This is a genomic window from Streptomyces sp. PT12, assembly GCF_003311645.1.
In the GTDB taxonomy this organism is placed as follows: domain Bacteria; phylum Actinomycetota; class Actinomycetes; order Streptomycetales; family Streptomycetaceae; genus Streptomyces.
Genome location: NZ_QEST01000235.1, coordinates 224435 through 275201, shown reverse-complemented (window position 1 = coordinate 275201; position 50767 = coordinate 224435). Strand labels below are relative to the sequence as shown.

At 73.8% G+C, this 50767-nt stretch carries 38 protein-coding genes and 1 pseudogene (1 of these 39 only partly in view); 22 read left to right on the top strand and 17 right to left on the bottom strand.

What is annotated here, in order from left to right; translation table 11 throughout:
* Together DEH69_RS25510 and DEH69_RS25505 are read right to left on the bottom strand one after the other, a co-directional pair.
* Positions 1-1623 (bottom strand): type I polyketide synthase (locus tag DEH69_RS25510; RefSeq protein ID WP_147255843.1); only part of this gene is annotated, 1623 nt, incomplete at its 3' end.
* Positions 1624-1884: 261 nt separating this feature from the next.
* Entirely contained in the window at positions 1885-4698 is a 2814-nt protein-coding gene (locus tag DEH69_RS25505; RefSeq protein WP_258534953.1) for an AAA family ATPase, read from the bottom strand.
* A gap of 2376 nt (positions 4699-7074) precedes the next feature.
* Between DEH69_RS25505 and DEH69_RS25495 the strand changes: the two genes are divergently transcribed.
* Positions 7075-7341 carry a hypothetical protein gene (locus DEH69_RS25495; RefSeq protein WP_113689315.1) on the top strand — a complete coding sequence of 89 codons (267 nt, stop codon included), beginning with the start codon at positions 7075-7077 and terminating at the stop codon, positions 7339-7341.
* Positions 7342-7373: 32 nt separating this feature from the next.
* Here DEH69_RS25495 and DEH69_RS25490 read toward each other — a convergent pair whose 3' ends face one another.
* Positions 7374-8486: a substrate-binding domain-containing protein gene (locus DEH69_RS25490; protein WP_113689314.1), complete on the bottom strand. Its 1113-nt coding sequence runs from the start codon at positions 8484-8486 to the stop codon at positions 7374-7376.
* Positions 8487-8612: 126 nt separating this feature from the next.
* Here DEH69_RS25490 and DEH69_RS25485 point away from each other — a divergent pair, with 126 nt between their 5' ends.
* The 5 genes from DEH69_RS25485 to DEH69_RS25465 are packed head-to-tail and all read left to right on the top strand — an operon-like array spanning position 8613 to position 14686.
* Complete coding sequence (locus DEH69_RS25485) at positions 8613-9938, top strand: ABC transporter substrate-binding protein (RefSeq protein ID WP_113689313.1); 1326 nt, start codon at positions 8613-8615, stop codon at positions 9936-9938.
* A complete protein-coding gene (locus DEH69_RS25480; RefSeq protein WP_113689312.1) occupies positions 9935-10870 on the top strand; it encodes a carbohydrate ABC transporter permease in 936 nt (311 codons plus the stop codon). The genes DEH69_RS25485 and DEH69_RS25480 overlap by 4 nt, the downstream gene beginning before the upstream one ends.
* Positions 10867-11721: a carbohydrate ABC transporter permease gene (locus tag DEH69_RS25475; protein ID WP_113689311.1), complete on the top strand. Its 855-nt coding sequence runs from the start codon at positions 10867-10869 to the stop codon at positions 11719-11721. The genes DEH69_RS25480 and DEH69_RS25475 overlap by 4 nt, the downstream gene beginning before the upstream one ends.
* The gene (locus tag DEH69_RS25470; protein WP_258534952.1) at positions 11718-12740 is read left to right on the top strand and encodes a hydroxyacid dehydrogenase; all 1023 of its coding nucleotides are present in this window, start codon (positions 11718-11720) and stop codon (positions 12738-12740) included. Before DEH69_RS25475 ends, DEH69_RS25470 begins: the two co-directional genes overlap by 4 nt.
* Positions 12737-14686, top strand: a complete 1950-nt coding sequence (locus DEH69_RS25465; protein WP_113689310.1) for a DUF2264 domain-containing protein — start codon at positions 12737-12739, stop codon at positions 14684-14686. Before DEH69_RS25470 ends, DEH69_RS25465 begins: the two co-directional genes overlap by 4 nt.
* 429 nt (positions 14687-15115) lie before the next feature.
* On the opposite strand, the gene DEH69_RS25460 is transcribed toward DEH69_RS25465, so the two are convergent.
* From DEH69_RS25460 to DEH69_RS25440, 5 genes are all read right to left on the bottom strand, one after another.
* Positions 15116-17143, bottom strand: coding sequence for a glycoside hydrolase (locus DEH69_RS25460; RefSeq protein ID WP_113689309.1), 2028 nt, complete (start codon positions 17141-17143; stop codon positions 15116-15118).
* Between the two features lie 74 nt (positions 17144-17217).
* A complete protein-coding gene (locus DEH69_RS25455; RefSeq protein WP_113689308.1) occupies positions 17218-19275 on the bottom strand; it encodes a beta-galactosidase in 2058 nt (685 codons plus the stop codon).
* A 126-nt stretch (positions 19276-19401) separates the two neighbouring features.
* Positions 19402-20739, bottom strand: a complete 1338-nt coding sequence (locus DEH69_RS25450) for a sugar ABC transporter substrate-binding protein (protein ID WP_113689307.1) — start codon at positions 20737-20739, stop codon at positions 19402-19404.
* Between the two features lie 109 nt (positions 20740-20848).
* A complete protein-coding gene (locus DEH69_RS25445; protein WP_113689306.1) occupies positions 20849-21784 on the bottom strand; it encodes a carbohydrate ABC transporter permease in 936 nt (311 codons plus the stop codon).
* Between the two features lie 5 nt (positions 21785-21789).
* Positions 21790-22716, bottom strand: coding sequence for a carbohydrate ABC transporter permease (locus tag DEH69_RS25440; RefSeq protein WP_113689305.1), 927 nt, complete (start codon positions 22714-22716; stop codon positions 21790-21792).
* 234 nt (positions 22717-22950) lie between these two features.
* Between DEH69_RS25440 and DEH69_RS25435 the strand changes: the two genes are divergently transcribed.
* Positions 22951-23943, top strand: coding sequence for a LacI family DNA-binding transcriptional regulator (locus tag DEH69_RS25435; protein ID WP_181727605.1), 993 nt, complete (start codon positions 22951-22953; stop codon positions 23941-23943).
* Between the two features lie 195 nt (positions 23944-24138).
* On the opposite strand, the gene DEH69_RS25430 is transcribed toward DEH69_RS25435, so the two are convergent.
* Positions 24139-24987, bottom strand: coding sequence for an SAM-dependent methyltransferase (locus tag DEH69_RS25430; RefSeq protein WP_258534951.1), 849 nt, complete (start codon positions 24985-24987; stop codon positions 24139-24141).
* Between the two features lie 296 nt (positions 24988-25283).
* On the opposite strand from DEH69_RS25430, the gene DEH69_RS25425 reads away from it, so the two are divergent.
* Positions 25284-27437 (top strand): hypothetical protein, encoded by a 2154-nt coding sequence (locus DEH69_RS25425; RefSeq protein WP_147255841.1) that lies wholly within the window; start codon positions 25284-25286, stop codon positions 27435-27437.
* Complete coding sequence (locus tag DEH69_RS25420; RefSeq protein ID WP_113689302.1) at positions 27434-28456, top strand: RICIN domain-containing protein; 1023 nt, start codon at positions 27434-27436, stop codon at positions 28454-28456. The genes DEH69_RS25425 and DEH69_RS25420 overlap by 4 nt, the downstream gene beginning before the upstream one ends.
* Positions 28457-28537: 81 nt before the next feature.
* Here DEH69_RS25420 and DEH69_RS25415 read toward each other — a convergent pair whose 3' ends face one another.
* Positions 28538-29815 (bottom strand): wax ester/triacylglycerol synthase domain-containing protein, encoded by a 1278-nt coding sequence (locus tag DEH69_RS25415; protein ID WP_113689301.1) that lies wholly within the window; start codon positions 29813-29815, stop codon positions 28538-28540.
* An 82-nt stretch (positions 29816-29897) separates the two neighbouring features.
* Between DEH69_RS25415 and DEH69_RS33125 the strand changes: the two are divergent.
* Positions 29898-30584, top strand: a pseudogene (locus DEH69_RS33125) (SDR family NAD(P)-dependent oxidoreductase); the annotation flags it as partial.
* Between the two features lie 238 nt (positions 30585-30822).
* Here the strand turns inward: DEH69_RS33125 and DEH69_RS25405 are convergent.
* Positions 30823-32091 carry an aminotransferase class I/II-fold pyridoxal phosphate-dependent enzyme gene (locus DEH69_RS25405; RefSeq protein ID WP_258534950.1) on the bottom strand — a complete coding sequence of 423 codons (1269 nt, stop codon included), beginning with the start codon at positions 32089-32091 and terminating at the stop codon, positions 30823-30825.
* Positions 32092-32714: 623 nt separating this feature from the next.
* Between DEH69_RS25405 and DEH69_RS25400 the strand changes: the two genes are divergently transcribed.
* The 7 genes from DEH69_RS25400 to DEH69_RS25370 all read left to right on the top strand — a co-directional run bounded on the left by DEH69_RS25400 (position 32715) and on the right by DEH69_RS25370 (position 39046).
* Positions 32715-33125 carry a metalloregulator ArsR/SmtB family transcription factor gene (locus DEH69_RS25400; protein ID WP_309302904.1) on the top strand — a complete coding sequence of 137 codons (411 nt, stop codon included), beginning with the start codon at positions 32715-32717 and terminating at the stop codon, positions 33123-33125.
* A 1-nt stretch (position 33126) separates the two neighbouring features.
* A complete protein-coding gene (locus DEH69_RS25395; protein WP_113689298.1) occupies positions 33127-34032 on the top strand; it encodes a cation diffusion facilitator family transporter in 906 nt (301 codons plus the stop codon).
* A gap of 174 nt (positions 34033-34206) precedes the next feature.
* Entirely contained in the window at positions 34207-34965 is a 759-nt protein-coding gene (locus DEH69_RS25390) for a PE-PGRS family protein (RefSeq protein ID WP_147255837.1), read from the top strand.
* A 108-nt stretch (positions 34966-35073) separates the two neighbouring features.
* Positions 35074-35679, top strand: coding sequence for a sigma-70 family RNA polymerase sigma factor (locus DEH69_RS25385; protein WP_113689296.1), 606 nt, complete (start codon positions 35074-35076; stop codon positions 35677-35679).
* Between the two features lie 272 nt (positions 35680-35951).
* On the top strand, positions 35952-36698 hold the full coding sequence (locus DEH69_RS25380; RefSeq protein ID WP_113689295.1) for a class I SAM-dependent methyltransferase: 747 nt from the start codon (positions 35952-35954) through the stop codon (positions 36696-36698).
* Between the two features lie 78 nt (positions 36699-36776).
* Complete coding sequence (locus tag DEH69_RS25375; RefSeq protein ID WP_113689294.1) at positions 36777-37826, top strand: pyridoxal-phosphate dependent enzyme; 1050 nt, start codon at positions 36777-36779, stop codon at positions 37824-37826.
* Positions 37823-39046, top strand: a complete 1224-nt coding sequence (locus tag DEH69_RS25370; protein WP_113689293.1) for an ATP-grasp domain-containing protein — start codon at positions 37823-37825, stop codon at positions 39044-39046. The genes DEH69_RS25375 and DEH69_RS25370 overlap by 4 nt, the downstream gene beginning before the upstream one ends.
* 55 nt (positions 39047-39101) lie before the next feature.
* On the opposite strand, the gene DEH69_RS25365 is transcribed toward DEH69_RS25370, so the two are convergent.
* Genes DEH69_RS25365 through DEH69_RS25345 form a run of 5 tightly spaced genes read right to left on the bottom strand, consistent with a single transcriptional unit; the run spans position 39102 to position 46905 of the window.
* Entirely contained in the window at positions 39102-40439 is a 1338-nt protein-coding gene (locus tag DEH69_RS25365; RefSeq protein WP_113689292.1) for an extracellular solute-binding protein, read from the bottom strand.
* Positions 40436-41422 (bottom strand): hypothetical protein, encoded by a 987-nt coding sequence (locus tag DEH69_RS25360; RefSeq protein ID WP_113689291.1) that lies wholly within the window; start codon positions 41420-41422, stop codon positions 40436-40438. Before DEH69_RS25360 ends, DEH69_RS25365 begins: the two co-directional genes overlap by 4 nt.
* Positions 41419-42885, bottom strand: a complete 1467-nt coding sequence (locus tag DEH69_RS25355) for a vWA domain-containing protein (protein WP_113689290.1) — start codon at positions 42883-42885, stop codon at positions 41419-41421. The genes DEH69_RS25360 and DEH69_RS25355 overlap by 4 nt, the downstream gene beginning before the upstream one ends.
* 52 nt (positions 42886-42937) lie before the next feature.
* Positions 42938-45268 (bottom strand): tetratricopeptide repeat protein, encoded by a 2331-nt coding sequence (locus tag DEH69_RS25350; protein WP_113689289.1) that lies wholly within the window; start codon positions 45266-45268, stop codon positions 42938-42940.
* On the bottom strand, positions 45265-46905 hold the full coding sequence (locus DEH69_RS25345) for a serine protease (protein WP_181727601.1): 1641 nt from the start codon (positions 46903-46905) through the stop codon (positions 45265-45267). The genes DEH69_RS25350 and DEH69_RS25345 overlap by 4 nt, the downstream gene beginning before the upstream one ends.
* A 224-nt stretch (positions 46906-47129) precedes the next feature.
* On the opposite strand from DEH69_RS25345, the gene DEH69_RS25340 reads away from it, so the two are divergent.
* From DEH69_RS25340 to DEH69_RS31785, 5 genes are all read left to right on the top strand, one after another.
* Positions 47130-47420: a trypco2 family protein gene (locus DEH69_RS25340; RefSeq protein ID WP_258534949.1), complete on the top strand. Its 291-nt coding sequence runs from the start codon at positions 47130-47132 to the stop codon at positions 47418-47420.
* 343 nt (positions 47421-47763) lie between these two features.
* Positions 47764-48948 carry a helix-turn-helix domain-containing protein gene (locus tag DEH69_RS25335; protein WP_113689286.1) on the top strand — a complete coding sequence of 395 codons (1185 nt, stop codon included), beginning with the start codon at positions 47764-47766 and terminating at the stop codon, positions 48946-48948.
* A gap of 101 nt (positions 48949-49049) precedes the next feature.
* Positions 49050-49223, top strand: coding sequence for a hypothetical protein (locus tag DEH69_RS31795; RefSeq protein ID WP_181727600.1), 174 nt, complete (start codon positions 49050-49052; stop codon positions 49221-49223).
* A gap of 564 nt (positions 49224-49787) precedes the next feature.
* Positions 49788-50120, top strand: a complete 333-nt coding sequence (locus DEH69_RS31790) for a hypothetical protein (protein WP_181727599.1) — start codon at positions 49788-49790, stop codon at positions 50118-50120.
* Positions 50117-50389 (top strand): hypothetical protein, encoded by a 273-nt coding sequence (locus DEH69_RS31785; RefSeq protein ID WP_181727598.1) that lies wholly within the window; start codon positions 50117-50119, stop codon positions 50387-50389. The genes DEH69_RS31790 and DEH69_RS31785 overlap by 4 nt, the downstream gene beginning before the upstream one ends.
* Positions 50390-50627: 238 nt before the next feature.
* Here DEH69_RS31785 and DEH69_RS25325 read toward each other — a convergent pair whose 3' ends face one another.
* A protein-coding gene (locus DEH69_RS25325; RefSeq protein ID WP_258534948.1) for a vanadium-dependent haloperoxidase crosses the window boundary here: on the bottom strand, positions 50628-50767 show its 3' end. 1117 nt of this gene lie beyond the right edge of the window; only the last 140 of its 1257 coding nucleotides appear in the window; its start codon lies off the right edge, out of view; it ends in the stop codon at positions 50628-50630.

The window sequence follows — 50767 nt, the reverse complement described above, 5'->3', positions numbered from 1 at the left end:
CTCCCGCCCCATACCCAGACGTTGACTCCCCTGCCCCGTGAAGAGAAACGCCACCCTGCCATCGTCGGCCACATCCACGATCCGCTCCGAGCCAACGAGCACCGCGCGGTGCTCAAGGGCCGCCCGCCCGGTCGCCGCCGAGAACGCCCGGTCCAAGTCGCTCTGGCCCGGGGCTGGTTGGGTGATGCGGCGGATCTGGGCGTCAAGGGCCTCCGGCGTCCTGGCCGAGACGACGATCGGCACGACGGGCAGCTCGCGGCGCTCCTCCGGCTCCTCGTCCTCGGCCCGCGGCGCCTCCTCGACGATGACGTGCGCGTTGGTGCCGCTGATCCCGAACGACGACACGGCCGCTCGGCGCGGGCGACCGCCCACCGGCCACGCGCGCGGCTCGGTCAACAGCCTGACGTTGCCCGCCTCCCAGTCGACCTGGGGCGAGGGATTCTCCGCGTGCAGCGTCCTGGGCAGCACGCCGTGCCGCATCGCCAGGACGACCTTCATGATGCCCGCCACGCCCGAAGCGGCCTGCGCATGGCCCATGTTGGACTTGATCGAGCCAAGCCACAGGGGCTCGTCGCGGTCCTGGCCATAGGTGGCAAGCAGCGCCTGCGCCTCGATCGGGTCGCCCAGCGTGGTGCCCGTGCCATGCGCCTCGACCGCGTCCACATCGGCGGGAGACAGGCCCGCGTTGGCCAGGGCCGCGCGGATCACCCGCTGCTGCGCGGGGCCGTTGGGGGACGACAGGCCGTTGCTCGCGCCGTCCTGGTTCAGGGCGCTGCCGCGCACCACCGCGAGCACGGGGTGGCCGTTGCGGCGCGCCTCCGACAGGCGCTCCAGGAGGAGGACCCCGGCGCCCTCGGAGCAGCCGACGCCGTCGGCGCCCGCCCCGAACGACTTGCAGCGGCCGTCGAGCGCCAGCCCGCGCTGCTCGCTGAAGTAGACGAACATCTCGGGCGTGGACATCACCGTCACGCCCCCCGCGAGGGCGAGCGTGCAGTCCCCCGAGCGCAGCGCGTGGATCGCCATGTGCAGGGCGACAAGCGACGACGAGCAGGCGGTGTCCACGGTCACCGCGGGGCCTTCCAGGCCCAGGGTGTAGGCGACGCGGCCCGAGACGATGCTGCCGCCGTTGCTGCCCTTGGCGTAGTCGTGGTACATGAGCCCGGCGAACACGCCCGTCGGGCTGCCCTTCAGCGACAGCGGGTCGATGCCCGCCCGCTCGATGACCTCCCAGGACACCTCGAGCAGCAGCCGCTGCTGCGGGTCGGTCTCGGCGGCCTCGCGCGGGCTGATGCCGAACAGCTCGGCGTCGAACTCGCCCGCGTCGTACAGGAATCCGCCCTCGCGGGCCGCGGTTTTCCCCGGCTTGCCCGGCTCGGGGTCGTAGATGCCCTCGGTGTCCCAGCCGCGGTCGGCCGGGAACTCCGACACCGCGTCAACGCCCTCGTCGACCAGCCGCCACAGCCCCTCGGGCGAGTCAACGCCCCCCGGGTAGCGGCAGGCCATCGCGACGATGGCGATCGGCTCGCGGTCGCGGTGCTCGATCTCGGCGATACGCCTGCGCGCGGCGCGCAGGTCCGTGGTCGCGCGCTTGAGGTAGTCGAGAAGCTTCTCCTGGTTGCCCACCACAGCCACTCCGGGTAGAGAAGGCGCCGACGCAGCGGCGCGCGCTTGTCTCGAACCCTAGGGACGCACACAAAGCGCCCCCAACCCCTGCTCGCCCCTAACGTGCCTGGCCGGGCGACTTCTTCACCGCGCGCGCCGCCACCGGAAACCGCCACAGGAAACCGCCTCAGGACAAGGGCCGGGAAAGCCCGAAGTCCGCCTGCCCCGACGGGGGGACGGGGCAGGCGGACGACGCCCCGGCTGGGGGGCACATGGGTCGGGTCAGACGGTCTCGAAGCTGACGGCCTGCACCCCTTCCAGAAGCTGCTCGCGGTTTCTGATGCCCATCTTCCGGTAGACGCGGGTGAGATGCTGCTCCACGGTGCTGACCGTGATGAACAGCCGGTCGGCGATCTCGCGGTTGGCGTAGCCCTGGGAGGCCAGCATGGCCACGCGCCGCTCGGACTTGCTGAGCCCGCCGAAGCCGCCCCGCACCTCGCGGTCGCCGCCGCGGGACGAGGACGCGCTCTCCCGCGTTCCCACGCTCCTCGGCATGGGCGAGGGCAGCAGCGCCTGGCACATGGACTCCGCGTGGCAGCTCTTGGCGAGCCGCCACGCCCGCTGCGCGGTCGGCCGCGCCTTGGCCTTCTCGCCCAGCCGCTGGTAGGCCCGGCTCAGATCGGCCAGCACGGCGGCGGCCTCGTAACGGGCGCCGCTGCTCTCCAGCAGGCGGAACGCGTCCTGGAGGATGGGGGGTTGCTTGGTGGTCGCCTGGACGAGCGCGAGCCCGTGCAGGGCCATCCCGCGCGACCGCGTGAGACCGGCCTCCGGGGTCGAGAGCTGCTTCTCGACAAGCCGCGCCGCGCGTTCGCGGTCGCCGAGGCGCAGCCAGGTCTCGGCCTCGCCGAGGCGCCAGGCCGCGAGCGAGGGGGTGTCGATGTTCCAGCGCCGCATGAGGGCGCCGCAGCCCATGAAGTCATACAGGGCCATATAGGTGTTGCCGGTCGCGAGGTGGTGGCGGCCGCGCGCGTAGAGGTAGTGCAGACCGGCGCGGGTCAGGAACAGCTCGGGCGGCGGCTCGGGCGCCAGGTAGCGGGCGGCGGCCTGGTGGTCGCCCATCGCGGTGTGGGCTTCGACGAGGATCGCCAGCGCCATGGCGCCGCTGACGTTCCACCTCGGCCCTGACACCCGTTCATGGGCCGCCTCGGCCTGGCGCACCGCGTCGCCGAGGCGTCCACGGCGGAGCGAGATCAACGCGCCGACCGTGTCGAGCATCGCACGCCAGATGGGGGCGTAGTGCCGTGCCTCGTCGGTCACCAGACGCTCGTACCACTCGGCGGCCGCGCCCAGTCGATCCGCGTAGCATAAGGCGAGTAACGCGGCCGGTAAGCCCTTGAGGTTCCATGGCGACCTGCTCTGGCTGCCCTGGAGCACCTGCTCGGCCAGGGCGATCGCGTACTCGTCGGCCCCGCGCTCCAGGATGAGGGCCAGGGCGTGGCGGGCGCGCAGCTCCGATGTGGACGTCGCCGAGGCGGCGGTCGGCGGGAGCGGGCGGCTGAGCCGGTCGAGCACACCGGGGAACTCCGAGGCCATCAGCAGCCTGGTGCAGTGCAGGGCGGTGGCGGCGTCCTCGTTGCCGTCATTGAGGTGGTCGATGGCCTCGACGGCGTCGTCGAAGTCGAGGTGGAAGAGCATGCCGTCGGCGACGCGCAGCGCCTCGCCGCCCTTCAACGTGCCCGCGAGGATGGGGTTCTTGAGCGCGAGGAAGTGCTGGGCGGAGTCGGCGGGTCGCAACTGCCACTGGGCCGAGGCGTACTGGGCCTTGACCGAGACGCGCTGCGCCTCTTCGGTGCAGCACTCGCGGGCCAGTTCGAGGCAGCGGATGCCGAGCTGCACGTCGCCGTCGGCCAGCGCGTGGCGTGCGGCCTCGCGCAGCACGGGCAGCACCCAGTCCTCGCGCAGGGGGCCGATGTCGAGCAGGTGGCCCGCGACGGTCTGGGGCGAGGCGCCGCTGTCGTAGAGCAGGCGGGCGGCGCGGTGCCGCAGGTCCGCGGCCTCGTCGTGGGGTATCTCGCCGAGGACGGCCTGCTGCACGCCCGCGCGCCGGAACTTGGCGCCGTCCAGCACGCCGATCCCGGTGAGCAGCCGGAGGTAACGCTCCACAAGGCCCGTGTCGATGCCGCTCAGCCTGCTCATCAGGAGCGGCGTGGCCGCCCCTTCGAGCAGCGCGACGCACCGGGCGAGGCGGACCGCGCGCGGGCCGAGCCGGTGCAGGCACGCGATGACGGCCTGGTGGAAGACGTGCCCGGTCGGCAGCAGCCCGTCGGTGGACGGCTTGGCGGCCTGGCCCTCGCCCTCGGGGGGCAGGGGTCCGGCGCCCGGCTCGGGCGCGGCGCGCAGCCTGTGCTCCTCGATGAGCGCCTGGACGAGCAGGGGGTTTCCGCCGCTGAGCGCGTGGACCTCGGCGACGAACCGGTCGGCGGCGAGCGACGCGGTGCACCGCTCCGCCAGCTCCCTGATGCCGTCGCGCGACAGGGGTCCCAGATAGGAGCGCCGGACGCTGGCCCGGTAGAGGAGGTCGTGCAGGATGCGGGGCGGCTGCTCGTCCACGGAGACACCATGCGTGAACACCAGCGCCAGGGGGAGCTGGGTCAGGTGCTGCGCCAGGTAGCTGAGGCAGCCGAGGGTCGCCGCGTCGGTGTGCTGGATATCGTCAACGGTGATCAACACATGCCGTTCGGCTGCCAGTTCGGCGATGATCCGGTGTGTCTGCCGGGCCATGGCCGACGGGTCGTCCTGGGCCGTGGGATCGGCCGTGTCCGGTAGGGCGGCGCCCGGCACGGCGGCGCCGGGGAAACGCGCGTCGATCGAATGGAACAGCTGGGCGAGCCCGCCGTAGGGGACATCGCGCTCGTGCGGTGAGCTCACCACGCTGAGCACGGTGCTGCCCGCCGCGACGGCCCGCTCCGCCAGGGCGTTGAGCACGGTGGTCTTGCCCATCGCGGTCGAGCCGCTGACGGCCGCTATGGCGCCGCTGCCTCGCGCGGACTGGATCAGTAGGTCGTCGAGTTGTTCGAGGATCTTTGCTCGCTCCACCAACACTGCTGTACTTCCCCCTGTCGGCGTCATCATCACGAAGCCGGCCCGTTTTCCAGCGGTGGCCGGACCAGTCATTGGACTTGTCAATCCAGAAGTCCGCTGCATTCTTTGGTCACTATCCGGTGGAAGGGTATTAGCCACCACCCCTAGGGACACCCCCTAGGAACCCCTAGTCACACCCCCTCAGTCATATCTCGGTAAACGCTGCCCCGTGAGGGCTGCGAGGGGGCGCGGCGCCATGTGACACTCTCCCGCCGCCCGGGCCGGGGATTCGCGGGAGAGTCCGAGTGGGGGGCGGGGAAGCGCGACGCCCGCACCTCTGACGCGCCGCATACGATTCGCGCGTGAGTGCGCGGTCGCGCACCGCTCCCGGCCCTCGCGGAGGGGGTGTTGCCGCGCCTGCGACCGAGGTGAGGGGCCCGTGCGGCGCGGCAGGGCAAGGTGGACGGGTGTTCACCGAAAGCCATCCGGGCGTTATCCAGCCGACCACTGAATTTCAGCTCTGGTGCCTCGCGTAATCGGTCGTCCAACTCCGGATACACGCGAGTCATATGCTGTTCGACCATGCTTACCTCGCCGTACAGCATGAGTCGTATTTCGCGGTCCACGCACCAGAGCGTCATCAATGTGACCGCCTCCATCTCGGGCCAGTCCTAGGACAACTCACCATCGGTCGGCACTACGGCGCACCGCCCCGATCGGCGTAAGGCAAGATATACGCGCGGCCGCCCGGCGGCGGGTCATCCGCAAGGGCAGCGAAGGGGGACCTGACGATCCCTCCCGGAGCGGGAACATCCGGCGCCGCACCGTTCGCTCGGCGTTGCTCCGGTGACGCGCGTCATCGCGGCGCGGGCGTTCTCCGCCGCTCAGGGGCGGGCCACGGGGCGCCGGTCAGCGGCTCCGGGGCCTCTTTCGTGGTGACGGGGCGCCAGGCGCGGGTCAGCGGGGACATCGCGCCGGTGGACCGGCGCGCGGGAGGCCGGTCCAGGCGCGTAGGCGATCCCGGCTCGGGCTCCTCGGCTCCCTGCGCGCGGGGGCGCGGGAGGCGGCCGGAGCGCCGGAAGCGCCGGGATGTCGCGCGCTCCTCGGGCCGTTGCCGCCACGGGACCGCGCCGCCTCAGCGTCCAGGGCGCGCCACCCTCCGGTGGCGCGCCCTCGCCGCTGAGCCGCGCGGTGGAGGAGCGGGGATGCCGTGGTGCCGCCGAGTAACCGCTCACAGGAGAGCCGCACCGCCGCGAGCACCAGGGAGAGCGCGTCGCTGGCCGCCGACTCGGGCCGACCGTTCACCGGTGCCGGGCGAGGCAGCCCGGAAGCGTGGAGCCGTACCTCATGTGCCACGAGACCTCGTCCCCTTCGCCCTGACGTCACCCGCACGCTGGCCGGTGTCCTGCGGCTCGGCTCGGACGTCCAGGGAGCTACGCCCGTAATGGCCTGTTGTGATTCGAACACGCCGCGCGGGCCTGTGCCGCGACAGCGCGCGGTCCGAACCAGCTTCGAAGGTAACGGCATTTACACGGCCCGCACCACCCCGCCTCATTGCGGGGGTCCCGGGCCGGGGTGAACTCCGCTACCGGCACGTAGCTTCGGCGCGGGCCCGCGCGTGGCGGCGCCGCGCCGTGCGCGTTCGCGAACCGGCGTCGCCCCTTCGACCAGCCGGGGCGGGGCGTGATTCGCGATGGCGACGCGTCGGGGGCTCCCGTACGATCCGCCGAACTCCGGTCGGGGGGCGAGGATTCCGGGCCCGAACGGCATGCCCGTTTCGCGCCTGATCGGTCCCGTTCACCGCCCGAATCGGGCAAAGACGCCATCCGACAGAGCGGAATCCGGCCTCGCGGGCGCCGGAATATGCCCCACCGCGCCACAACGCCGCTGGTCAACGGCGCGTCTTCACGCCGCCTACACGCACACATGTGACACGTATCTCATCGGCGACACCCCGTGACGACCACGAGGAAGCGGGCGCCGAAACCCGCGCGTAGCCTGCGGCTTCGCGCGGAAACGTGGGCGTAACCCACGACTGGGGCGAGTGCGCGCTCGCGCGCTGCCGCGCGTCGTGCGACGGTCAAGTACACCACCGTGAACGGGCAATCGCCCACCCCGGACCGGCGATGGCCCGGGTCGGCGGGCGTTGCCCTGGGGCGGCCCGTCCCCCGGGGCCCCGGGGGACGGACGGTGCGCTTTCGGCCTGGCGCCCACCGGGCGCGGGGGTATGGCCCCGGCTGACGCGCCCTCACATTTTCTCCACGAGGAACCGTCAACCACGAGGAACCGTCAACCACGAGAACCGTCAACCACGAGAACCGTCAAAACGTGGCGCGCGGCGATCGGGGGCAGTAGCGTCGTGTCAGAGCAGGGCGGGCAAGGGGGCGGAGCGTGGCGGCACAGCGCGGGAAGCGTTCTCCAGGGGCGGCGACGGCTCTCGGCGCGGCGTTCATCGGCGGCAGCGCGGCGGTCGTGGCCGCGTTCATCAGCGGCGCGTTCACCGCGTCGGGCGACGAGGGCGACGGATCGCCCACGCCCACCCCGCACGCGGACACGACGGCGGAGCCTTCGCCGACCCCGACGGCCCTGTCGCAACAGGCGACCTCCGACGGCGCCACCGGCCCCCTCGACGGCTCCTACACCGTGAGCCTGCGTTAGGCCCAGGGCCATCTCCCCGCGGGACGGGCCGGTCAACGGCCTTGCGCCGCCTCGTACTCCGCCTGGCCGCCGCAGGACTCGCGGACCTCGAGGGTCGGCCAGAGCTGCACCCGGTGCACGGGGCGGCGCTCGACCTCGGTGGCGCGGGCCAGGGCCAGCTCGGCGGCGACCCGCCCCAGGCGGTGCTTCTGCGGGCGGACGGCGGTCAGCGGCGGGTCGGACGTGGCGGCGACCTCGTCGTCGTAGGAGACCACCGCCATCTCACCGGGCACCGAGATGCCGAGGTCCCTGGCGCGTTCGACCATGCCGATGGCCTCCCGGTCGGAGTGCACGAGCAGCGCCGTCGCGCCGCGCTCGCGGCAGCGCCGCAGCACGTGGTCGTAGGCGGCGGCCCACCCCGGGGTGCCATAGCTGGCGACCTCGAACTGCCACGCGTCGGGCCGCGGCAGGCCGAGCTCGGCCATGGTCCCGGTCCAGCCCCGGCGCAGCGCCCGGCTCGTGGGGCTCTGCCGGGAGAGGACGAGCGCGATCGAGCGGTGCCCGAGGGTCACCAGGTGCCGCACGGCGAGCCCCGCGCCGAGGGCGTGCTCGGTGGTGGCGGCGTCAAGGGCCAACGTCGGCAGCTCGGGCGGGGGTTCGCGCTCCACCATGACGACGGGCACCGGCAGGGTGGCGAGCCAGCGCAGCAGGTCGAGGCCGTAGGCGCCCGTGACCACGGGGGCGACGAGCAGCGTGCGCGTGCCGCGTTCGAGCAGGGCGGTGATCTGTCGCCTGTCCTCGCCGGGCTCGTAGCTGGAGACGCGCATCACCAAGCGGCCCCCCGCGGCGTTCACCGAGGTCTGCGCGCCCTGGATCACCTGTGGCCAGTAGTACTCGACGGATGGCACCACCATGCCGAGCAGGATCCCGGCGGCCGTCGGCCCGAACGGCGTGCGGCGCTCCTCGGGCTCCGCGGCGCCGCGGTGCGGCAGGGTGACGCCGCCGTGCACCCGGCGCAGCAGGCCGCGGTCGGCCAGGGCCGTGACGTCACGGCGCACCGTGACGGCCGAGACGCCCAGGCGTTCGACGAGCTCGCCAAGCCGCACCGTGCCCCGCTGGCGCACCGCGGCCAGGATGCGTTCCTGGCGTTCCGAGGGAAGGAACACGGCCGCCCCCTTTCGTGATCACCTTCGCAAGTGATCGATTCTGATCGTTTCGGTTCGGGGTGATTGACCGTGCACTATCCCACACGTTGAAGTGACCCGGCAGACACACGGAAGGGAAGTGAGGCAATGGCGCTCACCACCGGCTGGTCGCGCCGCGCGCTGCTGCGCGCGTCGGCCGGAGCCGCCGCGCTCGCCGCCGGTGGCGTCGGGCTCACCGGCTGCTCGTCGCCGACCACCGCGTCAGGGGCGACCCGGGTCACCCTGTGGTCGTGGCTGACCGGCATGGACCAGTATGTGGCGGCCTTCAACGCCGCCCAGGACGACGTCCATGTCGAGCTGAGCGTGATCGCGGCCGGGCTCTCCGGCGGCTACGCCCAGCAGACCAACGCCATCAAGGCCCACAACGCGCCCGACATCCTGCACGTCGAGTACCAGGGCCTCATCCAGGTGCTCGCCACGGGCGGCCTGCGGGAGATCACCGACGACATGGCCGACCTCGCCGACGGCTACTCCCCCGCCGCGTGGCGGTCCGTGCGCCCCGACGGGCGGACGTGGGCCGTTCCCATGGACATGGCGCCGATGGCGCTCTACTACCGCAAGGACCTCTTCGACCGGCACGGGGTGCGGGTGCCGCGCGACTGGGACGAGTTCGCGGCCGTGGCCGAGGCCGTGCGGGAGGCGGATCCCCGGGCGCGACTGACGACGTTCCCGCTCAACGACGGCTCGTTCTTCGCGGGCATGTCGTGGGGCGCGGGCGACCCGTGGTGGCGCGTCGAGGGCGACACCTGGGTCGTCGACGTCGCGGGCGACGGCACGCTGCGCACCGCCGCGTACTGGCAGGACCTCATCGCCGACGACCTGGTCCGCAGCGGCGGCACCGGCACCCAGGACTGGATCGCCGGGATGCACGAGGGGCGCCTGTGGGGCTATCTCGGCGCCGCGTGGGGCGTGGGCACGCTCAAGAAGTCCATTCCCGACGACGCCGGGCGCTGGGCCGTGGCCACCATGCCGACATGGGGCGGCGACCGGCCAGCCAACGGGATGCAGGGCGGCACCGCGTTCGGCATATCCGAGGAGAGCGATGTGCCCGAGGCCGCGCTGACGTTTCTGCGCTGGCTGAGCACCGACCCCGAAGTGCCGCGCATCGGCGCGACGTTCACCTCGCCGTTCCCCGCCTACCTGCCCAACAGGGATGTCGCCCGCGAGGTCGTCTCCGACGACTGGTTCCTCGGCGACCCCGTCTACGACGTGCTGGACGAGGCCGACGCCAGGGTCCCCGAGTGGACGTGGGGGCCCAACGCCCTGGGCCTCTTCTCCTCCGTCGCCGACGCCCTCGGCGGCGTCTCCACCGGCTCGGGCACCATCCCCGACGCGGTCCGCTCCGTCCACGCGACCGCCGTGGCCACCATGCGCGACCGCGGCCTCTCCGTCCGAGAGGCGGGTGCGGCATGACCGTCGTCGTCCCCGAGGCCGAGACCAGGCCGCCGACCGGCGCGAGCCCAGGACCCACGCGCCCGCCGCGCCGCCGCTCCCGGCTCGCCCCGCTCGTCCTGGCCGCACCGTTCGCGCTGCTGCTCGTCGGCACCGTGCTGGTGCCCATCGCCTACGCCCTCTATCTGAGCCTGTTCACCGAACGCCTCTCCGGGCTCGGCTTCGACGGGCCGCACGACGTCTTCGTGTGGCTCGGCAACTACGCCGACGTGCTCGGCGACGCGGCGTTCCGCGAGAGCGTCGCCAACGTCGCCCGCTACGCGCTCATCCATGTCCCCCTGATGCTGGGCTGTGCCCTCGCGCTCGCCCTGCTGCTCGACGGCGCGACGGTGCGGCTGCGGCAGGTGTGGACGCTCGCGGTCTTCCTCCCCTACGCCGTGCCCGGCGTGATCGCGGGCCTGATCTGGGCCTATCTCTACAGCCCGAGCATCGGGCCGCTCAACGCCGCCCTGCCGTGGGACCCGCTGGGTAGCGACGGCGTGCTGCCGTCCATCGTCAACATGGCCACCTGGCAGTGGACCGGCTACAACATGATCATCTTCTACACCGCGCTGCGCACCGTGCCCCGCGAGGTGCTCGAGGCGTCCACCGTGGACGGGGCGGGGCCGATCCGCACCGCGCTCGCCGTCAAGGTGCCCATGATCAGGCCCACCCTCTTCGTCGCCCTCGTCTTCACCGTCATCGGCTCGCTCCAGCTGTTCACCGAGCCCCTGGTGCTGCGGTCGTTCAGCTCATCGGTGACCAGCACATGGACCCCGAGCCTCTATGTCTATGAGGCGGCGTTCATCAGCAACGACTACGGCCGGGCCGCGGCCGCCTCCCTGCTGCTCGCGCTGGCCTCCGCCCTGCTCTCGGCGCTCGTGATGCGCCTGTCCACCCGGAGGTCCCGATGAACCCCTCGCGGCGCACGTCCCGTTGGACGTCGCGCGGCGCCGTACACGCCCTGCTGCTGATCGCCGCGCTCTACAGCGTGCTGCCGCTGGTGTGGCTGTTCACGTCGTCCACCAAGAACGTCGGGGACTTCTCCACCACGAGCGCCTTCGAGCTGGGCGACTGGAACCTCGTCGGCAACCTGCGCGACCTCTTCGCCGAGGAGGACGGCGTCTTCCTCCTCTGGGTGCGCAACTCCCTGCTGTACGCGGGGCTCGGCGCCGTCCTGGGCGCGCTGATCTGCGCGGCGTGCGGCTACGCCATCGCCAAGCTCGACTTCCCCGGGCGGCGCGCCCTGTTCGCCGTCACCCTCACCGGCGTCCTGGTGCCCACCACCGCGCTCGCGCTGCCGCTGTACCTGATGGCCTCCGAGCTGCGCGTCGTCGACACGTTCTGGGCGGTGTTTATCCCGCTGCTCACCAACCCGTTCGGCGTCTACCTCGCCCGCGCCTACGCCGAGGCGGCCGTGCCCGACGAGGTGCTTGAGGCGTCGCGCATGGACGGCGCGGGCGAGCTGCGGACGTTCTTCACCATCGCCCTGCCCATGATGCGACCCGGCGTGGTGACCGTGCTCCTCTTCCAGTTCGTCGGCATCTGGAACAACTTCTTCCTGCCCCTGGTCATGCTCACCGACCCCGACCTCTTCCCGATGACCCTCGGCCTCTTCCAGTGGAGCTCGCGCGTGGGACAGTTCCCGCAGTACAACCCCCTCGTCATCACCGGCTCGCTGCTCGCCGTGGTGCCTCTGGTGATCGCCTTCGTCGTGCTCCAGCGGCAGTGGCGCTCGGGCCTCGCCACGGGGAGCGTCAAGTGACCGAGGCGGGGCCCGGGCCCCTGACGCTGCTGGTGATGGGGCACGACACCTTCGCCACGCAGTTCGCCGAGCCCGAGCTGGCCAGGCTGCGCGAAGCCGCCGCCCTGGGCGACCCGTTGGTCGTCGACGAGCTCCGCTCGCCCCGGGCGCGCGCCCGGCTGGCCGAGGCCGAGGTGCTGCTCACCTCGTGGGGCTGCCCGCCCCTGACGGCCGACGTGCTCGACGCCGCGCCCCGGCTGCGGGCCGTGCTGCACGCGGCCGGGTCGGTGCGCCCGCACGTGGGCCGCGAGGTCTTCGACCGCGGCCTGCTGGTCACCACCGCGGCCGAGGCCAACGCCGAGCCCGTCGCCCACTACACGCTCGCGGCCGTGCTGTGGGCGTTCAAGAAGGTGCCGTTCCTGGCCGCTGACGCCAGGGAGTTCCGCGCCGACTGGGGCTACCGGGAGCGGCGCGGCGAGCTGTCGGGGCACGACCGCACCGTCGTCCTGGTGGGGCACTCGCGCATCGGCGCCCGCGTGTGCGCGCTGCTCACGCGCCTCGACCTGGCCCGCGTGCTGGTCGTCGACCCCGTGGCCGACCCCGCCGCCATCGTCGCGGCGGGGGCCAGGCCCGCCACCCTGGCCGAGGCGCTGCCCCAGGCCGACGTCCTCAGCCTGCACGCGCCCGCGCTCCCCGAGACCAGGGGCCTCATCGGCGCCGCCGAGCTGGCCGCGCTCCCCCGCCACGCCGTGCTGGTCAACACCGCGCGCGGCAGCCTCGTCGACACCGACGCCCTGGAACGCGCCTGCCTCGGCGGCGAGTTGCACGCCGTCCTCGACGTCACCGAGCCCGAGCCGCTGCCCGCCGACTCGCCGCTCTACGACCTGCCCAACGTGCTGCTCACGCCGCATGTCGCGGGCTCGCTCGGCTCGGAGACCCGCAGGATGGCCCAGGCCGCGCTGGCCGAGCTCGAACGCTACGCCGCGGGCCACCCGCCCCTCGACCCCGTCACCCGCTCGGACCTGGCGGTGCGGGCGTGAACGCGCCGGAGGACAGGGCCCGTTCGCCCCACACCGGGTGGACCCGCGCCCACTGGGCCGAGCTCGCCGACCGGATGCTGGCCGCCGTCGGCCCCTACCGCTCCCCGCTGGGCGCGCGCGTGGACTTGCCGGGGCCGCCAAGCCGTTACGGGCCCGCGTCCGACGGCCTTGAGGGCTTTGCGCGGACGCTGCTGCTCGCGGGGTTCCGCGTGGCCGGTGAACGGGGCGCCGACCCCACCGGGCTGCTCGAACGCTACGCCGCCGGGCTGGCCGCTGGCACCGACCCCGGCTCGCCCGAGGCGTGGCCGCGCCCCGACGAGCTTGGCCAGGCCAAGGTGGAGGCCGCTTCGCTCGCGCTGATCCTCGCGCTCACCAGGCCGTGGCTGTGGGACCTGCTGGACGACGGGGTGCGCGAGCGCACCGTCAACTGGCTGTCCACCGTGGTGGGCCAGCCCTATCCGCCCATCAACTGGGTGTGGTTCCGGATCGTCGTCGAGTCGTTCCTGCGCGAGGTCGGCGGGCCATGGTCGGCCGCCGACATCGAGGAGGACCTGGCCGTCCACGCCTCGCTGCGGCGCACGGGCGGCTGGCTCTCCGACGGCGCGGACGAGCGCGCGTTCGACCACTACACCGGCTGGGCGCTGCACCTCTATCCGCTGCTGTGGACGCGGACGTTCGACGTCGTCGGCTCCCTGTGCCCTCCGGAGCTGGCCGCGCGGTGGGCCGATGACCTGGCCCGCTACCTCGACGACGCGGTCCACCTGATCGGCGCGGACGGCTCGCCGCTGCTCCAGGGCCGCAGCCTCATCTACCGGTTCGCGGCCGCCGCGCCGCTGTGGACCGCCGCGTTCACCGGCACGGGCGACCTGCCGCCAGGGCTGATCCGGCGCGCGGCCAGCGGCATCGTGCGCCACTTCGCCGACCGCGGCGCCCCCGACGCCGAAGGGCTGCTCTCCCTGGGGTGGCACCACGCCTGGCCCGGGATGCGCCAGGCGTACTCGGGCCCCGGCTCGCCCTACTGGGCCGCCAAGGGCGTGCTGGGCCTCGCCCTGCCTGCCGACCACCCCGTGTGGACCGCGGTGGAGGAGCCGCTGCCCGTGGAACGCGGCGACTTCGCGCGGGTGATCGAGGCGCCGGGCTGGCTCGTCTCGGGGCGGCACGGCGACGGCATTGTCACCGTTGTCAACCATGGCACCGACCACGCACGCCCCGGCGTCACCTCCACCGACGCCCCGCTCTACGCCAGGCTCGGCTACTCGACCGCCACCGTCCCCCCGCTCATCGGGCCCGCGGTGGACGCGCCGCTCGACAACGCCGCGGTGCTGGTCGACGGCAGTGGACGGGCGACGCACCGCACCGGGTTCGCCACGCGCCACGCGGGCCTCGCGCCGGGCGGCGTGCTGCTCGCCGCCTCGGGCGGGCGCGCGCACTGGGTCGACCCGGCGCCCGACGCCGGGCCCGACCATGGCTCGGGGCGCCAGGGGGCGATCACCCCGGGACCCGAGCTCGCCGTGGCGTCGGCGGTCCGCGGGGGCGTGGAGGTCAGGCTGGTGCGCGTCGGGGCGGCCGAGCACCCCACGGGGCCGCTCAGGCTGCGCCTTGGCGGCTGGCCCATCGCCTCGGCCGAGCGGCCCGGCACGGGGCCTGACGCACTCGCGCACACGGCCCGACTGCGGTCGGCCCTGCGCCCGTTGCTCGGCTTCACCGATGCAGGGGTGACGCTCGAACGGGACACGGGGCCGCTGGGCGCCTGGACGGCCATCCCCTGGCTCGCCGCCGACGGCGTCCCCGCGGCGGGCGGCCTGTTCGCCGCCCTGGTCACCCTCGACGGGGGCGGCGCGCCGCGCGGCGCCGCACCGCACGGCGCCGCGCCCACGGTGAGCGCGGGCCCCGACGCGGCCACCGTCACCTGGCCCGACGGCCACCGCACGCGCGTGCAGATCTGAGCCCGCCAGGTCAGGTCGGCCGCACGGTGGTGTAGAGGCCGACGAACGCCAGCCGCGGCCTGGCGCGGGTCCGCGTGAGCCGGATCCTCAGCCGCCGTGCCGTCAACGGCTCGGGTAGGACTCGGGCGGGACGAGGATCCGGCTGCAGCCGATCGTGCGCCAGGCGTGAAAGCGCTTCGTGCGGCCAGGGCAGGCCCGATGGGTGCGCGCCACCGCAAGCGACCACCGGGAAGACGGCCGCCGACGAGGGACGCGGCGGCGCCCGTTCGGCGAACGGTCCCAGCCAGCGACGAGACCTCCCGTTGACCGGGACGGCCGGTCACCCGACGCCCCCCTCCCGTAGGTGCCGATCTCTGACCCGCACCCACGGCGAAACAAGCCACCGCGGCAGGCGGCCCGCACCACCGGACCCTCCGTAGCCGCCCCCACTCACACCCCGCTCACCCCCCACCGCTGGTGCCCCCCGGAGTTGGGTGCCCACACGGACACGGCGGCGCCCTCGTGTGTCGCCTCGCCCGCCACCTCGATCAGCTGGCCCGTGGCCGCGTTGACCCAGGTCCAGGTCGAGTCGCCGGTGGTGGAGGCGATCCACTGGGCCGCGGTGTCGGGGCGGCCCCGGTCGGGTTCCAGGACCAGGGAGCCGTCGCGCACCGCGAGGCGGCGATCGCTCGCGTCGTTGCCGAGCGCGTAGCGCTGCCGATTGTCGTCGCCCCTGGTCAGCTTGGTGACCTCCCACCGCTGGGCGGGGTCGGCCGGGTCCGTGGCGCGGATGACCGCGCAGTCGCCGGTCGCGGCGAGCGATCTGCCGCTGGCCGCGCCCGTCAGCAGGTGGTCCTGGCCCGGCCTGATCTCCGCCGCGTCGCGGTCGACGCCCGCGACGCCATCCACGACAAAGCTGGTGACGGACTCGGCTGGCACGGTGAACGAGGCCCGTTCACCGCGCACCGGCACGGACTCCTGGGTGACAAGCGCGCCATGGGCGTCGGTCACCACGGGGGTGACGGTGGCGCCGCGGGAGACGCGGGCGAACTTCGAGAGGTCGAGGGTGACTTCCCTGGCCTCGGTGGCGTCGTTGACGTGGACGACCGTGGCGCCGCGCCCCGAGGCGTGGACCGCGGCGACGCTCGCGGGGTCGTCGGTCCGCATGAGGTGGTCACCGGGCCTGATGTGGTGGGTGAAGTTCCTCGCCGTGTCGAACTTGGTGTTGGTGCGGATGGGGCAGGTCTCCAGGGTGTCGTCGGCGGTGCAGCTGAAGGGGAGCTGGATGCTGCCCCAGTTGCCGCCCTGGGGGGACTCGCCGCCGGGGGCCATGTTGTCGTAGTCCTCGACGGGCTGCCAGAACACCCAGGCGGTGGGCTCGAGTTCGCGCAGGTCGGCGACGATGTGGCGGGCCAGCCCAAGGCCGGTGGACATGGTCTCGAAGTCCTGTCCTCCCGTCGTGCCCCAGTCGCCCTCGACCTCGCTCATCCACAGCGGCTTGTCGGCGGCCTTGGCCAGGTCACGAACGGTGGTGCGGCCCGCGGTGCCGTAGGTGTGGACGTTGAGCTGGTCGACGAGGTCACGCACCTCGGGCGGGTAGGCGGCCCAGTTCTCCGCGAACCTGCCGGGGTTGGTCTCGTCCATGGCCGAGATGGCGGCCTCGGTGTCCGCGCCGTCGAGCTCGGCGGCCAGCGCCGTGATGATGTCCCGCTGGAGCGCGGGGCCGACGTGGGCGCCCTCCTGCCTGCCGCCGATGGGCTCGCCGTCCGGGCCGAGCCGGGTGCTCCAGTAGGTGGTGTTGGGCTCGTTGAACGGGTCGAGGGTGGCGACGTCGATGCCGTGCGCGCCCTCCAGGCGCTCGACCGCGCCGACCAGGTAGGCGGCGAAGTCCTCGACGGACTCGGGCCTCACCTGGTCGGCGCCCGCGTCGAAGCCGCCGGAGACATAGCCGCTGACGGTCTGGAACCAGGGCGGCGAGTTGCTGAACGCCTCCCAGTGGTCGACCTCGTCCTTGACGCGGTCCACCCACCAGCGCTGGGTGAGGTCGGCGTTCTCGTTCCAGTGGGCCGGGTCGGCGGCGTTCCACCAGTCGACGTCCTCGCGCGTGGTGCCGTCGGGGGCGCGCCACCAGCCCTCGACGGCGCCGCCCGCGCGCAGGTAGTCGGTGACGTCGGGCGCGTTGCCGCCGCCGATGTTGTAGCGGGCGATGTTGAGGGCGAGTCCGTCGTCGCCGAAGAGGAGGTCGGCCAGCTCGTCGCGGATCTCGTCGGGGTAGTCGCCCGTGGCGTTGGCGAACCACACCAGGCTGGTGCCCCAGCCCTCGAACTCCTGGCCCTGGTAGGAGGGATCGGGGGTGATCGTCACGGCGTCGGCCGCCTGGGCGGTCCCCGGCACGGCGGCGAGCGCGCCTCCGGTGGCCAGGACGGCGGCGAGTGCGGTCGTCCGCGGCCTTCGGCCGCGGGGTGTGCGTCGCATCATGTGGTGCCCTTCTGGTCGCTTCGTCGCGGAGGAGAACGGGTCGGATGCGGCCCCTCAGGGCCCCTCAGGGCCGCTCAGGGGGCCTGGCGCCGCAGCACGGCGACGCCACGCGGGGGAAGGACGCGCCGCGGGGCGCCGGGGTCGCGGGGCGCGCCGCCGATCACCTCCCCCGCGATGCCGGTCAGCGGGACCGGCTCCTCGGTGCGGTTCACGAGGAACCAGAACGCGTTCGCGCCGTCGGTGCGAACGGTCAGCTCGACGCGGCCCGCCGCGGACTCGGGCAGCTCGCGCTCGATGCCAGCGGCGGCGAGCAACCGGCCGAGCGGGCCGCGGAGTTGCTCGGGCCCCAGCCGGGTGGAGAGATAGGAGGCCGATCCTGGCCCCGCCGCGCGGCGGGTGAGGGCGGCGCGGCCCTCGGCGGGTCCCGCGGTGTAGCGGGCCAGGGTCTCGGTGGCGGGGTCGGTGACGGTGATCAGGTCGGTCCACAGGGTGCCGCTGGTGCCGTCGTCGAGCGCGGCGGACTCGTCGTCGAGGAGCGGCGCGAACTCCTCGATGCGGATGCCGAGGAGGTCGCGCAGCGGCCCCGGGTAGCCGCCGAGCCAGGCGTGGTCGTTCTCGTCGACGATCCCGGAGAAGTAGGTCGTCACCAGGTGGCCGCCGCCCTCGACGTAGCGGGTCAGCTCCTTGGCGAGGGACTGCGGGACCATGTGCAGGACGGGGGCGACGACCATGCGGTAGGCGTCGAGCGGGGTGCCGGTGGGCACGACGTCGGCCCGCACCCCGAGGGCGAGGAACGCCGAGTACCAGTCGAGGGCTTCCTGGCGGTAGCGCAGCCTCGACGTCGGGTGGGAGTCGAGCTCGCTGGCCCACCAGGACTCCCAGTCGAAGAGGATCGCGGCGGGCGCGGGGTCGCGTACGGTCCCCGCGGCGGGGGCCAGGTCGCGCAGGGTGGCGCCGAGGTCGGTGACGGCGCGGAAGACGTCGCTTTCGGGCCCGGCGTGCGGGACCATCGCGGAGTGGTACTTCTCGGCGCCCGCCGCGGACTGGCGCCACTGGAAGAAGCAGACGGCGTCGGCGCCGTGGGCGACGTGCAGGAGGGAGTCGCGGGCCAGCTCGCCCGGCCGCTTGGCGACGTTGACGGGCTGCCAGTTGACGGCGCTCGTGGAGTGCTCCATCAGGAACCATGGGCGGCCACCGGCGATGTTGCCGGTGAGGTTGGCGGAGAACGACATCTCGTCGAGGCTCTGCGGGCCCGGCAGGGCGTAGTGGTCGTTGGAGACGAAGTCGACCTCGGCGGCCCAGTCGGCGTAGTGCATGCCCTTGGTCTCGCCCATCACCATGAAGTTGGTGGTCACGGGCACATCCGGGGTGATCCGGCGCAGGATGTCGCGCTCGGCGCGCAGATGGTCCTTCAGGGCGTCGGACGAGAAGCGCATGAAGTCGAGCTGCTGGGTGGGGTTGGGGTGCGAGGCGGCGAGGCGGGGCGGGAGGATCTGGTCGAAGTCGCTGTAGCGCTGGGACCAGAACGCCGTTCCCCAGGCGTCGTTGAGCGCGTCGATCGAGCCGTGGCGGGTGCGCAGCCAGGCGCGGAACGCGCGGGCGGCGTCGTCGGAGTAGTCGTGGACGTTGTGGCAGCCGAGCTCGTTGTTGATGTGCCAGGCGACCAGGGCGGGGTGCGTGGCGTAGCGCTCGGCGAGGGCGGTGACCAGGCGGAGGGCGTGCTCGCGGAAGACCGGCGAGGTGGGCCGCCAGTGCTGGCGGGCGCCGGGCCAGATGGTCTCGCCCGTCGCGGTGACAGGCAGGATCTCGGGGTGCGCCGCGGTGAGCCAGGGCGGCGGGGATGCGGTGGCGGTGGCCAGGTCGACGGCGATACCGCCCTGGTGCAGCAGGTCCATGATCTCGTCGAGCCAGTCGAAGTCCCAGGCGTCCTGGGCCGGTTGGATGCGGGCCCAGGAGAAGATGGCGAGGGAGACGACGGTGACGCCCGCCTCGCGCATGAGGCGGATGTCCTCGGGCCAGACGTCGCGCGGCCACTGTTCCGGGTTGTAGTCGGCGCCGTAGTGGAAGCCGGGGGCGGCGGTGCCTTCGGCGGGGAGCGGGCGCGGCCAGCGGTGGCTCGGGGCGCGGGACATGCGGTCTCTCCTTGGTGATGCGAGGGCAGCGCGGCCGTCCGGGCGACCGGTGGCCGGTCGCCCGGACGTGGAACGGGGACGCGGGGACGCGGGGCGCGCGGGGCGCGGGGCGCGCGGGGTGCTGGGTCAGCCGCCGACGGTGAAGCCCTGCTCCTCGCCGTAGGCGAGGGACTCCTCCTGCCAGGCGGCGAGCCCGTCGGTGAGGGTGGTGCCGGAGACATACGCCTGGCCGACGGTGTCGTTGAAGATGGAGTTGGCGTAGACCTGGTAGGGCAGATACGACCAGTCGGGGAGGACGGCGGCCGCGGACTCGGCGAAGATCTCGTTGGCCTTCTGGCCGCCGAAGTAGGCGAACTCGGCGTTGAGGAACTCCTCCGACGAGAGGTCAGCGGTGGTCGCGGGGAACGCGCCGCCCTCGATGCGGGTGGCCGCGCCGTCCCCCGCGGTGGCGTACTCGACGAAGGCGTAGGCGAGTTCCTTGTTGGCCGCGGCGGAGGGGACGGCGAGGGAGCTGCCGCCGTTCTCCGCGCTGGCCTGGCCGCCCGCCTCCCACTGGGGCAGCGGGGCGACGCGCCATGAGCCCGAGCCCTCGGCCACGCCCGACTCCAGGTTGGCGGGCATCCAGGCGCCCATGATCAGGCTGGCGATGGTGCCGTCGGCCAGGCCCTGGTACCACTCGTCGCTCCAGCCCGTGATCGGCGCGAGAAGGTCCTCGTCGAGCAGCTGCTGCCAGGTCTCGGCGAAACGGGCGGACCCCTCGTCGCCGAAGTCGATGCCGACGTCGGTGCCGTCGACGGTGTAGGGGTGGCCGCCCGCCTGCCAGATCATGCTCGTGGTGAAGCCCGCGTCGCCGGTGTCGGAGCCGAGGTAGACATCGGGGTCGGCGGCGTGCAGGGCCCTGGCGGCCTCGACGTAGTCGTCCCAGGTCTCGGGGACCTCGATGCCGTGCTCGTCGAAGATGTCCTGGTTGTAGAAGAGGGCCATCGGGCCCGAGTCCATCGGCAGGCCGTGGATGCCTCCGCCCGAGCCGACCGCGTTCCACGGGCCCGGCGTGAACGTGCCGTCGAGGTCGTCGGCGCCGTAGGGCGCGAGGTCGGTGAGGGAGTCGGCGATGGAGAACTGGCTCAGCGCGTAGTACTCGATCTGCGCGACGTCGGGCACGCCCGAGCCCGCGGATATGGCGTTCTGGAGGGCGGTGTACTGGTCGGTGTTGGTGCCCGCGTTGACCAGCTCGACGTCCACCTCGGGGTGGGCGGCCTCGAAGTCGGCGACGACCGCGTCGAGCGTGGGCTCCCAGGCCCACACGGTGATCTGCCCGCCCTCGTCGAGGGCCGCCCGCACGGCCTCGGGCGAGGCGTCCCCTCCCCCGCCGTCCCCGTCGTCGGATCCGCAGGCGGTCAGCCCGAGGGACAGGGCCAGGGCCGTGGCGGCGACGCGCGCCAGTGGGCGTCTGATGGTGCTCATGGTGGTCAACTCACTTCGTGGTCGGGGTGGTCGGGGTGGTCGGGGCACGTGGGGGCGGTTCCGGGTCGGGTGCCGGTCGGTTGCCGTCGGGTGCCGGTCGGGGGAGGGGTCACTCCTTGACGCTCCCCGCGGCCAGGCCGGACTGCCAGTAGCGCTGGAGGAGGAGAAAGGCGGCGATCAGCGGCACGATCGTCAGCAGCGAGCCGGTGATCACCAGGTGGAAGACGGGCTCGCCGCCCGCGGTGGACGCCTGGGCGTTCCACGCGTTGAGCCCGAGCGTGAGCGGGTACCAGTCGGGGTCCTTGATCATGATCAGCGGCAGGAAGTAGTTGTTCCACGTGGCGACCATGGTGAAGAGGGAGACCGTGACGATCCCGGGCGAGAGCAGCGGCAGGCAGATGGTGAAGAACGTCCTCAGCTCGCCCGAGCCGTCGATGCGGGCGGCCTCGAGCAGCTCGTCGGGGATCGCGTCGGAGGCGAAGACCCACATCAGGTAGAGGCCGAACGGCGAGATGAGGGACGGCACGATCACCGCCCACGGGGTGTTCGTCAGGCCCATCTCGCTGAACATCAGGAACGTTGGCACGGCGAGCGCGGTGCCGGGGACGGCGACCGCGCCGATGACGACGGCGAACACCGCGCGCTTGCCGGGGAACGCGAACTTGGCGAGCCCGTAGCCGCCGAGCACGGCGAGCAGGGTGGCGCCGCCCGCGCCGATGACGACATAGAGCAGGGTGTTGAGCAGCCAGCGACCGAAGACGCCGTCGTCGTAGGTGAACGTGTCGGCGATATTCGAGAAGAGCGCGAAGTCGCCGTCGAACCAGAGGCCGAACGAGTCGAGCAGCCCCGACTGCGTCTTGGTCGCGTTGACGAACAGCCACACCAGCGGGACCAGCGTGTAGACGAGGACGAGCCCGGTGACCAGGGTGAGGCCGACGCTGCGGCGGGGGCGGCGGCCCGGGCTCGCGGCGGGGCGGGGGCCGCGGACGCGCGGCCCGCCGCCGCGGGGGCGCGGCGCGGAGACGGTCGGGGCGGGAGCGCTCATGCCGCTCACGCATCCTTTCGTATGCCGCGCAGCTGCACGACGTAGGCGACGATCATGGTCAGCAGGCCCATGACGATGGCGACGGTGGCGGCGTAGTTCTGCTGCTGGCCCGCGAAGGACAGCGAGTAGGTGAGCAGGTTGGGCGTGTAGTCGCTCGAGATGGCGTTGGGCGCCAGGCTCTGGAGGATGCTGGGCTCGTTGAACAGTTGGAAGGTGCCGATGATCGAGAAGATCGTGGCGATCACCAGCGCGCCCCGGATCGCGGGCAGCTTGATCGCGGTGATCACCCGCCACTGCCCGGCGCCGTCGATCTCCGCGGCCTCATAGAGCGAGTGGGGGACGACGCGCAGCGCAGAGTAGAAGATCAGCATGTTGTAGCCGACGAACTCCCAGGTCACGATGTTGCCGATGGCGGCGAGGATCAGATCGGGGGAGAGCGGGTCGGGCAGGTCCGTGCCCAGGGCGTCGTTGATGTTGCCGACCAGCCCGAAGCGCGTGCCGTACATGAAGCCCCACATCAGGGTCGCGACCACGGCGGGGACGGCGTAGGGGAGGAAGATCGCGATCCGGAAGAAGTTCCGGCCGTAGAGCCGACCACTATCCAGGGCAAGGGCCACCAGGAGGGCAATGAAGAGCATGATCGGCACCTGAACGGCCAGGAAGAGACTGACCCTGCTTAGGGACGACCAGAACCGGTCGTCCGACAGCGCCTCGCGGTAGTTGTCCAGGCCGACGAACGCGTTGCCGCCGATGAGCTGGTCGCGGAAGAGCGACAGAAAGACCGAGTAGGCGAGCGGCGCGAGGAACACCAGGGCGAACACGGCCATGAACGGGCCGATAAACATCCACCCCGTCCAGCGGCGCCATCGGCGCGGCCCGGCCTGAGCGAGGGCGAGGCGGCCCGCTCGCGCGGGCGGTGAGGGCGTCGTCATGCGGAGTCCCGTTCGTCTGCTGTTCGACAGGCGCCGTGTTTGCGTGAACATCGACCACCGACGACGGTGCCCCAGTGAGGATGTTTACGCAAACATCGGCGACGCGAGATGTTTACACTGCTGGCTGAAGGGCGTCAAGACTCCTGGAGGCGGACGAACGTGGCAGAGCCGGTGGACATCGACGACGGCGGCCCCCTCCGCTCCCCCGTGGCGAGGCGGACGCGCCGGGTCTCGATGGCGGACGTGGCACGGCTCGCCGGGGTCTCGTCGCAGACCGTCTCCCGCGTCTCCAACGGGCACCCCGGCGTGGTCGAGTCCACTAGGCTCCAGGTGCTCGCGGCCATGAAGGAGTTGGGCTACCGCCCCAACTCGGCCGCCCGCGCGCTCAAGAGCGGCGAGTTCCGCACGCTTGGCATCATCCTGTTCACGCTGTCCACCACGGGCAACATGCGCACCCTCGAGGCCATCGCCACCTCGGCCGCGCAGCAGGGCTACGCGATCACGCTGATGCCGGTGGCCGAGCCGACGCAGGACGAGGTGCGGGGCGCGTTCACGCGGCTCGGTGAGCTCGCGGTCGACGCGTTCATCGTGATCATGGAGGTGCACCTGCTGGACGCGGTGGAGGTCTCCCTGCCGCCCGGGATGCAGATCGTGGTGGCCGACTCCGACGCGGGCGACCGTTACAGCGTCGTCGACACCGACCAGGCGGGCGGCGCGCGGGACGCCGTTCGGCACCTGCTCGACCTGGGGCATCACACGGTGTGGCACCTGGCGGGGCCGCCCGAGTCGTTCGCGTCCCAGCGGCGCGCGGACGCGTGGGCGGCCACCCTGCGGGAGGCGGGGCGGCCGGTGCCGCCGCCGCTGCGCGGCGACTGGTCGGCGGAGTCGGGCTACCGCGCCGGGCTGCGGCTCGCCGCCGAGCCCGACTGCACGGCGGTGTTCGCGGCCAACGACCAGATGGCGCTCGGGCTGTTGCGCGCGCTGCACGAGAAGGGGCGCTCAACTCCCGCCGATGTCAGCGTCGTCGGCTTCGACGACATCCCGGAGGCCGCCTCGTTCCCGCCGCCGCTCACCACCGTGCACCAGGACTTCGCCCAGGTCGGGCGCCTGCTGGTGGAGGGCGTGCTGCGCCAGCTGCGCACCGAAGCGCCGGAGCGGGGCACGACGCTTGTGCCTACCCGGCTGGTGGTGCGGGCCAGCACCGGCCCGCCGCCCGTGCGGCGGTAGGGCGGGTGGCGCGAGCGAGCCCGCTGAACGACGCGCGCCCCGTCCCAGGACCGGCCCGCCGCCCCGGCTCAACGTGCGTGCGGAGAACGGCGAGAGCGGCGGCCGGGGCGGTCCCGAAGGGGGCGCGCCACCCCGGCAGGCGGCAAACGGGAGGACGTCCGGCTCGTAGCCGCCCCGGCCAGGCCAGCGCAGCGGCTACGGCTTGCGCGCCACCGCCCCGTACATGGCGATGTCCGAGTCCGCGATGTGCGCGATCTCGGCCGGGTCGCGGCGCCACTTGTGCATCTGGACCACGCCGGGCTCCTCCAACTCAAGGCCGTCGAAGAAGCGTTCGGCCTCGGCCTTGGTGCGCCACTTCAGCGGCTCGCCGTGGTCGGCGTAGTTCTTGGCGACCTTGGCCAGCACCTCGGGCGCGAAGTCGTCGGTGGCGACCGTGAGGGCCACCCAGCTGCCCGAGGGCAGCACGTCGACCAGGCGCCTGACCACGCGGAGCGCCTCCTCCTCGTCGAGGATGAAGTGGACCACCGAGATCAACGTGAGGGCGATGGGCTGGGTGAGGTCGAGGGTATCGAGCAGCTCCCGGGAGTTGATGATCTTCTCCGGGTCCCGCATGTCCGCGTCGAGGTAGCTCGTCTTCCCCTCGCGGGTGCCCTTCATCAGCGCACGGGCGTGGGCGAGCACGATGGGGTCGTTGTCGCAGTAGACGACCCGCGTCTCGGGGGCTATCTCCTGCACGACCTCGTGGAGGTTGGGCGAGGTGGGGATGCCGGTGCCGATGTCGAGGAACTGGCGCATGCCCTTCTCGGCGGCGAGGTACCGCGCCGACCTGTGCATGAACGTCCGTCCCTCGCGCATGTGCGTCGAGAGCGCGGGCCACGCCCTCAGCGACGCGTCGCCCACCTCACGGTCGACGTCGTAGTTGTCCTTGCCGCCGAGGATGTAGTCGTAGACCCGCGCGCCATGGGCCTGATGGGTACGCAGGCGGGCGGGCGCCGTGTCGCTGCGCACGTCCTGGGATACAGCTTCGTCGTTCGCCTCGGCCACGGTCTCTCCCGCTGTGCTGGGTCGTACTGGTGCGTCAACATGCTAGATCCACTTGACCGTTGCGTATGCACTGTCGACGCCGGATTGTTGCATAGGGCACCCACATGAGGAGGGGCGAGTCATGCCTCGCCGCGACGCCCCGGTCACCGGCCGTTCCCCGCCCCGGAGTTGAGGGGCCGTGGTGGCCATCCGCTACGCTTCGGGCTTCCCGGACTGCCGGAGTCCCCCACGCGCCCTGTCACCGGCTCGCGTCCGCGCGCGGGGGCCGGTTCCAGCCCCAGCATCGGAGTACATCTGTGAGTCGTCGGACCACCGCCCGCCCGAGCCCGGTCGGCCAGGCGCGCGGGCGCGGCGCGTCCCCACCCGAGCGCCCCGTTCCCCCGCCGCCCTCGCTGCTCACCGAGGAGCGCGACGGCCTTGTGCTGCTGCACACCCCGGGCGACGACACGTTCGGCGCGGCCGATGTCGCCGACCTGGCCGGGACGCCGGGCGACGGGGCGGTCACCGTGCTCGTGTCGCCGCGCGCCACCGCGGCCGACGGGCTGTGGGGCCACCTCGGCGCGGTGCTCGACTCGCTCGGCGAACGGGGCGTGCACGCCGTGTGGTTGGCCATGTCCGACACGGGCGCCGACCCGCCCGATGGTCCGCCGGTCGCGCGCCGGATCGCCGACGCGTGGCGGATCGAGGTCACCGCGCCCGTGGGTGACCTGCTCGCCGTCCCGGGTGGGGCGCTGTTCTCGTGCGGTGAACGGGCGGGCTGGCGGCGTTTCGCCCCCGGCGCCGAGCCGGTCGAGCTCGGACCTCGCCTGCCGGTGCCGCCGTGGGGCGAGGCGTTGAACGCGGTGCCCGCGGCCGCGCCTGGCGGCAGCCTGGTCGAGCATCTGCCAGCGGGGCTGCTGATCAGGGCCGCGGAGTCCGAGGCCGTGCGCCCCGTGAGCCTGAGCCTGTCCCTGCCGGTCGACCCCGCGGGTCCCGCCCTGGTGGTGGGCGTGCCGGGCGGCGATGAGGTGCCGGTGGAGGACGTGCTCGCGGTGTTCGGCGCGCTGCCCGACGAGATCGCCCCCGCCGTGCGGCTCGTCCCGGGTGGGCAGCGGGACGTACTCGCCGTCGGGCAGGCGGTCGCCGACGCGCGCGGCCACGAGGTCGTGGTGCTCAGCGGCGTTCCGTTGCTGCGGCCGGGGCGCGACGGGGCGGTGGCGGCCCCGCTGGGCGCGGACGGGCTGCCGCGGTGGCAGCCGTTCGTGGGCGCGGTCGCGTGCCACCCGGCGCCGAGGAAGTCCGACGCCCTGCCGCCGCGCCCGCTCGACCTGGCCTCGCCGTTCCCCGCCCGTGAGGTCGGCGAGCACGGCGACATCCCGCTGTCAGAGCGCTGGATCGCCAGCGTCACAAGGGCGGGGCTGTGGGTCCGCACCGCCAAGGGCGCGCGGCCCCTGACGACGCTCGAGCCGATCGACCCCGAGGGGCCAGCGATCGAGGTGGGCAGGCCGGGGCAGAAGCTCGACGCGTCGGTGTGGCCGCTGCTCGGCCAGCTCCTGGGCGAGCTGCCGCGGGACGTCCGCCGCCGCGCGGCCCTGCTGGTGCACGGGACCCCGCGGAGCGGCGAGACGGAGCCGCGGCGCCTGGCCACCGAACACGGCCTGCGGTCACTGCACTTCGGCGCGAAGGGCCGCAGGGCGGCGGTCGGCGTGGCCCGCACCGCGCCCGCCGCTGCCGGGGGCGGGGCCGCCGCCGCGCCGGGGGGCAAGGCGGAGCGGGCGGCGTTCCGGGCGTTCGCCGATGGGGCGTGGCGGCGGCACCGTGCCGCGGTCGAGCCCGTGCTCGCCGGGATGCAGGCGCTCACCGGCGAGGAGCGGGAGGCGGCGCGCGCCGAGCTGATCGCGCTGCGGCTCTATCTGCACGCGGCGGACGAGCCGTTCGACCATGCGACGCTCGCGGGCGCGCTGCGCTCGGGGGCGGGCGACAAGGCGCTGCGGGCGTATGCCGCGTGCGTGGCCAGGGGGCTCGAACGGCTGCCCGCGCACCAGGGGCTCGTCCTGCGCGCCGGGGCGGCGGGGGCCGCGCTCGCGCCCGGGGCCACGGTGGCCGACGCCGCGCCGGTGAGCGGCCTCGTGGCCCACGATGAGCCCGCGCCAGGCGGGGACCGCCTCGCCCTGTGGTCCGTCTCGGGCCGGAGCGTGGCGCCGCTGCTCAAGGGCGGGGGCGCCGAGGTGGTGTTCGCTCCGCGAACGGCCTTCCGCGTGCTCGAGGTTCGCGACCTGGACGGCACGACCCTGACCCTCGCGCGCGAGGAGGGTGAGGGGGGCGAGGGGGCCGACGCGACCGACGACGCCGTGCTGGCCCGCCTCGACGCGGCGATCGGACGACTGCCGGGCGCGGCGCCGGACGTGGCGTGGCCCGCGCGCTGCACGGGGCCGCTGGCCCCCGCCGTCGACGAAACGGAGACCCGATGACCCAGCAGGACAACGGCATACCCGGGCCGCTCGATGTGCGCCGGGCCGTCACGCTTCCGCCCGCCGACCTCAGCGCGGCGAGGGCGGCGCTCGTTCCCGGTGGCGCGGCGGCCGACGCCGCGGCGACCGCGGCGGTGCCGGTCGTCGCCGCGCCCGAGCCGGAGGCCGATGCCGATGCCGATGCCAAGGCCGCGGAGGGTGGCGGGCGGCGTCGGATGGGGCTGTTGGTCGCCGCGGCGATCGCGGGGGTGGCGCTGCTGAGCGGCCCGCTGCTGTTCATCGGCGGCGACGACGAGGAGGCCAGGGCCTCGGGCGCGAGCCCGCGCCCGACGGCCGATGCGGCCCCGTCCGACGAGGAAACGGCGGACGAGAGCGAGGCGTCGGCCGAGCCGACCCCCATCGAGAGCGAGGAGCCCGTCGAGGAGCAGCCGGTCGAGCCGTCCGCGCCACCGGAGACCGAGACCCCGCCCGAGACCCCCGCGGAAACGGAGCCCGAGGCCCCGGCCGATGACTCGGACGAGCGCTGGCCCGACGCGCCTGGCGGGGGTGACTGGGGGCGCCCCGGCGACCGGTCGCCCGACGGCGGAGACCTCTCCGACTCCTCGGCGGTCGTGCTCTACCACGTGGGGACGGGGCGCTGCGCCGGGTCAGGGGGGAACGGGGGGCCCGCGCTCGTCGAGTGTGGCGGCTCGTCGTTCGGCGCCATGCTCTGGGACCTGACGGTGCGCCAGCGCGACGCGGGCCCAGGCGGCGCCGAGTTGTTCACGCTCGCGGGCACGGGCGGCGGGCCCTGCGTCGAGCCCGCGGGCGGCCAGGTCGGGGCGGGGCCCTGCCACGCGTCGGGCGGCCAGCTGTGGTGGCTGGACGAGCAGGGCGGTGGCGGCAGCCGGATCCGCACCAGCGGTGGCGACCAGTGCCTGGGCGGCGCGGGCGACCGGCTGACGGTCGAGCCATGCGGATCGGGGAACGACCTGTGGGCCCTCGCGGGCCTGGGCGGTGGCGGCGGCGGCCGCCGCTGAGCAACGCACCTGCCCCGGCGGCCGGGGCGCGGGCGGCCGGGGCGTGGGAGTCGCGGCGTGGGAGTCGCGGCGTGGGGTGGGTCAAGAGCCCTGCGGGGCCCGCTCGTTCCTTGACCGTGCCCGGTCGGTGTTCTTGCGGCTCGCGGCGCCCCTGGCCAGCGCGGCGAGCTGTCCGCCGAACGCGTCCGCGAGAAGGCGCGCGTGGGGCGCCTCGGTGTGGGTGGCCACGGTGAGGGTGGCGGTCCTCGCGTACTGCACGATGGCGAACCCCGTGGTGGCGGGGGCGGGCAGGGGCGGCATCGCCACCAGGCGCCGCAGCGTCGCGCTGCCCAGCGTCCTGGGGACGGGCTCGACGGCGAGGACCATGCAGTCGACGGGCGTGTAGGCGGGGGCCGTGCCCCGGTGGGCCACCCGGCGCAGGGCCCAGGAGCCGAGCAGCGCCGAGGCGTTGAGCAGGTGGGCGGCCACGTCCCAGCGGGGGGCGGTCAGGGAGTGGTCGACCAGGCCGTGGCACGCGGCCAGGCGCGCGCCTGGCGCGCCGGGGGCCGTGGGCAGCGGGACGCGGGTTGCGGTGACCATGTTGCCGAGGCGGTGGGCCGTGGCGCGGGTGCGCAGATCCATCGAGACCAGGGCGTGCACGGGCGCGTCGGCGCCGGGGAAGACCTCGGCCACCGCTCCCCCGACGGCGGCCAGGACCATGTCGTAGAACGAGACGCGCCCCTGGGCCGTGCGGCGGGCGGCGAGGATGTCGCGGAACGGGATCTCGGCGCACGCGACGGCCGGGCACGGCGGCGTTCCCGAGGGCTCCCACAGCGCGTGGCCCGGGCGTGCGAGGCCGATGGCGCGGTCGGCCGCGGCGCGGAGGCCGGTGCGCCCGGCGTGGACGTCGGGGGCGGGGGCGTTCGGGGGGCCGTCGAGGAAGTGGTTGAGCAGGATGTCGAGCGAGCGGCCGTCGAGGAGGGCGTGCTGGGCAGCGAGGATCAGGGCGAACCCGTCGTCGCCGCAGGGCGCGGACAGGACGCGCCACGGTGGCCTGCCGGGTGGCAGGGGGCGGGTCATCAGGGGCAGGAACGCGTCGGCGATGTCGTCGATCGGGCCCGTCTCGACGACGTGCTCCGCGGCGTCGAAGCCGGGGCGCGGCTCCCACGTGTGGCGGCGCAGCGCGCGGGGCGGCCCGGGCTCGGTGAGCACGAGGCCGAGCCGTGGCAGGGCGCCCCACCGTTCGGAGATCCTGCGGCGCAGGACCGCGAGGTCCGGGCGCGGGCCCGAGAAGAGCGCCGCGGCGCCGATGGTCTCGGGGGTGCCGCGGTGGCCGAGCAGGAGTTCGTCGACGGCCGAAAGCCGTGTGCGCGCGGTCATGGTGCCTCGCTCGAATTCATGGCGGGGATGGTAACGGGCGGGCGCGCCTTTCCTCGGCTCTTCGCCCGGCCATTCCCTGGCGGTGCGCCCTGGCCTGTCCAAGAGGCGGGCGCGCGGCGGGCGTGCGATAAAGGGCTTTCCGCGTTACCCCTCAGGAAAGGCCGATGGTGTGGCTCTGCGTCAGCGATCGTGGCTCCGTCCCGGTGAACACGCCATTGTCACGGGGGGTTCGAGCGGCATCGGTCTGGCCACCGCGGCGGCCCTCGCGGAGCGGGGCGCGGTCGTCTCGCTGCTCGCCAGGGGGCCCGAACGCCTCGACGCGGCCGCGGCGGGGCTGCGGCGCCGCGGGGCCGTCGCGGTCCACACGGCCGTGGCGGATGTGACCGACAGGGCGCGGGTGACCCGTGCGATCGAGGGTCTGGTGCGCGTGGCGGGCCCGTGTGCCGTGCTGGTCACCTCGGCGGGGCAGTCGCGGCCTGGGCGCTTTCTCGCGCTGCCTGACGAGGCGTTCACCGAGCTGGTCGAGGTGGACTACCTCGGTACGCTGTGGCCGATCCGCGCGGTGGTGCCGCAGATGGTGGCGCGGGGGCGTGGCACGGTGGTGACGATCTCGTCGGTGGCCGGGCTGATCGGGGTCCCCGGGTACAGCGCGTACGCGGCGGCGAAGTTCGCGGTGCGGGGCCTGTCGGAGGTGCTGCGCGGGGAGCTGGCGCCGCACCGGGTGCGGGTGGCGTGTGCGTTCCCGCCGGACGTGGACACCCCGCAGCTGGCGGCCGAGCGGCCCTCGCGCCCGGTCGAGACGGACGCGGTCAGCGGCACGATCGCGCCGCTGCGGCCCGAGGTGGTGGCCGCGCGGATCCTGGCGGGGGTGGACCGGGGGCGGCCCGTGATCTGCGTGGACCGGATCGGCGGGCTGCTCGCGCGGTTCGGGGGCGTGCTCGCGCCCCTGCTGCGGCGCTTTGTCGACCACAGGGTCGGCCGCGCGCGCCGCGGGGAGGCGTCGGGGGTCAGGGGTTCTCGGCGGGGAGCGGCGCGGCGGCGTGGCGGCGCGGGCGGACCAGGTCGACCGGCTCGTAGTCCTCGGGTGCGCCGCGGGGAACGAGGCCCAGCTGGCGGCCCACGGCGGCGAACGCGTCGAGAATCCGTGTGATCTGCTCGTCGGTGTGGGTGGCCTGGGCGGTGACGCGGATGAGGGAGCGGTGGGAGGGCACGCCGGGCGGGATCACCGCGTTGGTGTAGACGCCGTGGTCGAGCAGTTCCTGCCACGTGCGCAGGCACAGCAGCTCGTCGCCGATGTGCACGGGGACCACGGGGGTGACCGAGGGGCTTGTGGTGTAGCCGAGGGCGCGCAGCCCGTTGTGAAGCCGCTCGGCGTGGTTGAACACCCGCTGTCTGCGGTCGGGTTCGGTCTCGATGACGGTGAGGGCGGCGAGCGCCGCGGCGGCCGATGCGGGGGACATGGCGGCCGTGAAGACGAAGGGCCGCGCGGTGTAGCGCAGGAATCTGACGAGGTGCTCGGGGCCCGCGACGAAGCCGCCGAGTGAGCCGAAGCACTTGGACAGGGTGCCGGTCTGGAGGTCGACGGCGTCCATGAGGCCGAAGTGCTCGGCGACGCCGCGCCCGTGCTCGCCCAGGAGCCCGATGTCGTGGGCGCCGTCCACGATCAGGCGGGCGCCGTAGCGCCCGGCCAGCGTGCCGAGCCCGGGCAGCGGGCACACGTCGCCCTCCATGGAGAACAGGCCGTCGGTGACGATGAGCTTGGCGGTGTCGGGGCCCGCGGCGCTCAGCAGCCGCTCCAGGTGGTCGAGGTCGCGGTGGCGGTAACGGCGGCGCGCGGCGGGGCTGAGGCGGACGGCGTCGACGAGCGAGGCGTGGTTGGACATGTCGCTGAAGACGGTGTCGCCGCGTTCGAGGAGGGCCGTGAGCATGAGGTTGGCCTGGAAGCCCGTCGTGGTGACGAGGGCCGCGGGGCGTTCGAGGAAGACGGCGATGCGGTGTTCGAGCTCCTCGTGCAGGGCCATCGTGCCGTTGAGGCTGCGGGAGCCCGAGCAGCTGGCGCCGTAGCGGCGCACGGCCTCGGCGGCGGCCTCGGTCACGCGGGGGTCGCAGGAGAGGCCGAGGTAGTCGTTGCAGCCCGCCATGACACTCGGCCGCCCGTCGACGATGACCTCGCCGGGTCCATTCGGGGTCAGGGCGCGGAAATAGGGCCAGTCCGAGATCTCGCCCATGGCCTTTTCGAGGATGGGCGCGATTCTCTTGTCGAAAACATCTTCCATGTCTTTCGCGACACCTCTCATTCTCGGACGGCGGCACTTCCACACCGGGCGGCCGGGGAGGGGACGGCCGCGCGACGTAAGGCTACACAAGGAATGTCGTCGCGCACGTCGATGAGAATGCCGAGAAATGTCCGCTGGCTCGTGGTCTCCTTTTCTCCCGAATGGCGGGCAGGCGTGTGTCCTGTGGCGTGCCCGCCATTCGGGGCCCAGGCTGGGCTGGGCTGGCGCACGGATTCGGGGAGCACGGCCGCCGCGTCGGGACAGGTGGTGTGCGCGCCCCTGTCCTCGTCCACGGGGCGGAGAACGTGCCGTTGACGGCGAGGAAGCGGTCGAGGGCCGCGGTCGTGAACTGGCGGAAGGCGACGCCGAGTTCGGCGGCCGCCGCGGCTGTCTATCGTCGGGCGGTCGCGTCGTGGACGACCGGCCCAACCCCCGGCGCGCAACAGGGCGTTGGAGATGACCGGCGACGGCCGGTCGGCCGACCGCGCGGGCGCTCGCGGCGCATGGCGTGGACCCGGGGCCGCCACGCCTCTGACCTGCGACATCGCGCCGCTGATCGGCATTGACAACGGTCACCAGTGCAGCCTTTGACGGGAGCGCCGCACGGGCCCCACCATGCACATGTGAAGAGGCATTCGGATGAGCCGATATCCGCCGACGCGTGCTCCGTCCGCGTGGTCGACGGCGACCGCGTGGACCTTGTGCGGTCCCGGATGCCGGTGGAGAACGAACTCGCCGACACCGCCGAGGTGTTCGGGCTGATGGCTGACCCCGGGCGGCTGCGGCTGCTGATCGCGCTGCGCGAGGGCGAGCTGTGCGTGTGCGACCTGGCGGCCGTGAGCGGCCTCAGCGAGTCCGCCACGTCCCACGCGCTGCGCCTGCTGCGCGCCCACCGCGTGGTCGCCGCGCGCCGCTCGGGCCGCATGGCCTACTACCGGCTCGACGACGCCCACGTCCGGATGCTCCTCGACCTGGCCGTCGCCCACACCGAACACACCGAAGCCATCCACCCCGAGCGCACGGGAGACCGCTGACATGGGTCACGGACACGACCACGGCCTGACCTCCGCGACCGGGAGGCACCGCTGGCGCCTCACGGTCTCGTTCCTCATCGTCGGCTCCTACTTCGTGGTGGAGCTGGCCTTCGCGCTGATCTCCGGTTCGCTCGCCCTGCTCTCGGACGCGGGCCACATGGCCGCCGACGTCGTCACCCTGGCCGCCGCGCTGGTCGCCACCCGCATCGCCACGCGCCCCGACGCCACGGGCCGCCGCACCTATGGCTCGTACCGCGCCGAGGTGTTCGCCTCGGCGCTCGCGGTGCTGATGATGTTCGGCGTCTCCGCCTACATCGTCGTGCAGGCCATCGGGCGCGTGGGCGCCCACGCGGAGGTGGAGACCGGGCCCATGCTGGTGGTGGGCGCGATCGGCCTCGCGGTGAACGTCGCGGCGCTGCTGCTGCTGCGCGCCGGGGCCGCCGAGAGCCTCAACGTCAGGGGCGCCTATCTCGAGGTCGTCGCCGACACCGCGGGATCCGTCGGGGTCATCGTCGCCGGGTGGCTCGTCGCGGCCACCGGGTCGCCGCTGTGGGACACCGTGATCGCGCTCGCCATCGGCGCGTTCGTGGTGGTGCGCGCGGTGATGCTGGGCCGTCAGGTGCTTGCGGTGCTCGGGCAGCACGCCCCCGAGGGGATGAGCGCGGAGGCCGTGGCCGACGACCTGGCAGCGATCGACGGCGTGGCCGACGTGCACGACCTGCACCTGTGGACGCTGACCTCGGGCATGCCCGTGGCCACGGCGCACCTCGTCGCGACCGAACGCGCCGACACGCACGCCGTCCTCGACGACGCGCGCGACGTCCTGCGGCGGCGGCACGGGGTCGCCCACGCCACGCTCCAGGTCGAGCCCGCCGACCACAAGGGCTGCGACGAGCTGGACTGGTGAGCGCGCCGGTGACCGCGGGGGCGCACGCCCCATTCACTTGAGAAGTCGTAGGGAAGGGCGGTCGAGTTCCCGCCCTTCCGCCTTTCGTTTTCGCCCGAAGAAAGTCCTGTTCCGGATATCGTCAGCCTCCCCGCGCGATGCCACCATGGTGCCGTTATGGAAGCGGGCCGAGTGTTGCGTGGCGCGCGAGCCGCCGTCTTTTCGGCGCTCTGCGTGCTGCTCGCCGCTTCGGGTCACATGGCGATGTCGGGGGATCACCTGCCGGGCTTGGCGCTCGCGGCGGCGTTCGTCGCGGTCTGGGCCGGGGCGGTGGCCCTCGCGGGGCGGGAGCGCGGCGCGGTCGCGGTGACGGCGGCGACGCTGGTCACCCAGGCGTTCCTGCACGGCCTGTTCTCGGTGCGCGGCGGCGCCCCGGCCGCCCCCGCGCCCGACCCGATGGCGGGCTCGGCGGTGCACCGGATGGCGGGGCACGTGCTGTGCGAGTCCTCGACGGCCGATCCCCTGTCGTTCGGCGAGGCGCTGCGCGTGGTGACGGACGCGGGCCTGGCCTCGCACGTCGGGCACGTGCCGGGCGGCCCGCCCCCATGGGGCGACACGGCCACGGCCGCGCCGCACGCCATGCCGGGCGGGACGGTCGGCATGGTGGCCCTCCATGTGGTCGCGGGGCTGCTGAGCGCCGTCTGGCTCAGATACGGCGAACGCGCCGTCTTCCGGCTGCTGCGCTGGGCCGCACTGCGGGTGCTCGTGCCGCTGCTGCGCGTGGCGTTCCCCCGCTGCCCCGCCCCTCCCCCGCGCGCGGCCACGGGGCGCGAACGGCGCGGCGCGACACCGAGGCAGCCGCTGCTCGCCCGGCGCATGGGCTCGCGCGCGCCCCCTGCCGCGCTCGCTGTCCTCGTGACAGCGCGGTGCCACGGCCGGGTCGCGCCCGCCTGACGACAACGTTCTCCCCGCCCCCCGGCGGGGCCCCCGCGGTCCCGGCCTCCCCGTCATCGCGCCGCTCCCCCGTGCGCGGCGCGGTTTTCGCGAAAGGCGACAAGGACCGTGACCTCATCACTCGCTGCCGTGTCACGCGGCGAGCAACCACCCCCCGACGACGCGACGTTGACCACGTGGGCGCTGGCCGCGCGCGGCGGCGACCGACGGGCTGAAGAGTCGTTCGTGCGCGCGGTGCGCGGCGACGTCCAGCGCTATCTGACCCGGCTGAGCGGCGACGCGCAGGCCGCGGAGGACCTGGCGCAGGAGACGCTGCTGCGCGCGCTGCGCAGCCTCCCGGCCTTCGAGGGCCGCTCGTCGGCGCGTACCTGGCTGCTGGTCATCGCCCGCAGGGCGCTGATCGACAGCATCCGCTACGAGCGCTCACGCCCTCGGCTGGCCGAGACGGCCGACTGGATGTCCGCGGCGGAGAGCACGCGCCATGGGCACGTCCCGGGGTTCGAGGAGTGGATCGCGCTCAACGAGCTGCTGGCGCGGCTGCCCCCCGACCGCGCGCTGGCGTTCTGGCGGACCCAGGTCCTCGGCATGCCGTACGCGGAGGCGGCCGAGGCCAGCGGCTGCCCCATCGGGACCGTGCGGTCCCGGGTGGCCAGGGCGAGACAGACGCTGATCTCGCTGCTCGCGACGGCCGAGAGCGAGGCGGGCGGCCCCTGAACGCCAGCGGCTGAACGCCGACGGCCGAACGCCAGCGGCGGCGAAAGGGTGCGGCGGGCGGTCGTCCCCTTTCCCGGTCGCCGGAAAATGCGACGCGGTTCCCGCGGAAATCCAGATATGCGCCATGCAATTCCGTGTTTTGCGGAATGGCGCCCGGGGCACGATCGAGATCGCCTCCGGCTCCTTCTGGCCCGGTGGAAACGCTCCATTCACTCGCCCTGGAAAACGCACGGATCCGAGTAAGGGACGACTCGATTCGAGGTGGTCACCGCATGCGATGGTACGAGGACGAGAGCCTCTGGTCCGACTTCTCGTCCACGATGTTCCCCGCCCACCGCTGGGACGAGGTGGCGCGGCTGGTCGACGCGTCGCCGCTGCTGGCGTTCGGCTCCGGTGCCCGCGTCCTCGACCTGTGCTGCGGCCCCGGCGTCCTCGCCGTCCCGCTGGCCCGGCGCGGCGACGCCGTCACGGGCGTGGACCTCAGCGCGTCGATGCTCAAGGGGGCGCGCAAGGCGCTCGCGGGCGCCGGGGCGGAGGCGGAGCTGGTCAGGGCGGACATGCTGGAGTTCGTCAGGCCCGCGGCGTTCGACGTGGTGCTCAACGTCTTCACGTCGTTCGGGTACTTCGACGACCACGAAGACAACGTCCGCGTGCTGCGCAACGCCCATGACTCGCTCGTCCCCGGCGGGCGGCTGCTCATCGACGTGATGGGCAAGGAGGTCCTGGCGGGCTGGATCGGCCGCCCGCAGGTCGTCGAGTTGGACGACGGCTATGTGATCCAGCGCGACACCGTCCTCGACAGCTGGCGGCGGCTGCGCACCGACTGGACCCTGGTGCGCGGCGGGACCGCGCGCGAGGCGTCGATCCACTGCTGGCTGTATAGCGCGGCCGAGCTGTGCGCCCTGTTCGAGGAGGCGGGGTTCACCGCCGTCGAGTGCTTCGGCGGCTTCGACGCCTCCCCCTACGGCCAGACCTCCCGGCGGCTCATCGTCAGGGGCACCCGCCCGCAGCCCGGCTGACACCGCCCACCCCGTTCAGCCCACCCCACCCCGTTCAGCCAGTTCCGTCCGTTTCGCGCCCCCACCGAAGGAACCCCCGTGACACCACCCCCGCCCGCTGCCCCGGGCCCGCCGCCCGTGCACGAGCACATCACGGACGCCATCAAGGAGCCCGACCTGGTGCGCCTCGGGCCCGCCAGCGTGCTGGCCCGCTTCGAGACGCTCAAGGTCTACGCCGCGCTCGGCGCCGTGCGCACCCTGCTGGCCCGTGGCACGATCCGCCGGGGCCAGACGCTGGTCGACAGCTCGAGCGGCATCTACGCGCTGGCCCTCGCCATGGCCTGCCACCGCTACGGCCTGCGCTGCCACATCGTCGCCTCGACCACCGTGGACGCCACGATGCGCGTGCAGTTGGAGGTGCTCGGCGCCACCGTCGACCAGATGCCTTCGTCCCAGGACCTCCGCCTCGACCAGGAGCGGCGCGTGCGGCGCGTGCGCGAACTCGTCGACGGGCGGCCCGACATGCACTGGATGCGGCAGTACCACGACGCCGTCCACTACGCGGGCTACGAGGAGTTCGCCGACCTGGTCCAGGCCGCGCTGCCCACGCGCGAGCTGACGGTGATCGGCGCGGTGGGCACCGGCTCGTCAACGGGCGGCCTGGTGCTGCCACTTCGGCAACGCGGCGTCGAGGTGCGGCTCGTGGGCATCCAGCCGTTCGGGAGCGTGACGTTCGGCAGCGAGCGCTTCAGCGACCCCGAGGCGATCATCGCGGGCATCGGCAGCTCGATACCGTTCGGCAACGTCCGCCACCAGCTCTACGACGCGCTGCACTGGATCGACTTCAGGCACGCCATGGCCGGGGCCGTGGGCCTGCTGCGCAACCACGCGGTCTTCGCCGGGCTCTCCACGGGCGCCGCGTATCTCGCCAGCCGGTGGGAGACCGCGCGCAACGCCGGCCGCATGTGCCTCGTCATCGGCCCCGACACCGGCCACCGCTACACCGAACGCGCCTTCGCCCGCCATCGCGAGGCGCCGGATCCGCGCTCCCTGAAGCCCCACCAGATCACGCGCCTCGCCGACCTCACACCCCCCTGGTCGGTGACCGAGTGGGGCCGCAGGGCGTACCCCGAGGAGCCCACCCCATGACCGTCGCCGCGCTCGAACTGCTCTCCTTCGGCCTCGCCCGCATCGTTCGGGCCGCCGACGACGCCGGGCACCGGCTGTGCCTGCTGACCCAGGACCGGGCCGTGTACCGGCACGAGCTGGACCAACTGCCCGAAGGGGCCCTCGACATCGTGGACATCGACACCCTGGACACGGCGGCGTGCGCCGCCGCCCTGGGCGCGATCCCCGATCTGGGCGGGCTCATCAACTCCACCGACACCTTCAGCGTGGCCGCGGCCGACATCGCCGCCGGGCTCGGCCTGCCGGGACCCGACCCCGCGGCGGTCCGGCTGGTGCGCGACAAGCTGCGGGTCAGACAGGCGCTGCACGCCAAGGGCCTCAGCCGCCTAGTGGCCCACGCCGTGCCGCCTGCGCCGGAGGGCGCCGCCGTCGTGCTCGCCACGGTCGGGCTGCCCGCGGTGCTCAAGGACACCTCGGGAACGTCGTCGCGCGGGGTGTGGCTCGTGCGGGACGAACGCGCCCTGCGCGCCGCCCTCGACGCCGCGTCGCGCACCCCGCTCAAGGGGCGGCTGCTGGCCGAGCCGCTGGTGGCTGGCCCGGTCTACAGCGCGGAGACGCTGAGCTGGGAGGGCGAGACGCGGCTGCTCGGGGTCACGAGCCGCCAGATGTCGCCCGAGCCCGCGGGGCGCGAGGAGGTCGCGTCGTTCCCGGTCGCGCTGCCAGCCGATGAGGCGGCCCGCGTCGCCGCCTGGGTGGGCGACCTGCTCGCCGCGGTGGGCCACGAGGGCTTTGGACACGTGGAGTTCGTCCTCACCGGCGAGGGGCCCGAGCTTGTCGAGATCAACCGCAGGATCGGCGGCGCCATGGTCGGCGAGGCGCTGTGCCGAAGGCTCGGCACCAACGTCTACGACGCCCTGGTCGACACGGCGCTCGGCCGCCGCCCCGCGCTGCTCGACGGGGACGCGGCGCCGGGCTCAGGGCCCGGGCCCGCGACCGCGTTCGCCCTCGTCTACCCGGAGCGGCCAGGGCGGCTGACCGGCTGGAGCGGGCTCGACGCGCTGGCGACCTTCCCCGGCTCGCCCGAGTGGTATCCGACGGCGGCGCCGGGGGACGCGGTGGAGCACCTGACCGACCAGCGGGGCTGCACCGGGATCGTGCTCGCCGAGGGCGCCACGGCCGAACTCGCCCTGCACCGGGCGCTGAGCGCGGCCGGAAGCGTTCGCCCGCTGATGGCGGGGTGAGCCGGGGCGCCCCGTGGGGCGCCGAGGCGGAGAGCGGCGCGGGGCGCCGCCCTCTTCAGTCCGTCTCGCCGCACACCGACGGGATCGCCCGGTCCGGGGTGGCCGTGGTGTCGCGGATCGCCTCCAGCTCGTCGAGGATCGCCGGGAGCCTGCTCTGGTCCGCGAGGAACGTCAGCACCGCCTGGTGGAACGCGTCGCGCAGGGCCGGGGGCATGACGTCGGACGCGTCGAGGCACAGCGGCTCGGGCGGGTCGGCGAGCGTGGCGGCGAGCGCGTCGTGCACCTCGTCAGCGGCGGCGGACGCGCCCGGGCCCGCGGACGCGTCCGTACCCGGCGCGGCGAACAGCGGCGGGGGCAGCGTGCCCGACGCCTCGGCGTTGCGATCGGACACGGCCTCGGACCAGATGCGTTGGGTGCTGGGCGCGGCAAGCCACGCCATCAGCTCCTCGGCCTCGTCGGTCCCGCGGAACATCGCCGCGTAGTCGGCGCCCGCCTCCCAGCCCCGCTGGCGCCCCTGGGTGCCGGGGAAGAGCCGCGCGGAGGGCGCGAACGCCGCTTCCAGGTCGCCGTAGTTGCCGCGCGCATGCGAGCCCTGGTGGTCAAGCTGGCATACGGGCCCCTTGTTCAGCCCGGCCGAGGCGTTGCCGTAGTCCCTGGTCAGGGACTGGACGCCGCGGGTGGCGCCGCCCGCGGCGACCAGCTCGCCGAACGTTCGCCACGCCCGCTCCACCGCCTCGCCGTTCCACGCGGTGCTCGGGCCCTCCTCGCCGCGGGCCCAGCCCTCGTAGACCTCGGGGCCCGCCTGCTGGAGCAGCACGTCCTCGACCCAGTCGGTGCCTGGCCAGCCCGATGTGGCGTCGGAGCCCATGCCGAGGCACCACGAGCCGCCGTTTTCGAGCAGCCGGGGGAAGTCGTCGGGGCCGTGGGCCGCGGCGTCGTACCAGACCAGGCTCTTGAGGTCGACCTTGACGGGGAACCAGTAGGCGGCGGTCCTGGTGTCGCGCCCTGTGCGGACCTCGTTGACCCAGGGAGCGCCGTAGACCTCGCCGAGGGACCTGTCGTCGAGCTCGAAGTCCAGGGCCGTCAGCTCCCCCCGCTGGGCGTACTGCGTCAACTCCCCCACGCTCGGCACGATCGCGACATCGGGCGGAACGCCCGCGTCGACCTCGGAGAGCAGCACCTCGCGCAGCGCGGTGGTGCCCTGGTAGTCCACCTCGATGCCGGTCTCCTCGGTGAACTCGGCCAGCACGCGCTCGAAGAGCTCGGCCTCGCCCCGGGTCCAGGAGGCGAGCACGGTGACGCCGCGCTCGGCGGGGAAGACCAGGCGGACGGCGAAGCCCGCCAGCACGGCGAGGGCCACGAGCACGGCGCCCACGAGCAGTCCCCGCCTCATCGCGCCCTGAACCTGTACTCGTCGAAGCGCGGCCAGAGACCTCGCGCCATCTGGCCCGCGAGCAGCAGGCCGAGCACGGGGACCAGGCCAGCAAGGCCCTCCCACTCGTCCGTTCCGCTCATCGCGTCGTCCACCTCCCTCGCGGTGTCCTGCACGGAGTTCGAGACGTCCTCGGCGGGCCCGCGCCGCTGCGTGTCCGCGTCGCCCGTGACGGGGCCCCAGGGGCTGAGCAGGTCCTCGCGCAGGGAGTGTCCCGCGGCGTCGAGGGCGTCCTGGGTCTCGGCGGTGGCGTAGGCCACCGCGCCGAGCGCGATCAGCAGGGTCGCGGTGGCGCCCAGCAGGCCGAGGTTGTAGCGGCGCCTGAAGCGGCGGCGCAGGAGGACCTGCGTCTCGATCAGCACGAGCAGCAGGGCCGCGCCGCTCACCAGCGTGGCGCCCCAGGCGAGTTGGGCGCCGCGGTCGAACGAGACCTGGCCGTCGAGGACGTCGTACTGCTGGTCCTGGAGGCTGTCGAGGCGGTCGAGGATGCCGTCGAGGTCGCGGCTGAGCGTGCCCTCCGCGTACCACAGGTAGCCCTCGCGCAGGGTCGCGTCGGTGCGATGGCGGTCCGCCTGTTCGAGGAAGCCCGAGTAGGAGACGATCAGGCCCGTGACGGTCTCGAGGGCGCGCAGCCCCGACTCGCCGCCGACGGCGGCCCCGGCGGCGCGGGCGAGGCTCTGGTTGGCCACCGCGATCTGCACGCGGTAGCCGCCGCCCGTGCTCACCAGCTCGCCCGTGGCCGAGTCCCGCACGGCGTCGAACGACTGGAGGAGGGCGTTCTGCGCCGCCGTCACGTCGAGGATCGCGGGCGCCGTCCGCTCGCGCACGGGCGCGGCCTGGCTGTGGACGCCGGTGTACGCGGTGAACAGCGAGGCCATGGTGGCGACGGTGAGGACCAGCAGGGCCAGGGCGCGCAGCACCAGCGCGCGGCGGGTCGTGCTCATCCGCGCCCCGCGCCGGGTGCCCCGTCCTGGGCGGTGCCGCACGTGCCGCAGAACGCCGTGCCAGGGGGGAGGGTGGCCGGGCAGTCGCCCTTGCGGCAGGGGACGAGGACGAGCGCCGGGTCCACGGGGGCCAGCCGCTCGGGGGCTGGTCGCGGGCCGACCTCGGCGGCCACGGAGACATGGCCGAGCATCAGCAGCCGCCCGAGCCTGCGCCCGTCGAACGCGGGCTTGATGGCGACCTTGCCCGCCACCGGGTCGTGGACGTCGGCGATCTCGGCCACCTCGGCGAGGACTTCGGCGTGCCCGAGCTGGTGGGCGAGCCGGACCGTGGTGCCAAGGGCGGACAGCAGCGCCGAGCCGTCGCCCGCCTGGTACGCGTCGTGCGCCGCTGCGGCGGCGAGTGTGAGGTCTTCGTGGAGCGAGAAGTGCTTGCTGAGCTGCGACATCTCGGTGGGCGGCCCGCTGCCGTGGCGCCAGCGGACCAGCACGGGCTCGGGCGCGGGGTCGGGAACGCGGTCGCTGCCCGAGGCGACCTCGACCCACGCCAGCTGCATCGTCTCGTCGAGCGTGGCGTCCTTGGGGTCGGCGGTCAGGCACAGGTGGTACTGGCGCACCTCGTCGCCCGCCCAGGGGTGGGTGGCGAACTCCACGGCGCGCTCGTCGACATGGACGCCGTCCGCGGTGAGGTCCCGCAGGGTGGGGTGCACCTGCCGCAGGAACCGCAGCCCAACGCCGCGGGTCAGCGAGACGCGCAGCGTCAGGGCGTGGAGGGTGCGGGCCATGGCGGTGCGGATGGACCGCTCGAACTCGGCCTCGAGGTCGGACTCGCGCAGCACGGCGCTCGCCGTGCCGTTGAGGCGCCCGGCGACGCGGATCAGCTCCTCGCTGTTCCAGCCGGTCCCTATGCCCCGGGCGTCGCAGACGAACTTCCCTTCGCACAGGGCGAGTTCGTCGTCAAGCAGCTCGCGGTCCACGACGTTGTGGCCATCGGTGAGCAGGACGGCGTGCCTGACCTCGGCCGTGCTCATGGCGAGCAGGTCGCGGGTGAGCCTGAGCCAGGAGCCGATCGCGGTGCCCCCCTCGGCGAACAGGTGGCCGATCCTGGCCTTCGCCCTGGCGCGCGAGTCGTGGTCGGCGACCTCAAGGCGCTCGGCGTGGCGCGGAAACGCCATGCGCGCCTGGTGCGTTCCCCGCACCACGGCGAACTCGGTGCCGTCGCGCAGGGCGTCGACGGCGGCGCCCGCGGCCCGTTGGGCGGCCTCAAGCTTGGTGGGGGGCGAGCCCATCGACCCCGAGCAGTCGACGATGATCACCTCGGCGGCCCTGGGCGGGCCGCCGAGCGCGGCGGGGTCGACGCCGCGCGTGCGGACCTCGATGAAGACGTGCATGCCCGCGTCGGGGTTGCCGACGGCCAGGTCGATCTCCTGGCTTACCGTCAGGGCGACGGCGGGGGTGGGAGTCATGGGCGTGCTCCTTCGCATCGCCTCTCGGCCGTGCGACCGCGTCCTGGCGGCCTCACAGCAGCGTCAACGGGCGGACATGGTTGGCGTGGTCGATCAGGGCGGCGTGCTCGTCGGCGGTGGCCGCGCGGCGGGCGAGCCCGGTGAACGACTCCTCAAGCAGCTCGCGCAGCCGCCGCTCCGCCGCGGGGCTGCCGTAGAGCGGCCCCGCGGCCAGCCCCGGCGATGGCCAGCCCCGGCTCGCCGCCCAGTGGAGGGCCGCCTCGCGCATCTCGGCGGTCAGCCGCAGGCGTTCGTCACCCTCGGTCAAGCCGCCGTCGAGCGAGAGCCCCGGCAGGCGGTGCTGTGCCTCGGTGAAGTCGCCCGCGGTGGGCTGCTGTCCTGTGAGCCTGCCCACCAGGAGCCGAACGGCGGCGATCCGCGCCGCCGCGTGGTGCGGGGCGTGCGAGGGCACCTGGTCGAGCACGGCGCGCGCCGCGGCGCGTTCGCCGCGCGCCAGCCGGATCCTGGCCAGCCCGAACGCCGCGGAGCCGTCGGCGTGGTCGCGGCGCCACACGGCGCGGTAGAACGCCTCGGCGCGGTCGAGGTCGCCGCCGCTCTCGGCGCAGTAGCCGAGGGCGAGCTGGGGCGCGGTCTCGCCCGGCAGGGCCTGGCGCACGGCGCGGAAGCACTCCACGGCGGAGCGCGGGTGGGACGGGTCGAGGCCGAGGGCGGGGGCCAGGACCCGGTGGACCTCGGCGTTTCCCGCGGGGGCGTTGCCCAGGGCGAGCAGCAGCCGCCCGTGGTACCAGGCGACGCGCCAGTCGCCGTGCGCCACGGCCTGGGACAGCTCGCGGCAGGCGCGCACCAGGGCGGCGCGGGCCGGGGCCGTCTCGCCGATGGCCAGCGACGTGTCGCAGTCCAGGAGCTCGCGCGCGGCCTTGGGGTGGTCGGGGTGCGGCACGGGCGCGGGCAGCGCGGCGGCGACCCGGTCTGGCGGCGGGCGGCCCGGGTCGATGGCGGGCGGCTCGTGTCCTGGCGGACGCAGCCAGTGCCGCGGCGGGGGCGGCGAGGCCAGGCCACTGTCGAGGAGGTCGGCTCCCGGGGCGAACAGGGTGGAGCGCGCGGCCTGCTGCTCCCCGTACTCCGCGCGCAACTGGCGCCAGACGCCGCGCAGTTGCTCGAACATCTCGGCCGCGGTGGCGAAGCGCGCGGCGTGGTGGGGCGCGGTGGCGCGCCGGATGACCAGGTCGAACGACTCCTTGGCGACGCCCTCGGGGACCACCGAGGCCCTGGCCAGCTCCTCCAGGGTGGTCGCGACGGTGTAGAGGTCGGTCAGCCGGGAGAACCTGGGGATGCCGCGCCGCCGCTCCTGGCGGGGCGGGGGCGCGCCGTTGGCGCCGCGCCGTGGCCTGGTGGGCGCGGTGTCGGGCCCCGGCTCGTCGGGGTAGAGCTCGACGCGCGGCAGGTAGTGGTCGGTGTGCACGGCGGGCGAGACGTCGTCGTCCATGCGGCGGACCGCGCCCAGGTCGATGATGGTGATCTGGTCGCCGTGGTGGATGACGTTGGACGGCTTCATGTCGCAGTAGAGCAGGCCGTGTTGGTGCAGATACTCCAGGGCGTTGAGGATGCGGCAGCCGTAGACCGCGACGTGTTCGAGGCGGAGCGGGCCGCCCAGGATGTCCTCCTGCCGGTCCCTGGTCCCAAGGGCGCTCAGGGGGCGGCCGTTGATGAACTCCATGACGATGTAGCCGGTGCTGCCCGCCGTCACGAAGTTCCTGATGCGGACGATGTGGTCGTGCTGGAGCGCGGTGAGGAAGCGGCGCTCGGCGGTGGCGACGCTCAGGGCGGTGGCGTCGTTGTTGTTGATGAGGCCCTTGAGCGCGACATAGGAGCCGTCGAGGTTGTGGTCGCGGGCCAGATAGATCCAGCCGAGGCCGCCCTGGGCGACGCAACCGACCACCTCGTACTGGTCGTTGAGCCGGTCGCCCGGGTGCAGCTGCGGCGAGAAGTCGAACGGGTGGCCACAGCGCGGGCAGAACCCCCTTGAGGTGGCGGGCTGGTTGCCGAACGCGACGCCCACCAGCTGCGGGCAGCCCTCCCAGCCGCAGCGGCGGCCCTGCCTCGACGCCCTGGGGTCCTTGATGACAAAGGCCGAGGGGTCGGGCACGGACACGGGCGGCAGCGACATCTCGCCATCCCCCGTCGAGGAGGACGGCGGCGTGGGCGGCGGCGACTCGGCCTCGCTGCCGCCGCCCGTCGGCACGGTGACCGGGTCGGAGCCGAACGAGCCCCCCGAGCCCTCGGAGGCGGGGCCCCCGGTGCCCGCGGGGCGGCGGCCGCAGGTGTCGCAGTACCCGGTGGGCGCGAGTGTCCCGCCGCAGCCGGGGCGGGCGCAGGTCGTCATCGCGTCCCCTTCCGCTGAAGTGCCCCCAGGTAGCGCCCGACCGCGGCCCGCGCCTCGGGAACGTCGCACGGCCCGCGCCACAGCAGATCGCGGGCCTCGATGTAGCGATCGGACAGGTCGAGGGCCCACTGGCTCGGGTCGCGGCTGTCGGGCCCTCCCGGCGCCCCGCGCACCCCGGCGTGCGCGGCCTGGAGCAGCCCGCGCAGGTCGTCGCGTTCGGCGATGAGGTCATCCAGGTCGTCGACCGCCCGGTCGAGCAGGGTCTTCGCCCTGGCGAGGTCGGCGAGGAGCGCCGCCGAGCTGTCGGCCGTCCAGGCCGAACGCGCCTGATGGCCGCCCGCGCGCAGCGCGGCGACGGCCCGCTCCGCGCGCACGACGACGGCAAAGGTGCCCGCCGCCTCCCGCACGGACCTGGCGGCGGGCTCCTCGTTGTCCTTTACCCGGCGCAGCCGCTCGGGAAGGCCCCGCCGCGCGAGGTCGGCGCACACGGTCAACTCCCGCTCCACCGCGCCAAACCTGAAGTGGAAGTCGAGGCGGGCCACGATCGCGTCGCGGGCGGCTGGCTCGTCGCCGTGGAAGACGAGGAGCATGCGGCTGCCCCGCTCGGCGAGCACCCCGAGCAGCGCGACGAGGTCGGCGGGGTCGGCCGCGCGGTCGACGCCGTGCACGGCGATGGTGAGCGGCAGCGGCCGCCCGCGCAGCCCGTCCTCCGGCGTCTCACCCGGCGCGAACGTGACGCCGACGCGGTCGGCTATGCGCTCGGCGACGGCGGCCCTGGTCTTGTCGGTGGCGTCGACGGCCAGGTCAAGGGAGCCGACGGGCGGGATGGTGCCGGGCGGGAGGTCGGTCAGCCGCTCGGCCCGGTCCCTGGCGGGCATGCTGCGGGTGGCGACGGAGATGGCGCGCAGCAGGGGCTGGGTGCGGGTGTGGTCGTACGGGGCGACCCTGACCGCCTCGACGGGGGCGGAGCCGACGTCGCCGAGCCACCGGGCGAGGACCTGGGCGAGTCCGACGTCCTCGTCCTCGGAGCGGCGGGCGTCCTCGGAGAGCAGGCCGCGGTCGACGGCGGAGTCGCCGCGGACATAGGGGTCGAGCTGGGGGAGGTGCTGGAGCATCGTGTCGACCGGGATCATGAACGAGGCGCCAAGGTCCTCGCCCTTGACGCGGCTCGCGACGATGCCGATGACGCGGCCGGTCTCGCGGTCGACGACCGCTCCCCCGCTGAACCCCGGGACGACGACGGCGCCGTGCCGGTCGGGGTGGACCTGGACGCGGCCGTCGCCGCCCGGCGGGCCGCCGAGGTGGCCCTCCAACTCGAAGCCGCTGTCCACGTGGTCGGGGAAGCCGAGCAGCCTGACCCCGCGGTGCCTCGTGGGGGCCAGCCGGTGCAGCACGGTGGCCCACGCGGCGGGCAGCGGCCGTTCGAGGCGTAACAGCGCGAGGTCGCCGATGCGGCCCCAGTACGCGTCGCCGTCCAGGCGCGGGATCCAGCCGTCGTCGGTGACCGTCGCGTGGCTCGACACGATCCGGCCGTATCCGCGCGCAGCCTCGACCCGCACCCGCACCTCGGGGCCGCCCAGCAGGTGGGCACACGTCAGCACGTGGTGTGAATCGAGCAGCAGACCCGCCCCGAGCACCGGTCTCAGGGGCTCCCCGGGCTCCCCGGACTCACGGATGCGGACCAGCCAACGCTCCGTCGACTCGCCCCCCATGCCGTCACAGCATACTCGTGGGATGTCACACCGCGTAGACTCCCGTAGCCACGGGCGGGGCCGACACGGTCGAATGGCCGGATGACAACGGCCCCGCGAGAGGGTCCCGGGGGGCTGAAGTGAACGTAGCGGGCGAGGGTTTCGTCGGGTTGTCCGAGGTGATCGGGCAGGTGCGGCGGGAGTTGGCGCAGGCGTGGCGGGAAGGCGAGGGCCAGGCCGTGCGGTTCGGGGTGGAGCGGGTGAGTCTGGAATTCGCCGTGCAGGTGCACCGCGCGGGCGACGCGAAGGCCGGGCTGCGCATCGGGGTGCTGACCGCGGACGTGGGCGGCGGGGCCGCGCGGGACGCCACCCACCGGATCCAGGTCGAGCTGCTGCCGCACCGCGAGGGGCGCGGGGAGATGCTGGACGTCAGCAACCCGCGTGGCCGCGGCCTGGATTGAGGCTCCCGCCGGGTGGCCGCGGGCCTGCCGCATGGCTTCGCCGTGCGGCGGGGCGTCCGGGATCGTCAGCGGACAGCCGGTGCGCTCGGCCGCGCGGTCGTCCATGGCTCAGGGGGTGGCCCCATCCTGCGCAGCGACGTCGCCCGGCAGGATGCCTGCCCCCGCGCAGGCGGGGTGGCCCTTGTGCTGTCTGGACAACCGGAGGGTGCACGCAGGCGCCCTGAGTCGGTGGACCACAGCGCAACGGCCCCTCCGTCACTGAGTGGTGATGGCGAGGCCGCTCGCTGTTCCCCGACTTCCGCCGAGGGTACCGTCCAGGTGTCACCCGAGGACGGAGTTCAGCATGCCACATCAGACTGACGACCACACCGGCGCGCGTGTCAAGCGCGCCAGGAAGACCCGGGGGCTCACCCAGCGAGAACTGGCCGATATCGCGCCAGTGTCGTACTCCACGATCACGAAGATCGAGCAGGGGCTCATGGCCGCGAGCCCAGCCGTGCTGGGCGCGCTCGCCCGCGCCCTGTCGGTGCCCGTGACCGAGCTCACCGGCCAGCCGTACCTCGAAGACCTGCGCCGGGATCAGCTGGACGGGTTGATCCAGCCGATCCGCGACGCCCTCGACCTGTACGACCTTGGCGCGGATCCGCTCGTCACCCCGCGCCCGGTGGAGCAACTCGCCAACGCGGCCGACTCGCTGTGTGCCCTGGTCCGCGCGACGGACCTGCGCGGCGCCGCCGCCGCGCTTCCGGGCCTCATCGAGGAGGCAACGACCGCAGCGTGGGCAGCGCCGTCGTCGGAGGCGTGGCGGGTGCTCGCGAGCACGTACCGCACCGCCTACGACGTCTCCTCGAAGCTGGGTTATCTCGATCTGTGCACAGTCGCGCTGGACCGGATGGAGTGGGCGGCGCAGCGCGGCTCAGCGCCAGCGGTGTCCGCGATCCGGCAGTACATGCGGGCTCTGGTGTACATGCGCGGCGCCGAGTACCGCACCGGGGGGCGCCTCCTCGATGCCGGGTTGGCGGCGCTGGAGCAAGCCGACCGCGGCCGGGAGCGGGATGTCGTCACCGGCCAGCTGCACCTGGGGGCTGCCGTGTTGACTGCGCGCGCACAGGACGCCGCGGCGGCCGACGCGCACATCGCGGAGGCGCAGCAGATCGCGGACGCCACCGGCGCGGCAGAGCGCGTGCACTGGCTGGCGTTCGGACCGACGAACGTAGCCATCCACCGGGTCGCGGCGCTCTCCGAGCGCGACGACTACGACCGTGCGGTGCTCGCTGCGGACGGCATCACGTTCCCGGAGGACTGGCCGCGGTCGCGCACGGCGCACCACCACGCGGAGGTGGCGCGGGCGCAGCTGTGGACAGGACGGATCGACGATGCGTTCCGCAGCCTCCAAGCCGCGCGCCGGGCCGGGCCACAGCAGACCAAGTACCACCCGATGGTGCGGGAGACCTACGCCGGGCTGGACGCGGCGAAGCGGCAGCTGCCGCACGAGTTCGTGTCGTTCGGGGCGTGGCTCGGCATGTGACGCCGCGTGAGGCAATGGCCCCGACTACCAGTGATGACTGATAGTTGGGGCCTGGTCACGGCGTGAGGATATGCGGGTCACCCCACCTCATGGAGCCGACCATGACGAGAACCCCCCTCACGCCCCCGACGGGACATCTGCCGCCCGCGCCGCCACCGTTGAGCGACGACCCGCCGACGCTCATCGTCGGGCGGGAATGCCCGCCCGCGGTGCCGCTTGATCTGTGTCTGGGCTGCCGCGACCGGGTGCGCCTGCGTTCGGGCGATGCGTCGTGACGGAGCGCTGTGCGTCGTGCGGGACGACGATGCCGCCGCTGGTCGTGGTGGCGGTGCACCATGCCGGGTCGGGTGGCGGGTGGACGCACCGCGCGTGCGCGAGCTGCCTGGCGCGCGAGCGGCTGATCCCGCTCGCCTTCCACCCGCTGCGCCACGACGGGTCACGGCTGACGTACCCGGAGATCGTTCCGGGTGAACTGGTCGCCACGCTCGCGCCGTTGGGCGAGTCCCCCGCACTCGCCGCGCCGGTCACGCGGCTGCTGGCCGCCGTGGCCCGCACGAAGGACCGCACGCTCGACGCCGACCAGCGGCACGCCGCCCACGACGCCGCCCGCGCCACCGTCGCACACCTGCGGAAGGCCGCCCGGCAGGAAAGCAGCACCGTTCGGCAGCCACGGTCGAACGGCGCAATCGAACGCGACCGCCCCGCCGCGCCCGGCCGAGCAGCCACACCACCACCCCTGACCCCTCCACCACGTTTGGGAGCCCGCCGTCCTCTGGCCATTCCTCTTCTCGCCCCCGTCCCACCGGCACGACGAGCGCCCGCGGAAGCGACATGCGGCGATGCCCGCGACGGATGTGCGACGCGTCGAGGTCACCCCGGCATCCATCCTCACCGGGGACGTACTCACCATCGGCGAACGCCACTTCAAGGTCATCACCCGCACCCCCGTCCACGGCGGGATCAAACTCGGGCTCACCTCCGGCCACCTGTTCGTCATGCCCCACCGCACCACCCTCACCATCTGGCGCGCCGACCCACCCGGCTTACGGCCCCGCTCCTTCTGGGAAACAGCCCTCCGCCCACCCCCGCCCACCCAGGCGGAGATCATCGCCCAGACCGCCATCGGCTGCGCCCTCGTCATCGCCATCACCCTGGCGGTGATCGCACGATGAACCCCACCGGAATGGTCGCGATCGAAATCACCGCCGCCACCGTCAGGCTCGGCGACCAACTGGTCGTCGGCGGACGGCCCTACACCGTCACCGACATGAACGCACTCGCCAGCGGCGGCAAACTCCTGCACTTCCACGGAGGCGAGTCCTTCCACATGGGCCGCTTCACCGTCCTATGGGCCAGCCGCCACATCTCCCAGCTCCCCGGCTTCCTCCCACCCCGCCCCAGACGCTACGCGGCAACACGCCACCAGCGCACCACGCGGTAGCACGCCCTCCGGGCGACGGCGCTACGTTCGCAACAGGACCTACAGCGTGTCCGGGATCGTCAGCGGACACCCGGTGCGCCCGGCCGCGCGGTCGTCAGGAAGGGACCGGAGGTGGCCGCCCGTTGAGCCGTCGTCGGTCATGACACCCCGCCCCGTGCTGGTGGTTCACCACGTGCCAGCACGGGGCGGGGGTGTGCTGTCCGCTCCGGGATCGGTGCGCTCACCTCTGGCGGGACGGTCAGGAGAGCAGCGCGTTCGCGTGGCGCAGGGTGTGCTCGGCCACGGTGAGCCCGAGCTCGACCCCGGCCTCGTCCGCGGTCCTGGTGTGGATGCCGGACCACACGCGGGCGTCGACGTTCTCGTCGCTCAGTGTGGACC

Coding starts and splice junctions, on each gene's coding strand:
- DEH69_RS25370 (WP_113689293.1), top strand. CDS start 37,823: ATGACCGTCGCCGCGCTCGAACTGCTCTCCTTCGGCCTCGCCCGCATC.
- DEH69_RS31790 (WP_181727599.1), top strand. CDS start 49,788: ATGCCCGCGACGGATGTGCGACGCGTCGAGGTCACCCCGGCATCCATC.
- DEH69_RS25365 (WP_113689292.1), bottom strand. CDS start 40,439: ATGAGGCGGGGACTGCTCGTGGGCGCCGTGCTCGTGGCCCTCGCCGTG.
- DEH69_RS31785 (WP_181727598.1), top strand. CDS start 50,117: ATGAACCCCACCGGAATGGTCGCGATCGAAATCACCGCCGCCACCGTC.
- DEH69_RS31795 (WP_181727600.1), top strand. CDS start 49,050: ATGACGAGAACCCCCCTCACGCCCCCGACGGGACATCTGCCGCCCGCG.
- DEH69_RS25335 (WP_113689286.1), top strand. CDS start 47,764: ATGCCACATCAGACTGACGACCACACCGGCGCGCGTGTCAAGCGCGCC.
- DEH69_RS25485 (WP_113689313.1), top strand. CDS start 8,613: ATGGCGCTCACCACCGGCTGGTCGCGCCGCGCGCTGCTGCGCGCGTCG.
- DEH69_RS25445 (WP_113689306.1), bottom strand. CDS start 21,784: ATGAGCGCTCCCGCCCCGACCGTCTCCGCGCCGCGCCCCCGCGGCGGC.
- DEH69_RS25395 (WP_113689298.1), top strand. CDS start 33,127: ATGGGTCACGGACACGACCACGGCCTGACCTCCGCGACCGGGAGGCAC.
- DEH69_RS25420 (WP_113689302.1), top strand. CDS start 27,434: ATGACCCAGCAGGACAACGGCATACCCGGGCCGCTCGATGTGCGCCGG.
- DEH69_RS25450 (WP_113689307.1), bottom strand. CDS start 20,739: ATGAGCACCATCAGACGCCCACTGGCGCGCGTCGCCGCCACGGCCCTG.
- DEH69_RS25480 (WP_113689312.1), top strand. CDS start 9,935: ATGACCGTCGTCGTCCCCGAGGCCGAGACCAGGCCGCCGACCGGCGCG.
- DEH69_RS25380 (WP_113689295.1), top strand. CDS start 35,952: ATGCGATGGTACGAGGACGAGAGCCTCTGGTCCGACTTCTCGTCCACG.
- DEH69_RS25350 (WP_113689289.1), bottom strand. CDS start 45,268: ATGACGACCTGCGCCCGCCCCGGCTGCGGCGGGACACTCGCGCCCACC.
- DEH69_RS25360 (WP_113689291.1), bottom strand. CDS start 41,422: ATGAGCACGACCCGCCGCGCGCTGGTGCTGCGCGCCCTGGCCCTGCTG.
- DEH69_RS25405 (WP_258534950.1), bottom strand. CDS start 32,091: ATGGAAGATGTTTTCGACAAGAGAATCGCGCCCATCCTCGAAAAGGCC.
- DEH69_RS25460 (WP_113689309.1), bottom strand. CDS start 17,143: ATGATGCGACGCACACCCCGCGGCCGAAGGCCGCGGACGACCGCACTC.
- DEH69_RS25415 (WP_113689301.1), bottom strand. CDS start 29,815: ATGACCGCGCGCACACGGCTTTCGGCCGTCGACGAACTCCTGCTCGGC.
- DEH69_RS25355 (WP_113689290.1), bottom strand. CDS start 42,885: ATGACTCCCACCCCCGCCGTCGCCCTGACGGTAAGCCAGGAGATCGAC.
- DEH69_RS25440 (WP_113689305.1), bottom strand. CDS start 22,716: ATGACGACGCCCTCACCGCCCGCGCGAGCGGGCCGCCTCGCCCTCGCT.
- DEH69_RS25475 (WP_113689311.1), top strand. CDS start 10,867: ATGAACCCCTCGCGGCGCACGTCCCGTTGGACGTCGCGCGGCGCCGTA.
- DEH69_RS25435 (WP_181727605.1), top strand. CDS start 22,951: ATGGCGGACGTGGCACGGCTCGCCGGGGTCTCGTCGCAGACCGTCTCC.
- DEH69_RS25455 (WP_113689308.1), bottom strand. CDS start 19,275: ATGTCCCGCGCCCCGAGCCACCGCTGGCCGCGCCCGCTCCCCGCCGAA.